Genomic DNA, 54,446 nt, shown 5'->3' with positions numbered 1-54,446 from the left:
ACACGGGCTTGAAACCTCCGAGCGCCCGAGTGCTGTGCTGGACGAAGCGTTTCGGGTTTTGGGGCCGGGGGGGCGGGCGCTGTTTATCGTGCCCAATCGTGCAGGTATCTGGGCGCGACGGGATAAAACGCCCTTTGGATACGGCCGCCCCTATTCGTTGAGCCAGCTGGAAGCACAGGTCAAATCACACGGCTTTGTGCCAGAGCGGCATGTCTCGTCGCTGTATCAGCCGCCATCTGATGCAAGGTTCTGGCGCAAAACTGCGCCGTTTTGGGAACGCACGGGCGCGCGAATGCCATTGATCCTTGCAGGCGGCGCTTTGATCCTTGAGGTGTCCAAACAGGTTTATGCCCCCCGTCAGGATGGTGAACGTGCCCGTGCACCATCCCCGTTAAAGGTGCTTGAGGGAATCGGAAGCAAGTCACCACGCCCTGTCGGGGGTGTTGGGCGCACCAGCTGAGGGTGAGATAGCCAGTTATTTGGGATGGAATCGAAAATCATTGGGGTGAATCGCGCAATATTATTGCTTTTTGCCCTGCGCATAGGGTCGCACTTTGGCTAACCTTATGATTAACAAGTGTTTTTCAATTTGCATTTGGAGACCTTGGGAGGTTGCGGGGGTAACAGACCTCTGCTATCTCCCCCGTGATTTCGCGGTTTGATGTAAATCAAGCCCAAACCTCTGCTGCGATTTGATCTGTGGGGAGCCACATCATCTTGCGGCCAAAGACATCGGAAGGGTGGACGTGTCAGAACCAGCTTCGATCTCCATGGGTATTGCTGATCGCTATGCGACGGCCGTATTCGATATTGCGAAAGACGCAAAAAAAATCAAAGCGCTTGAAGGCGACGTTGCAGCATTGTCCGAAGCATTGGACACAAGCGCGGATTTCACCGCCCTGCTGACATCCCCGCTTTATAGCCGCGAAGAACAAGGCGCTGCGATGGCGGCGCTTGCCAAGAAAATGAAACTCTCGCCAACAATGACAAACACATTGGGCCTCATGGCTGCCAAGCGTCGCTTGTTTGTTGTGCCTCAGTTGGTTGCGCGACTGCGTGACATTATCGCTGAGGACAAAGGCGAGGTCACAGCCGAGGTCGTTTCGGCCAAGGCCCTGACCAAAGCACAGTCGGACAAACTGGCCAAAACGCTGAAAGCCAGCGTTGGCAAAACCGTCACCCTGAATACGACCGTTGATGAAAGCCTCATCGGCGGTCTTGTCGTTAAAGTGGGTTCGAAGATGATCGACACGTCGGTCAAATCCAAACTCAATGCACTCCAAAACACCATGAAAGAGGTCGGATAAATGGGTATCCAAGCAGCAGAAATTTCTGCGATCCTGAAGGACCAGATCAAGAATTTTGGTCAGGAAGCTGAAGTCGCCGAAGTTGGCCGCGTACTGTCGGTTGGTGACGGTATTGCGCGCATCTACGGTCTGGACAATGTTCAGGCGGGTGAGATGGTCGAATTCCCTGGTGGGATCATGGGCATGGCCCTGAACCTCGAAAGCGACAACGTTGGTGTTGTTATCTTCGGGACCGACCGCGACATTAAAGAAGGTGACACGGTTAAGCGCACCAAGTCGATCGTGGACGTGCCTGCAGGTGAAGCCCTGCTTGGTCGCGTTGTTGACGCGCTTGGCAACCCATTGGACGGCAAAGGCCCAATCAAGTCGACCGAGCGTCGTGTTGCTGACGTGAAAGCGCCTGGCATTATCCCGCGTAAATCGGTGCACGAGCCGATGGCAACGGGCCTCAAGTCGGTTGACGCGATGATCCCGGTTGGCCGTGGCCAGCGCGAATTGATCATTGGTGACCGTCAGACAGGTAAAACAGCGGTGGCACTTGACGCTATCCTGAACCAAAAAGTCTATAATGACGCTGCAAAAGACGACAGCGAGAAGCTGTATTGCGTCTATGTTGCGGTTGGTCAAAAGCGCTCGACAGTTGCGCAGCTGGTGAAAAAGCTGGAAGAAACTGGTGCGATTGACTACTCGATCGTGGTTGCTTCGACAGCATCCGAGCCTGCACCTATGCAGTTCCTTGCACCTTATGCCGCGACAGCCATGGCGGAATACTTCCGCGACAACGGCAAGCACGCGCTGATCATCTATGATGATTTGTCCAAACAGGCTGTGTCCTATCGTCAGATGTCGCTGTTGCTTCGCCGTCCACCAGGACGTGAAGCCTATCCTGGTGACGTTTTCTATCTTCACTCGCGTCTGTTGGAGCGTTCGTGCAAACTGAACGAAGACAATGGCTCGGGCTCGCTGACGGCTCTGCCGATTATTGAGACCCAAGGTGGTGACGTTTCGGCGTTTATTCCGACAAACGTGATTTCGATCACAGACGGTCAGATCTTCTTGGAAACAGAATTGTTCTTCCAAGGTATCCGCCCTGCTGTGAATACAGGTCTTTCGGTGTCGCGTGTGGGCTCTTCGGCGCAGACAAATGCGATGAAGTCGGTTGCTGGCCCGGTTAAACTGGAACTGGCGCAATACCGTGAAATGGCGGCCTTTGCGCAGTTCGGTTCCGATCTGGATGCCGCAACACAGCAATTGCTAAACCGTGGTGCGCGTTTGACTGAGCTGATGAAGCAGCCACAGTATTCGCCGCTGACAAATGCCGAGATCGTATGTGTGATCTTTGCAGGCACCAACGGTTATCTGGACAAAGTCGACGTGAAAGATGTGCAGCGTTACGAGGCTGGCCTTCTGACACACTTGCGCAGCAACCACGCCGATCTGTTGGACTTCATCACGAAAGAAGATCCCAAGATCAAAGGCGAAGCCGCTGACAAGATCAAAGCTGCGTTGGACGCATACGCCGCTGATTTCGCTTAAGGAGAGCTAGGCAATGCCAAGTCTCAAGGACCTTAAAAACAGGATCGAGTCGGTCAAATCGACCCGCAAGATCACAAAGGCCATGCAGATGGTGGCCGCCGCTAAATTGCGGCGGGCACAAGAAGCAGCCGAGGCCTCGCGCCCCTACACAGAGCGTTTCAACGCTGTTATGGCAGGGCTTGCGGCATCGGTGGGTGGCAGCGACAGCGCGCCCAAGCTTTTGTCGGGAACAGGCAGCGATCAGGTGCAGCTTTTGGTGGTCATGACCGCCGAACGCGGCCTGTGTGGCGGCTTTAACGGCAACATCGCAAAGCTGGCAAAATCGCACGCGCAGGACCTGCTTGCCCAAGGCAAGACAGTGAAAATCCTGACGGTCGGCAAAAAAGGCCGTGACGCAATCAAACGTGATCTGGGCGATCACTTCATCGGGCATGTTGACCTGACCGAAGTGAAGCGCGTGGGCTACGGTGACGCACAAGGTATCGCACAGGATGTCCTGTCGCGCTTTGATGCGGGCGAATTTGATGTGGCAACGATCTTCTTTGCCCAGTTTCAAAACGTCGTGACGCAGATCCCGACGGCTCAACAGATCATTCCGTTTCAGGTGCCTGAAGGCACCGATGCGGATGAAGCGGCAACGCTTTATGATTACGAGCCGTCCGAAGAAGCCATTTTGGCTGACCTTCTGCCGCGCGGTGTAGCCACGGCAATCTTCAGTGCTTTGCTTGAAAATGGTGCATCCGAGCAAGGCGCGCGGATGTCGGCAATGGATAACGCGACACGCAACGCAGGCGAGATGATCGACAAGCTGACAATCGAGTTCAACCGCTCGCGTCAGGCTGTGATCACCAACGAACTGATTGAAATTATTTCGGGCGCGGAAGCGCTCTAAGAACCGGAGAAACCACAGATGGCAAATGCAAAAGGCAAAATCACGCAGGTGATCGGCGCCGTTGTCGACGTGCAATTCGAGGACGCTCTGCCCGCGATCCTCAACGCGCTAGAAACTGACAACAACGGTAAAACACTCGTTCTGGAAGTGGCACAGCACCTTGGTGAAAACACAGTGCGCGCCATTGCGATGGACGCCACCGAAGGTCTGGTCCGCGGTCAGGAAGTGACCGACCAAGGCACATCCATTTCGGTACCAGTGGGTGATCAAACACTGGGTCGTATTATGAACGTCGTTGGCGACCCAATCGACGAAAAGGGCCCGATCAAAGCAACTGAAACACGCTCGATCCACGGCGATGCGCCAGCGTTCGAAGAACAGTCGACCGCGTCGGAAGTTCTGGTTACGGGCATCAAAGTTATCGACCTTCTGGCACCTTATGCCAAAGGCGGTAAAATTGGTCTGTTCGGTGGTGCGGGTGTTGGTAAGACAGTTCTTATTCAAGAGCTGATCAACAACATCGCCAAAGTGCACTCGGGCTATTCGGTGTTTGCCGGGGTTGGCGAGCGTACCCGTGAAGGTAACGACCTCTACTACGAATTCATCGAATCTGGCGTTATCAATGCTGATGATCTGACGAAGTCGAAAGTGGCCCTGGTTTACGGCCAGATGAACGAGCCTCCCGGTGCGCGTATGCGTGTCGCGCTGTCTGGTCTGACAATGGCCGAACAGTTCCGCGACCAATCGGGTACGGACGTTCTGTTCTTCGTTGATAACATCTTCCGCTTTACCCAAGCGGGCTCCGAGGTTTCGGCTCTGCTCGGCCGTATTCCTTCGGCGGTGGGCTACCAGCCAACGCTGGCCACCGACATGGGTGCGATGCAAGAACGTATTACATCGACAAAATCGGGTTCGATTACATCGGTTCAGGCGATTTACGTGCCTGCGGATGACCTTACTGACCCTGCACCGGCCACATCGTTTGCGCACTTGGATGCGACAACGGTTCTTAACCGTGCGATTTCGGAAAAGGGTATCTACCCTGCGGTTGACCCGCTCGATTCCACATCGCGCCTGCTTGACCCTGCCGTCATCGGGGAAGAGCACTATGCGGTTGCCTCAGACGTTCAGCAGATCCTTCAGCGCTACAAGTCGCTGCAAGACATCATCGCCATCCTTGGCATGGACGAATTGTCGGAAGACGACAAACTGACCGTTGCACGTGCCCGCAAGATCGAGCGCTTCTTGTCACAACCGTTTGACGTGGCCGAAGTCTTTACAGGCTCGCCGGGTGTTCAGGTTGCGCTGGAAGACACAATCGCATCGTTCAAAGCGGTTGTGGCTGGCGAATATGATCACCTGCCAGAAGGCGCCTTCTATATGGTTGGCGGCATCGATGAGGTGAAAGCCAAAGCCGAGAAAATGGCAGCAGAGGCGGCCTAAATCATGGCAGACACGATGCAATTTGACCTTGTTTCACCTGAGCGCAGCCTTGCTTCGTTCAGCGTGACCGAGGTGCAGATCCCAGGCGCGGATGGGGACATGACGGCTATGGCCGATCATGCCCCCACGATCACATCGCTTCGCCCGGGCATTCTGCGGACAATCGGTCCGGACGGCACGAAAGAGTATGTCGTCACAGGCGGCTTTGCAGAGATTTCCAGTGCGGGAACATCTGTGTTGGCTGAGCAGGCAATCGCACGCGAAGATGTCACGCAAGATGATATTGATGCGATGGTTGCCAGTGCTGCAGAAGCCAAGTCGAAGGCCAGCCCCGACGCCATGGATGCAGCTGTCAAATTGATGGCTGACATGGTTGCTATGGGTGATGAAATCGGCTTGTCGGCAAAACAGCCAAACCTGTAATTCAAAGTTATCAGAAAAGGCCCTGCGTTCATCCGCGGGGCCTTTTTGTTTTTCATAGTGTTGACATAGTTGCGGTTTAACGCGCCTATCAAACTAAACAGGCAGGTCCATGAAACGTCTCGACAGTCACTCCATTGGGATCCAGCAGGGCGAAACCGTCTTGTTCTCTGACTTCCAGGTCGGTGGCGAGATGTGGACGGGGACAGGGGACCGCATTGTGCGTCGCCGTGTTGTGTTCAACGAGGCATTTCGAGACGCTCCGAATGTTATGACACATTTATCAATGTGGGACGTTGATAAAGGTACGAACAACCGTATGGACGTGCGCGCTGAGGATATTGACGAAACAGGTTTCGATATCCTGTTCCAGACTTGGGGTGACACACGGGTTGCGCGTGTTCGTGTCGGCTGGATGGCGATCGGCACCTTGAAAGAGGCTGATGACTGGGAGCTTTACTAACCCGCTATTCCGCGGCGTATAGCCCTTCGTAGATCGGCCCCAGAGTGTTCGTCTCAAACAAGGACGACACGGAGGTGCCATTCCAGATATTCAGGATCGCTTGGGCAAACATGGGTGCGGTTGGCACGATACGGATCTGCGGACAATTTTTGACAGCTTCTGTTGGCTCGATGCTGTCTGTGATGACCAGTGATTTCATGACCGAATTGCTGACGCGTTCGACGGCAGGGCCACTCATCACACCGTGGGTGATATAGGCGTGGACCTCTGTTGCGCCATGTTCCAAAAGCACTTCGGCAGCTTTGCAGAGGGTTCCAGCCGTGTCACACATATCGTCGACAATGATAACGCGCTTGCCCGTCACATCACCGATCACTGTCATCTCGGCGATTTCGCCTGGTTTCTCGCGGCGTTTGTCGACGATGGCCATAGGCGCATTGATCCGTGTCGCCAGCTCGCGCGCGCGTGCCACACCACCCACATCAGGGGACACCACCATCACATCCGACAAATCCCCGAACTGTGATTTCACGTCCAGCGCAAAGACAGGGCTTGCATAGAGGTTGTCGACGGGAATATCGAAAAACCCTTGGATTTGTGCAGCGTGCAGATCCATCGTCAAAATCCGTTCGATCCCCGCTTCGACAAGCATGTTGGCCACCAGCTTTGCGCTGATCGGCGTGCGTGCTTTGGTGCGGCGGTCCTGACGGGCGTAACCGAAATACGGGATGACGGCGGTGATGCGTTGTGCTGATGAACGACGCAGCGCATCCGAGATGATGCACAGCTCCATCAAATTGTCGTTTGCGGGCCGCGACGTCGACTGAAGGATAAACATATCTTCGCCGCGTACATTTTCAAAAACCTCGACGAAAATCTCGCCATCGTTAAAGCGCTCGACCCGTGCATCGACCAAATCGACATTCATCCCACGGTGCATCGACATGCGACGTGCAACGGCATTTGCCAAGGGCAGATTGGCGTTACCTGAAATCAGTTTGGGTTCGATGATAGAAGGCATGGGGCAGGGTCCTGTAGCAGAGCAGTGTAACAGATTCGTAGCGTTGACTTCCCCTAGCACGCCGCTACCGTCGCGCCTAGAATATCCCTCAACGGAGCGCCCAAATGGCACATATTGATTACTTCTTTGCTACACTTTCGCCATTCACCTATCTGGCGGGCACCCGCCTTGAGCAGATGTGCAAAGAACATGACGTCACAATCACCTACAAACCCTTGGACATTATGGCGCTGTTCGGTCGCACGGGCGGCGTGCCACCAAAAGACCGCCATCCAAATCGTCAGGAATATCGCTTGCAAGAGTTGCGCCGCCGCGCTGCTTTGGCAGGCCTGCCGATCAATATGAAACCCGCGCATTGGCCAACAAACCCCGCGCCGTCATCCTATGCGATCATCGCTGCCCAAGCATCGGGTCAGGGGGACGTTGGTGCGCTGGTGCACGCGTATACACGTGCGGTCTGGGCAGAGGATCGTGATGTGGCCGATGATGCCGTGGTGCGCGATATTCTAGAGGCCAACGGGTTTGACGCGGGCCTGGCCGACAGCGGTTTGCTGGAAGGTGCTGAGACATACGCAGCCAATCTGGAAGAAGCCGTAAATCGCGGTGCGTTTGGCGCGCCGTTTTACATCACCGATCAGGACGAACGGTTCTGGGGCCATGATCGGCTTGATGACCTGCAAGCCCATCTGGAAGGCCGCATCTAAATGCCCACGGGCCTGCGTGCAGGGCATCATACCTATTGGAAAGATGCCGGCGCAGGCCCCAAGCGTGCTGTGTTGATCCACTGTTCTCTGGCCCATTCGGGGGCTTGGGGTGGCGTCATCACTGCGCTTGGGGATGCATATAGAAGCTGTGCATTCGACATGCCCGGCCATGGACGCTCGGCCGGCTATGTCGGGGATGACTATCAGGGTCAGACAGCCGCGATTGCGGCGACTTTCTGTGACGGTCCAACCCATTTGATTGGTCATTCCTTCGGGGCGACGGTGGTTTTGCGACTGGCTGCGCAGCAACCTCATCTGGTCTCGCGTTTGTCGCTGATTGAGCCTGTGTTTTTCGCCGCCGCCAGTCCAGAGGAGCAAGAGGCGCATGAACAGCAGATGCAGCCATTTGCCAGAATGATGGCACAGGACGATTTGCGCGGCGCGGCCGCCTTCTTCAACGGGCTTTGGGGGGCTTTGCCGTGGGATAAAATTCCGCAGTCTCAGCAAGACTATATGGCGCAGCGCATCCATCTTATCCCCATGGCCAGCGCGTCAATTATGCAAGACAGCCACGGTCTATTGGACGGTGGCCTGTCAAAAATTGATGCCCCTGTTGATCTTATTGCAGGCAGCCACAGCCACCCCATCATTCCATCAATTCTGGATGGATTAACCCGTCAGTTCCCGCACGCCAAGCGCGTCACGATCCAAGGGGCAGGACATATGGTGCCAATCACCCATGCGACCGAGGTTACGAAGGCGCTAACCGATGAGGTCTAGAAACGCGTCCACATCGGCTTTTGAGGTGGACCAGCTTGGCACCAGACGCGCACTGAGCATTTCAGCATCATCCCCATCCAGGGACTGATCAAATGGCCAAAAATAGTAGGCCGCACCGGCCTTTGTCGCCCGTCGGTGTCCCGCACGCGGCCAGCGGGCGAAAACCTGATTGCCCATTGTCGGATGCATCAACGACGCCCCTTCAATTTCCAAAATGCCCTGTGACAGTCGCGTGGCCATGGCATTGGCGTGTCGTGCCAGATCCAGCCAAAGATCATCTGTCAGATAGGCTTCCATTTGCGCGCTAAGAAATCGGTGTTTTGAAAAAAGGTGCCCACCCCGTTTGCGGCGCAGTTCAAATTCCCATGGGTTGTGCTTTTCGGGATCAAAGATCACCACGGCTTCAACGCCCATGCAGCCATTTTTGGTGCCACCAAAGGACAACACATCCACGCCTGCGCGCCATGTCATCTCGGCAGGGGTGGCATTGGTCGAGACCAGCGCATTTGCGAAACGCGCACCGTCCATATGCACGGGAAGGTCAAACGCATGGGCGACAGCGGCAAGTTCGCTGACCTGCGTGGGGCTATAGACGGCGCCTGCTTCGGTTGCGTTTGTGATGCTGAGCGCACCCCGTTGCACGTTGTGAACCCCTGCGCGCCCCGTGTGAGAAATCGCCTGCCGCAAACCATCAGGTGTCATGCGTGCATGGTCACCGTCCAACAGGGTGATCTTGGCACCGCCTGTAAAAAATTCGGGCGCCCCACATTCATCCTCTTCAATATGGGCGTTACGATGGGCAAAAATGGTGGCCCAGGGTGGGCAAAGACACGCCAGCGATAGCGCGTTTGCAGCAGAGCCAGTGGCAACCAGATACACAGCCGCATCTGGTGCTTCAAAACGGGCGCGGATCATGTCGCGGACATTATCCATGATTGGATCGCTGCCATAAGGCATGGCGTATCCCGCATTGGCACGCATGACAGCCTCCATCACCTTTGGATGCGCACCGCTGGTATTGTCGCTGGCAAAGAACATCGGTTTATCCTTCGATTATGTGGTCTTCCCATTCGTCATCAGGCACTTCGTTTTCGGGGACGGTCCACCCTTGCACCGACACGCCTGCGTCGTGAACAGATTGTGCCGTGCCAGAGATAAGCGGATGCCAATCGAAAAGCGGTTTACCCTCATGGCGCAAACGGTAGGCGCAGGTTTGAGGTAGCCAGTACATATGCTCTTCAATCGTCTGTGGCGTCAGCACGATGCATTCGGGGACAAACTGATGGCGGATGTCATATTGCCCGCAACGACAGGTCTCTCCATCCAGCAATCGGCATGCCACGCGTGTGAGCGCCACGCGGCCCGTGTCTTCATCTTCCAGCTTGTTCAGGCAGCACTTGCCGCAACCATCACATAGTGCTTCCCACTGGTCGCGGGTCAAAGACGTCAGCGGTTTTTCCCAGAATTTAGACATCAGCCAGGATCCCGCGGGCTTGGTCGCAATCGTGGCCCATCTGATCGATCAACGCCTCGAGCCCATCGAACTTTAGCTCGGGACGCAAAAACGCGACAAGGGCAACCGAAAGCTCGGCACCGTATAGGTCACCCGAAAAATCAAAAATGAATGTCTCGCAGTTTGCTTTGTTTTGGCCAAACATAGGACGCACGCCAATGCTGGCGGCCCCGTCGTAGGTGCCTGCGAACTGCCCGCTCAATACGTCGACCTTCACAGCATATACGCCCAACTTGGGCGGGTGCAGCCCGTCGATGGACATATTCGCCGTCGGATAACCCAAATCGCGGCCGCGTTGATCACCGCGGATCACCTCGCCCTCAATTCGGTGCCAGTGCCCAAGCATTGCGGCGGCATCGCGCGGGCGGCCATCTGCAAGCGCTTGTCTGATGTTTGTGCTGCTGACCTCACCGGCATCCAGCGCAACCATCGGTGCGATCGTAACACCAAAGCCCATTTCTTCACCAAAGGATTTCAAATCTTCGGCTGTGCCGGTCCGCCCTTTCCCAAAGCAAAAATCAGCCCCCACGATCACATGCTTAAGCCCAAGCGCGTCAGCGATGATATCTTGCGCAAATGCGCGCGCGCTAAGAGACGAAAGGGCTTCGTTGAATGGCACTTCATACAGGCGCTCAACCCCGAGTTTTTCCAATCGATTTGCTTTGGCGTCGGCGTTCATCAATCGAAAGGGCGGGGCCTCAGCCGCAAAAAACTGACGCGGGTGCGGCTCAAACGTCATGATCCCAAGGGGCAAATTCAAGGTTTGTGCCGTCTTGCGCGTAAGATCAATGACCGCTTGATGCCCCAAATGCACGCCGTCAAAATTGCCAATCGCCGCGACTGCGCCGCGATCTTCAGGGGCAATAAATTTTGTATCTCTGATGATGCGCATAGCACCCGAGGTAGCGCCCCGTGGGCAGCGGTGCAAGCGTTAGTCGAACTTGCGCGACGGCGCCATGACGATCGCTTCGCCCTTAAGGACTTTCTTGCCATCAATCTCGCAGTGGGTGTCCATCGTTACACGGCGCTTGGCCATATCCATGTCTGTTACGGTGACAACTGCGTTAACCATATCACCTGGGCGAACAGGGGCCAAAAATTTCAGGCTCTGACCAAGATACACGGTGCCATGACCGGGCAGCTGCTCGCCTATGACCGCGCTGATAAGGCCCGCTGTCAACATTCCGTGGGCGATGCGGCCCTCAAAGATGGTGTCATTGGCATAGTCATCATCAAGATGAACGGGGTTGTGGTCTGTCGACACTTCAGCAAACAATTCGATGTCACGATCCGTGATGACTTTGCGCAAACTGCGCGACATGCCGATTTCGATGTCTTCGATACAGATTGTGCCGCGGGGCATATTGTCGAGCATGTCTTGTTCCACTTGGTAATAAATACGCGTCTTTTGTGTCCTTAGCGCAATATTATTACTTTGCGGGTGCAGAAAGCAAGTAGAATCTGACCTATCGGAAAAAGCCTATTGCATAGCTCGGATTAGACATTTCCCTTTGCAAATAAGCACTTAAAGCATCTGCATCGGGTTGGTGCGACGTTTTGGTCTCAGCCGCTGCAAGGCCCCCGGTGATGAACAGGCTGTCGATATCTTCGCCCATCGCCCCTTTGACGTCCGTCCCGATTCCATCACCCACTGCCAAAATCCGGCTATCTGGGGTGTCTGGACGGATCGCAGCAAGCCTACGGCGGGCCAGATCATAAATCGGCGGATGCGGCTTTCCGAAATAAAGGCTGTCGCCACCCATCTCTGTGTATAGCGCCGCCAATGCGCCCGCACACCATTCCCGGCTTTCGCCACGGTCCACCACAATATCGGGGTTTGCACACAGTAATTTCAGACCGCGCTGTTTGGCGGCCAGAAACTCAGGCCGCATGTCTGATGGATCAGCATGGGGGTCAAATGGACCGCAGCACACAATCCCTTCCGCGTCATCCAGCGAAACCTGTGTAATCTCTAGCGGGTCATCGATGATCTGAAGGGGTTTGAAAAAACTTTGATCGTGATCTTCGCCTATGAACCAGACCTTCTGACCCACCGCACCTTGGAACATTGCCGTGCGCGCACTGTCGCCAGAGGTCGCAATGTCATCATAACACGCACGCGGAAGCCCCATGCGTTCAAGCTGCGTTGCAACACTGGCGCGTGGACGGGGGGCATTGGTCACCAAAATGACCGTTCCGCCCGTTTCTTTGAAGGCAAGCAGCGCGTTCACTGCGTCCTTGAAGGGCGCAATCCCATTGTGAACGCATCCCCAAAGATCACAAAACAATGCATCATAACGGTCAGATACCTCGGACAGTGCAGTGATGATCTTGGTCATAAAACGCGCCTTTCGCTGATAAACTCAACGCATGGCTACAGGTATCCCAACGGGTAAAGCAATGGATAAGACCCATGCTTCTTTTGTTTGGAAATATCCTGCAGGGATTTGGGGATGCAAAATCCCCAAGGGTAGGTGGCAATCATGCCACCTACCCATTGAGAAAGGATCAGACCTTCAGATTTGGAATAATCTGCTTTTTGCGGCTCATAACGCCTGGCAACACGACCGTGTCCCCGGATACCGTCGCGTCGAAGGACTTTTCGGCCACCGATTTGGTCAGTTCGTTCGGAATCAACATGGTTGCTTCTTCGCTCAAGATATCGACGACAAACAAAAGAACCTGGTCTACCCCGTCCTCAGCCGCCACGGTTGTCATGGTGTCCATCAGGGATGCTTTGCGGTCCAGCACAATCGCAGGGGCCGTGGTTTCAAGAACGGAGACGCGGAATTTCGTATCGCCCACGGCGTATTCTTTTGAATCCATACGCAACAATTCAGCATCCGAAAAGGCCGAAACATCAGATTTCGCGGCAAACATTTCATCGGCATAGCTGTCGATGTTCAGGTTCAATTCGCCGGCCAGTTTTTGTGCCAGCTGCTTGTCGGTATCGGTTGTTGTGGGCGAGCGGAAAGCCAGCGTGTCGGACAAAATACACGACAACATCGCCCCTTTGATCGTGTCGGGCATGTGGTCTACGTGCTCGCCCATCAGATCGTGCATGATCGTCGCTGTGCACGCAAGCGGACGGATGGTGATGTCAATCGGGCCGGCAGTTTCAAGCCCGCCGACCAATTTGTGGTGGTCGATGATGGCTGTGACATTTGCAGCGTTAATCGCGTCTGGCAGCTCTGCAGGGTTGTTCGTATCAACGATGATGCAGTCTTGGCCCTCTTCGACATCGGCGATGATGTCAGGTTTCGTCAGGTTCCATTTTTCCAGCACAAACGCGGCTTCTGTGTTGGGCTCGCCCAACAGGACTGCTTTGGCATCGCCACCTTGATGGTTGATGAACCATTCCCAGATCAACGGCGATCCGGTGCTATCTGTATCGGGGGATTTGTGACCAAAAATAAGCGTTGTCATGGGGCGCGCCTTTCGCGGAAGTGTTCGTTTTGCCGCCTTATATGCGCGCGATCTGCGCTTGTCACGGGGGCGTGACGGCGTAGGATGCGCGGCATGTCATCGCCCCCCGATAAACCTGTCGAGACCGACCTTTACGGACCCATTAAGGCCTTTTTGGAAGGACAAGGCTACGCTGTAAAAGGTGAAATTGGCGCTGTGGATGTTCTGGCCATTCGCGGGGATGAAGCGCCCTTGATTGTTGAGTTGAAAACAGGGTTTTCGCTGTCTCTTTTTCATCAAGGGGTCGCGCGTTTGGCTGTGACCGATCTGGTCTATGTCGCGGTGCCGCGCGGGGCAGGGCGGCGCTGGCAAACGGGGTTAAAAGCGAACGTAACGCTTGCAAGGCGGCTTGGGCTTGGCATTTTGACAGTCCGGCTCAGCGATGGCTTGGTTCAGGTCCATTGTGACCCTGTGCCTTATGCACCCCGCAAAAACGAAAGGCGCAAAGCCTTGCTGCTCAAGGAATTTGCCAAACGTGAAGGAGATCCCAGTGCTGGTGGTGCCACCCGCAAGGGTTTGGTGACCGCTTATCGTCAGGATTGCCTGAAAATCGCAGCCTGTCTTGCCCAAAACGGGGCCAGCAAAGGCGCACACGTCAGGGACGCGACCGGCGTATCAAAGGCCACGCAGATGATGGCAGCCAATCACTACGGTTGGTTTGAGCGGGTTGGCACAGGCATTTATGCGCTCACCGAGAAAGGAAAACAGGCGCTGCCCGAATAGGCGCGCCTGTCTCCGTATCAGCGGGCCGCTTGCGCGCCGCTGCCCCACCACTTCGCCGTCTGGATCAGTCCAGAAGGCTTGGCGATTGATCAGCGGTCGCACCAGGACCGTAAAGCAGGTCAACAGTTGACTGCGGGATTTGCAGTTGAAAAGCATCGTTTTGCGATGTGTCGCCAATGAAGGCACCGCCACACGCACTCAAAAAGAACGAGGCCGAAAGAAGAAGGGCAGTAGTTACGCGCATTTGGACACTCCTTAACCAGATCCGAAATTAGCAATTGTGACAATGGTGCGGCGTAAATGTGGCCAAATGCAACGATTCGCCGCCAAACCTCTGAAATCAGGGGCTAATTGGCCTGTATTGTTTCCCGTTTGGCGGATGATCGCATCAAACATGCGTGGATTGTCTGCGCCCAAGTCCGTCCCGCGCCGTGCCGTGCGTGATTCCAAGCGCCCCCGTATCGGGTCACCCGAGAGCTTTGATTTATAGAAAAATTTTTAGTGTTGCGACATGTTGACAGCCCCCGAAGGCTTTCCTAACTATGCGCCGTTAGCACTCGCTACCTGTGAGTGATAAAACTGAAACTTTGAGCCAAGGGAGCTACAAGGATGGCATTGAAACCGCTTCATGACCGTGTGCTGGTCGAACGTGTAGAGAGCGAAGAAAAAACAGCTGGTGGACTGATCATCCCCGAGTCCGCAAAAGAGAAGCCTGCGGAAGGCATGATCGTTGCGGCTGGCGAAGGCGCACGCAAGGACAGCGGCGAATTGATCCCAATGGCCGTCAAAGAAGGTGACAAGATCCTGTTCGGCAAATGGTCGGGCACAGAAGTCACCGTTGACGGCAAAGAGCTGCTGATCATGAAAGAAAGCGACATTCTGGGCATCCTGTCCTAAGTCGCACCCCCCTCACTGAAATTCTCAAGATTATAGGAGCATCTGAAAATGGCTGCTAAAGACGTCAAATTCGACACCGACGCCCGCGACCGTATGCTGAAAGGCGTGAACACGCTGGCAAACGCTGTGAAGGTCACGCTTGGTCCAAAAGGCCGCAACGTGGTTCTGGATAAATCCTTCGGCGCACCGCGCATCACCAAAGACGGTGTATCGGTTGCCAAAGAGATCGAGCTTGAAGACAAGTTTGAAAACATGGGCGCGCAGATGGTCAAAGAAGTGGCATCGCGCACCAACGACGAAGCAGGCGACGGCACAACAACCGCGACTGTTCTGGCCCAGGCCATCGTGCGCGAAGGCATGAAATCGGTTGCGGCTGGCATGAACCCGATGGACCTCAAGCGCGGCATCGACATGGCGACAACCAAAGTTGTCGAAGCCATCAAAGCGGCTGCGCGTCCCGTTTCGGACAGCGATGAAGTTGCACAAGTTGGCACAATCTCGGCCAACGGCGAAGCGGAAATCGGTCGCCAGATCGCAGATGCGATGCAAAAAGTTGGCAACGAAGGCGTGATCACTGTCGAAGAAAACAAAGGTCTGGAAACAGAAACCGATGTTGTCGAAGGCATGCAATTTGATCGCGGCTACCTGTCGCCATATTTTGTGACAAACCCGGACAAGATGACAACCGAGCTGGAAGACTGCCTTGTTCTTCTGCACGAAAAGAAATTGTCTTCGCTTCAGCCAATGGTTCCGCTGCTTGAAACGGTCATCCAGTCGGGCAAGCCCCTTCTGATCATCGCCGAAGACGTGGAAGGCGAAGCGCTGGCCACCTTGGTTGTAAACAAACTGCGCGGCGGTCTGAAAATCGCAGCTGTCAAAGCACCTGGTTTCGGCGACCGCCGCAAAGCCATGCTGCAAGACATTGCGATCCTGACAGGCGGCCAAGTGATCTCGGAAGACCTCGGCATGAAGCTGGAGTCGGTGACAATGGATATGCTCGGCACAGCCAAGCGCATCGCGATCACCAAAGACGAGACAACAATCGTGGACGGTGCTGGCGAAAAAGCCGAAATCGAAGCACGCGTTTCGCAAATCCGTCAGCAGATCGAAGAAACAACTTCGGATTACGACAAAGAAAAGCTGCAAGAGCGCGTTGCCAAACTGGCAGGCGGTGTTGCTGTGATCCGCGTTGGCGGTATGTCGGAAGTCGAAGTGAAAGAGCGCAAAGACCGCGTTGATGACGCGCTGAACGCAACACGTGCCGCTGTTCAAGAAGGTATCGTTGTGGGTGGTGGCGTTGCACTGGTGCAAGCTGCAAAATCGCTCGACGGTCTGTCGGGTGAAAACAGCGACCAGGACGTTGGTATCACAATCGTGCGCAAAGCCATCGAAGCGCCACTGCGTCAGATTGCTGAAAACGCCGGTGTTGACGGTGCTGTGGTTGCGGGCAAAATCCGCGAGAGCGATGACAAATCGTTCGGCTTCAACGCTCAGACCGAAGAATATGGCGACATGTTCAAATTCGGTGTGATCGACCCTGCCAAAGTCTGCCGCACTGCATTGCAAGACGCCGCATCGGTTGCAGCTTTGCTGATCACAACCGAAGCGATGGTTGCTGACAAGCCAGCCAAAGATGGCGCACCAGCAGGTGGCGGCATGCCCGACATGGGCGGCATGGGCGGCATGATGTAAGCCACTCCGTTCGCTTTGCGAAGGAACAAATCGGAAGGGCGTCACATTTGTGTGGCGCCCTTTTTTTTGCGTAAGGTGGATTAAGATCCACCTTACTTTGTAAGCACCCAAAACATGTGGAAATCCTGATATGCGCCTGTTTTTGTCCATTTGTCTGGTGATGGTGCTGTTTGCATCCAACACTTTGTTAACGCGTGCCGGTGTTGTCGCAGGCGGGGATCCAATGACGTTTGCCGCCCTGCGGGTTGCGGCTGGTGCGGCAACGCTGTGCGCTTTGGTTCTTTGGCGCGACGGCTGGCCTGAGACCTTTCGGCCAAGCGGATACTGGGGTGCGACGACCCTGTTTATCTACCTCGTCGGGTTCTCATGGGCCAACCTGACGCTCGACGCAGGGATCGGCGCCATCATTTTGTTTGGCACGGTGCAACTGGCGCTGTTCGGCTCGGTGCTGTGGCGCGGCGATGCGGTGCCGACCATGCGGTGGGCGGGCATGATCGTGGCGTTTGCAGGATTGATCTGGCTGGTGTGGCCCACACAGACGGTCAGGCTGGACCTTATGGGTGTGGCCCTCATGGTCACGGGTGGATTGGGGTGGGCGGGGCACACCCTTATTGGTCAAAAATCCTCGACACCTTTACGCGCCTCTGCGGTCAATTTCGGACTGGCCGCAATAGCGCTTGCCCCGTTTCTTTTCTGGATCGCCGATATGCCGCCACATGTGATGCTTCTGGCGGTCGCGTCGGGGGCGCTTGCTTCTGGTTTGGGGTATGCCCTTTGGTATGCGGTCCTGCCCCAGATTGATACGACAACAGCAGGGGTCGCACAGCTGTCCGTCCCCGTTATTGCAGCCGTGGGTGGGCTGCTGTTTTTGTCCGAAGCGCCGACATGGGCCAATGTCGCTGCAGGGTGTCTTGTGCTGGCGGGTATCGGGCTAAGCCAAATACGACGTTAGATCAGGTGATTGACATGGCCCATCTTGCGGCCTGCTTTCACCTCGGCTTTCCCATAAAGATGAAGCGCCGCACCTGTCGCCGCCAGCTCTGGCACGCGGTCCATATCTGCACCTATCAGATTTTCCATCCGCACGTCCGAGTGGCGCGACCCGTCACCAAGGGGCCAACCCGCTACGGCGCGGATGTGTTGCTCAAACTGGCAAATAGTGCAGCCGTTTTGGGTCCAGTGTCCCGAGTTGTGCACACGCGGCGCAATCTCGTTCACGATCAAACCGTCCTTGGTGACGAAAAGCTCGACGCCCATAACCCCGATGTAGTCCAGTGACGTCAGAATGCGTCCTGCCAACAAAACGGCATCTGTTTTGAGCGACGCGGGGATCGGGGCAGGGACGGTGGTAGTATGTAAGATACCGTCCTTGTGCACGTTCATCCCCGGATCGTAACACACCACCTGGCCACCCGCGCTGCGCGCGCCGATGATGCTGATCTCTGCTGTGAAATCGACAAACCCTTCCAACACAGCAGGCGCAGCTTGCATTTGCGCCAAGGCGTCTGCGGCATCCGTGTCGGCGTTGATGCGCACCTGACCCTTTCCATCATATCCAAAGCGGCGGGTTTTCAAAATCGCGGGGCGCCCGAAATCGCTCAGGGCCGCCTCCAGCGATGCAAGATCCGTGATATCCGCATAAGGTGCGGGGGTAAGCCCCAGACTGCCCAGAAAGTCTTTTTCGGTCAGGCGGTCTTGCGACGTTGCAAGGGCACGCCGATTTGGGCGAATGGGCTTGAGGCTTTCCAGAAGGTCCAATGCAGCGGTCGGGATATTCTCAAACTCATAGGTGATCACATCCACATGTGCCGCAAATTCGCGCAATGCCTCAGCATCTTCATAGCTGGCGGTGGTCACTGCATGTGCCACGTCACCCGCAGGCGGATTTTCGGATGGCTCAAAGATATGGCATTTAAGCCCGAGCCGAGAGGCGGCAACCGACAACATACGGCCCAGTTGACCACCGCCCAAAATCCCGATGGTCGCTCCAGTTGGCAAGGGATCAGTCATCGACAGGGGCCTCGGGGATGGAGGCGGCAAGTGCCGCACGCCACGCATCAAGGCGGTCTGCAAGCGCGGCATCCGACGTCGCCAGGATACCAGCAGCCATCAGGCCGGCATTTGCCGCACCCGCCGCACCAATGGCCATCGTTGCAACCGGAAAGCCCTTTGGCATCTGAACGATGGAATAAAGACTGTCGACACCTGAAAGCGCCTTGGTCTGCACAGGCACACCCACAACGGGCACACGGGTTTTCGACGCCATCATCCCGGGCAAATGCGCGGCACCACCGGCGCCTGCGATAATAACTTTCAAACCACGTGCCGCGGCGGTTTTGCCGTAATCCCACAATCGATCAGGGGTGCGGTGGGCGGAAACGATCCGTGTCTCATAAGGTACGCCAAGTTCGTCCAGAATACCGGCCGCCTCGCGCATGGTTGGCCAATCGCTTTGGCTGCCCATAATGATCCCAACTGTTACGGACATCACGGTCCCCTTTTTGTCGTGAAGCGCCCTTATAGCAGGCGCGATATGTCACGCAATGATGTCTGGGGTCAGACGGTCCTCAAGGACCGCAATCTTATCTTTCAGATGAAGCTTTTGTTTTTTCAGGCGTTGCAAGGTCAGCCTGTCAAACGCACCCTCTGACAGGGCCTCGATTGCTGTATCCAGATCACGATGTTCTTGCCGCAAGACATCAAGCTTGATCCGCAAGACCTCTTCGTTTTGCATCTCGAACTGCGCGTTCATGCTGGATTTCCTCTTAAATAGCAGAGCCTTAGCATAGCGATTCTTGACCGTTTCGGCTAGGAAAACTTATGCCAGACCTTGCAAGGCGAGGCTGGCTTGCCCATATTTGAAAGGATTGGGGGTGCCGTTCGGGCCCCCGCTTATTTCGTCGCTTTATAACAAGGACGTTGAAGATGACAAAACTGACCTTGGGGACCCATCCTTATCTTTTGGGGTTTGAGCAGCTGGAACGGCTGGTTGAACGTTCGGCCAAAACAGGCAACGAAGGCTACCCCCCTTACAATATCGAACAGACCTCAGACACTTCCTATCGCATCACATTGGCGGTTGCAGGCTTTGGCGAGGGTGATCTGTCTATCACGGTTGAAGACAGCCAGATGGTCATTCGTGGCAGGCAGTCCGATGACAGCGAGGGGCGTGTGTTTTTGCACCGCGGCATCGCGGCGCGGCAGTTCCAGAAAAGCTTTGTTCTGGCCGATGGCGTCGAAGTGGGGGAGGCATTGATCGAAAACGGTCTGCTGCATGTCGACCTGAAACGCAGTGTTCCCGACACCGTTGTTCAAACAATTCAGATCAAGAAAGGATAAGACATGGCCATGCGTTCTTTTGAGGATATGACCGAAAAAACTGTTTACGTAAAACCCGTTGGTTTGGCTGAATTGCCCGAAGACGTCCGCGCCCAAGCGGGCGATGTGGATCAGCTTTTTGCGGTCCACAATTCGGATGGCGAACAGCTTGCATTGGTGGCTGACCGAAAGCTGGCATTCGTGCTGGCGCGCCAAAACGATATGGAGCCTGTGACGGTTCACTGATCGGTTGCGCGTCCTGCTTTCATAAAAGCCCGCTTGCGACAGCGGGCTTTTTTCTGTTCAGGTGCGCAAAATGAATTGTGAAAGTCGCCACTATGCCCATGCGTCCCCCTTTTGAATTGGCAGGAGTTTCTGTCACAGCGGGATCCCAAGCCACCGTCGAATTGCCTGTCAGCGTGCTGGCCGATCACACGCCAGTTGGGTTGCGTGTGCAGGTGCTGCACGGCAAGCGATCGGGACCAACCGCATTTGTCAGCGCGGCTGTTCACGGCGATGAGGTTGTCGGCGTTGAGATTGTCCGGCGGTTGCTGAACGTATTGGACATAAAATCGGTGCGGGGGACTTTGCTGGTTGTCCCTGTGGTCAACGCTTTCGGCTTTTTGAATCGCTCGCGCTATTTGCCCGATCGCAGGGATTTGAACCGCTCTTTCCCTGGGTCATCACGCGGCTCTTTGGCGTCTAGGTTGGCGCAAATCTTTCTCGACGATGTGGTCAGCCCGTGTAGTTTTGGCATCGATCTTCATTCGGCCGCCGTGCACCGCACGAACCTGCCGCAATGCCGCGTCAGCCCATCCAATCCGAACACACTTTCGATGGCTCGTGTCTTTGGCGCGCCTGTTATCTTGCGCTCTGCTTTGCGCGAGGGGTCCCTGCGGGCCGAGGCCGAAGCCCGCGGCGTAGATGTGTTGTTATACGAAGCAGGCGAGGGGCTTAGGTTTGATGAAATGGCCGTGCGTGCAGGTGTGACGGGCATCCTGCGCGTGTTGCATCAGGCGGGCATGTTACCCTCAAAGGGAATTCCCAAAGTTAAGAACCCCCCGATGGTCTGCGCGTCCAGTCAATGGTTGCGCGCGCCCGCCGGTGGGTTGTTGCGCACGTTTAAAGGAGATGGGGATGTGGTCGGGGCGGGCGATGTCATGGCATCGGTTGCCGACCCGTTCGGCGCGATCGAGGCCGAGATCGTGGCCCCGTCAGATGGCATCGTAATCGGTCGCGCTGTGATGCCTTTGGTTAACGAAGGCGATGCCGTGTTCCACTTGGCGGACTTGCCCAAACGCGGGGATGCAGAAAGTACGGTCGAAGACATAGCAGCAGAGTTGGAAGCGTCGCCCTTGTTTGACGAGGACGAAATCATCTAGATCGGCAGGTAAGGTGGATCAAAATCCACCTTACTTTTTCATGTCTCGACAGCGTTGATCAGCCTTTGATCAGCCCCATGCTTTCCAGCTTCAGCAGAACCTGGTGCGCACAGTTGTCGACATCGACATTCTCTGTCTCAACAACAAGTTCGGCATTTTGGGGAACATCGTAGGGGTCGGAAATCCCAGTGAATTCCTTGATTTTGCCCTCGCGTGCCAGCTTGTAAAGCCCCTTGCGGTCGCGGCGTTCACATTCCTCGATGGACGTTGCAACGTGGACTTCGATGAAGGCACCAAATTGTTCGATGTCTTCACGCACAGCACGGCGGGTTGTGGCATAAGGCGCGATGGGCGCGCAAATGGCGATACCACCGTTTTTGGTAATCTCTGACGCGACATAGCCGATGCGGCGGATGTTCAGGTCACGGTGTTCTTTGCTAAAGCCAAGTTCGGATGACAGGTTTTTGCGAACAATATCACCGTCAAGCAACGTCACAGGACGACCGCCCATTTCCATCAACTTCACCATCAACGCATTGGCGATGGTCGATTTGCCCGAACCAGAAAAGCCGGTGAAGAAAACGGTGAACCCTTGCTCGGCCCGTGGCGGGCGCGTGCGGCGCAGCTCTTCAACAACTGTCGGGAAGCTGAACCATTCGGGGATTTCCAAACCTTCGGCCAAACGACGGCGCAATTCGGTGCCTGAGATGTTCAGGATCGTGACGTCATCCTTGTCTTCGATCTCATCGGCGGGCTCGTACTGGGCGCGGTCTTGCACATAAACCATGTGCTTAAAGTCGACCATTTCGATGCCCATTTCTTCTTGGTGCTCGCGGAACAGGTCCTGCGCATCATAGGGGCCGTAAAAGTCCTCGCCTTGGCTGTTCGATCCAGGGCCAGCGTGGTCACGACCAACGATGAAATGGGTGCAGCCGTGGTTTTTGCGGATCAGACCGTGCCATACGGCCTCACGTGGGCCAGCCATACGCATCGCCAGGTTCAACAGCGACATGGTTGTGGTCGACTGCGGGTATTGGTCCAGCACAGCCTCGTAGCAACGCACGCGTGTGAAGTGATCAATATCGCCGGGCTTTGTCAGGCCAACAACAGGGTGGATCAACAGGTTCGCTTGGGCTTCTTTGGCCGCGCGGAACGTCAGTTCCTGGTGGGCGCGGTGCAGCGGGTTGCGGGTTTGGAACGCCACAACTTTGCGCCAGCCCAACTTGCGGAAGTACGCGCGCAATTCGTTCGGCGTGTCGCGGCGGGCTTTGAAATCATAGTGAACCGGTTGCTGGATGCCTGTCACAGGGCCGCCCAGATAGATTTTGCCAGCCGTGTTGTGCAGGTAGTTCACTGCAGGGTGGGCGCTGTCATCGGCACCAAAGACCTTTTCAGCCTCACGCGATTTATTCGGTGTGTAGCGATCGGTCACAGTCATCGTCGCAAGGATCACACCTTCTTGGTCGCGCAGGGCGATGTCTTGCCCGATTTCCAGCGACGCGGCGAAGTCTTCGGACACATCCAGCGTGATCGGCATCGGCCAAAGCGATCCGTCTGCAAGGCGCATGTTTTCGACAACACCGTTATAGTCGTCTTCACCCAAGAACCCTTTGAGCGGGTTGAACCCGCCGTTCATCAGCAGTTCAAGATCGCAGATCTGGCGCGGCGTCAGGTCGTGGCTGACCAGATCAGCCGCTTCGACTTTCAGCTTTTGTGCACTGTCATAGCTGACATACAGCTCAGGGATGGGGGCAAGGTTGTTTTCCATAAGAGAGGTCCTGTGTTTGAGCGGGACAAACCCGCTGGTGGTTCCTGTGAGCTCGGCATGAAGTGCGTCGTACTCAGCAAATTTTCGGGTGAGAAAACGGTCGGTGAGGCGGTTTTTTTCGGCTGCACCTTTGGTTGTGATTGAGTAAGCGTAGCGCTGACGCTTGTCGGCACTGTCACGATCCGAGATTTTTACAAATCCCGCGTCCGTCGCGGTGCGCAAAAGCGTGTTGAGCCGACCCAAAGACACCCCGATGGCCGTTGCCATCGCGCGTTGCGATGCATCTTCCGCGCGATCCAATTCGCGCAGTAGACGGAAGAGCTGGTCTTCTTCTTCGGGTTTCAAGATTGCAGCGCTCACAGCGGTTCACTCGTAGTTTGTTCACGAGCGAACGTTTCGCAGGAATTATATGTTCACGCCAGAACAAACTTGGTTTGCGAGCGTTTATCGCCCCGAGGCCACAGGATGTTGCCGTTCAAACACAGGTTTGTGTCCGTTTTGCGGCTATTCCGCCGCTGCCACGGCGTCTGTTTCCTCACTCTCTGCTAGGAAACGCTCGACCTCAAGCGCGGCCTGACATCCCATACCAGCCGATGTGATGGCTTGGCGGTATTGCCAATCCGTGATGTCTCCTGCCGCGAAGATGCCCGGAATGCTCGTGGCTGTGCTGTCGGGCTTGGTTACAACATACCCGCCCATATGCGTTTCCAGCACGTCTTTCACCAATTCGTTCGAAGGCGCATGACCAATGGCAACAAAGACACCTTTGCATGGGATATGAGTGATCTTGCCCGTTTTGGTGTGTTTGACATTAATGCCCTCTACGCCAAGCGGCATGTCTGTGCCCGTCACCTCAACCATCTCGTGAAACCACAGCGGTTCGATCTTGGGGTTCTTCATAAGGCGGTCGATCAGGATTTTCTCGGCACGCAACTCATCGCGGCGATGCACAAGCGTCACTTTGCTGGCGAAGTTTGTCAGGAACAGTGCTTCTTCCACAGCGGTATTGCCGCCACCAATCACCACGATTTCCTGTCCGCGATAGAAAAAACCGTCGCAGGTTGCGCAAGCTGAGACGCCAAAGCCTTTGAATTTTTCCTCTGTCTCAAGACCCAACCATTTGGCCCGTGCACCCGTGGCAAGGATCACAGTATCGGCCGTGTAGGTTGTGCCGCTATCGCCGTGGGCCACGAAAGGCCGCGCATCGGTATCCAGCTTGGTGATGATGTCGCCGATGATTTCGCAGCCCATCGCTTTGGCATGATCTTGCATGCGGATCATCAGGTCGGGGCCTTGGACTTCTGTGTCACCCGGCCAGTTTTCAACCTCTGTTGTGGTGGTCAGCTGGCCGCCAGGTTCAATGCCCTGCACAAGGATTGGCTCCAACATGGCGCGACTTGCATAGACGCCCGCCGTGTAGCCCGCGGGGCCAGAGCCGATGATCAGAACTTTGGTGTGACGTGTCTCGGCCATGGCGGCAGCCCCCTTGGTGAATCTCAATACGTGTTTTGCATGATATACCTACGGTTCGGCACGGTTGAAAGGGGGCAGGATGTTAGCGGTCTCATTGCAGATCGCGAATTATTCTTGCGCATTTGCGAAACATTATTGCGCATCCTGCGTGTTTGACGTAAGGAATTAGTAGCGAGATTTGGGAGTGCACGGGATGGCTGGATCGAAACTTGATCCGATTGATCGGATGATTTTGGCGGAATTGCAGGCGGATGGCCGTATGACCAACGTTGAGTTGGCCAAACGCGTCGGGATTTCTGCGCCGCCCTGTCTACGCCGTGTTCGCACGCTTGAAGAATCTGGCTACATCAAAGGGTATCATGCCCAAGTGGACGCCCGTGAACTTGGGTTCGAAGTGCAAGTCTTTGCGATGGTTGGCCTGCAAAGCCAGGCAGAGGCGGACCTAAGCGCGTTTGAAGCGCGCTGCAACGACTGGCCGCTTGTGCGCGAGTGCCACATGCTGAACGGCGAGGTGGATTTCATTTTGAAATGCGTGGCCCCTGACCTGAGCAGCTTTCAATCCTTCCTCACCTCCGAGCTTTTGACAGCCGATAACGTGGGCAGCGTGAAAACATCGCTTGTGATCCGCGGTGCCAAGCACGAACCGGGTGTGCCGTTCGATGTGCTGGAAGCGCGGCTCAGTAAATCAGCCTAGGCGCTGCGCAGGCTGTTCAATTCTTCAAATGTCAGGCGTGGATAGGCAAGCGGCCCAAAGTCGCCAAGCCGTTTAACGTGTGGGAACAGCGATAGATACAGCCCAAGCATATCCCCCGTAAGGACCGAACCAAGCTGCCCACCCGGGTGATAGCTTTCGACCTCCATTCCATTCGCAATCACCATGCAGTGGCGCGAAAAGCCAAGGTGAAACACTGGAACGGGCGAAGGGGGCGTCACCTCAATCACACTCATGCCGTCGACAAAGCTGCGCGCGTGGATCAGGGCAGCATCCGTGCCAATCATCGCAGTCAGATCAGCGGCGCGGTGCAGAATGCGTGCACGTGGCCCAAGCAGCAAATCAGGAGCAGGACGTCCCATTCCGAAGCTATCTGTCGGAAGGCGTGTCAGGCGCCCCATGTCCTCGTCCTGGCCCGGCGCATCGGGCACGACCATCATAGTGCCCTTCCACAACAAAGGAAGCGGCCCATGAGACACAGTATTTACCTTATCACCCGGCCACAGATCTTCAATCGCGGTCTGGCCATTGGGTGTCGAGATCAAACACCCGCGCGCAAAGGCCGAAAACGCATCTTCGAACACAGCTTTGGCAGGTGCGAGGCGGGACAAATCCATAATGTCCCCGTTGGCGGCAAGATATGTCGCCTCAAACTTGCGCAGTAACGGTTTCGGACGGGCAGGTTGATCGTTGGAGTGGACGATCCGAGGCGTAGCAACCGCAACTTGGGTCTGAGAAGCCCGCACTGGTTGCGCAGGTTGGAGGGAGCCCGTGTTTTTCATGTCAGCACCTTTTGGTCCTGCATTCAGCGTCGGCCCCCACCGACAACACTTGAACGCGTTACGTTAACAAGTGATGAAACAATGCGAGGTGGAAAGGTGTGTTGTCAAAAAACGGGCGGTTTTAGACGCGGATGCGCGAACAATCCCACCGAAATACAAACGATTTGCGACGTTTCGGCCGTAAATCCTGCCATATTTTGATTCGTTAGGCGCTTTTCTTGGTGGTGTCAGACCGACGCGCAATCATGGCCGCACGGCGTGCCCCACGCGCCCACGGCATCGGAACGGATTGCGCTTTGGTTGCTTCAGCGATGATATTTTTGGTGCGGATGGATTTGCGTGTCATTGGTCTGCCTCAAGTCTTTTGTTGAGACAGGTATCGCGTAACATTCGGGCGGCGTTTGGGCTGAATTGCTATACTTTGGGGAATGTTTTAGGCAAATTGAACGGATTGGATGTCGCCCATGGGCGTTGTTTTACTGGCTTTGAAACAATCCAGCCTGAATTTGGGTCATTGTTTCGCCCAAATTGCCCTTCGCTACAATCGAATGGTTGAGATCAACCGGCCATAATCGGCTTCTTTTGCGTGAACGCTGCGGCGATATGAAAAGAACCGTTCTGCATCATGATAGGTGCAATGGCGCGTCCATTCTGCATGCGCCACACCTGCGCTGCGCAGGCGGTGCAATCCAAAAGCGGGAAGATCAAACTGCATGCGATCGCCTTCGCCTTGGGCAAAGAAACGGGCAAAGCTGTCATCCTCGGCGATAAAATCCTCAAAGAATTCTGGCCCGACTTCATAAGCGCGTTGACTGATGCTTGGCCCGATCACCGCGGTAATGTCACGTCGATTTGCGCCCAGATGTTCCATCGCTTCAATGGTGTTTTCAAGAATGCCGCAAAGCGCACCTTTCCAACCAGCATGGGCCGCACCGATGACGCCCGCTTGGGGATCGGCCAAAAGGACAGGTTGGCAATCGGCGGTCAGGATCCCAAGGGCAATTCCTTTGGTTGCCGTCACCATCGCATCCGCCTTTGGCGGCGCGCGCAACGGTGCATCAATCACATGGACATCCGCGGAATGATATTGATGAACCGTCGCCAAAGCTTCTGTCGCCACATTCATGGCCTGAGCGACGCGCGCGCGGTTTATATCGACCATCTGGCTTTGATCGCTGCTGCCTTTGCCGCAGTTCAGCCCGTGAAACACGCCGCTTGATGCGCCGCCTTTTCGCGTGAAAAAGCCATGTTGAACGGGGCCAAGGGCGTCTGCAGTGATAATCTCAAGCGTCATAAAAACATCATGTTGTCAGGCCAGCGAGCGGCGGGGCGTTGGCGGGCAAAAGGCCCAGAACTTTGAACAGGGTTCCCATTTCTGATGGATGCGTCAAGCGGCGATGGGCAGAAATATGCGCGTCCAACGCGTCTGCTTCAAGCGACTGCGCCAAGGTCTGTGCCCGGGCCGTGATGCCGAGGCGTTCCAAATACACCCCCTGAGGCGTCAATCGGGTGTGCGCACATTTGGCGGCGCTCGCCAAGGTTTCAAAATCCACATGGGCCGTCAGATCCGCATGGCCGATATGATCCAGGGGTGCCACCGCCCTATGCCCTTTGAGGGCCTGTAACGTATCACCAAGTGATCGCCAATCGCCGTAGTCGATGATCAAAGCCGCGCCGCCATGAGTTTCGATCCGCTGGCTGATGCTTTCGATAATGGGGGCGGCCATCGGGCAGTGTTCGATCACATCCCCGTCGGCCGTATCTTCCAGCCTATGGGCAAGATGCGCGAAAGGCGTGGCCGCCCCGAGCCCGAAAGATAGCGCGCCGTCGATCAAAGCGATGTGCCGCTCGCGCCATGCAGCCCCGTCACGCTCGAATTGTCGGATGGGCAGCGCGTCAAAGAACTCATTTGCGACCAGAAAGGTGGGCAGCTGCGGTAAGCTTTCGACGGTATCGTGGTGGGTCACACGCCCAAGCAGCTGTGATTGGGCCGCCCGCAAAACCAGACTTGCCTCAACCAGATGGACCTGTGCGGCCTGCGCGAACCCCTGCACCTTTGACGCGGCCCGCAACATATCGGCCATCAGCGTTCCGCGCCCGGGCCCAAGCTCAACCAGCGCAAAATCGGGCGGCGCGCCCTGATCGAGCCAAGCCTGCGCCAAACACAACCCAAGCATTTCGCCAAACATCTGGCTGATTTCAGGCGCGGTAATGAAATCCCCCCGCGCGCCCAAGGGGTCACGCGTTGCATAGTAACCCATCGTCGGGTGCATCAACGCGTCCGCCATAAACTCCGCCACGGTCAGGGGGCCGTTTCGGGCGATCCGCGCTTGGATGTGGTCGGTCAGGCTCATGTTGTTTTGCGACTGCGCAGGAACAGCCAAAGCCCAATCGCGATCATCGGCAGTGACAAAAGCTGGCCCATCGTAAATCCGTATCCGCCAATGTGCAGGGCTAGGCCAAGCGGATTGTCATCGGTGCGAAATTGAAAATCCGGCTGTCGGAAAAACTCAACACAGAAACGAGCCGCCCCATAGCCCGCAAAGAAGATGCCAGTGGCGGCCATGGGTCGTCTTAAAAGGCCGCGGCGGAAGGCCAGATAAAGAAGGAGCGCCCCCAAAAGCAAGCCTTCCAGGACCGCCTCATAGAGCTGCGATGGATGACGCGCACACGCCCCTGCGACCTCTGGGCAAAATTGGGCAAGATCCCCCGGAAAGATCACGGCCCACGGCACATCCGTTGCGCGGCCCCACAGCTCTGCATTGATAAAATTGGATAGACGTCCCAGTAGAATTGCCGGTGCAACTGCAATGGCAAGCGCGTCGGACAGGTGCCAGAGCGGAATTTTGTGCCGCCTGCTGTAGATATAGACGGCCAGAACAACCCCGATAAAACCGCCGTGAAACGACATGCCGCCCGTCCATATCATCGGAATTTCGAGCGGATTTTGAAGGTAGTGAAGGGGGCGATAGAACACCACAAACCCAAGGCGGCCCCCCGCGATGACGCCGATCACAATCCAAGTGAGCAAGTCTTCGGCTTGTGAGGCTGGCATGGGGGATGTGGAATTGGGCCACAATGCGGGGCGCTTGAGCGCGGCCACCACAATGCGCCAGCCGATAATAATCCCTACGATATAGGCCATCGCATACCAGCGCAGCGCAAATTCAAATCCGAAAATGGAAATCGAGAATATCTCGGGCGAGATGTCGGGAAACGGGATGGCAGCAATCATATGTGCGCGGTCCTTTGGTTGGCCTGCGACGCATGGTGGCTTGAGACTGCGCCGTTTCGCCCCCATATAGAGGACAAAGGGATACGACCGAAAGGGCATACGCAATGCAAACCCGCAATAAGATCATGGATGACATCAGCCAGCTGATGACCAACGCAATGGGCGTAGCCCAGGGCGCAAAAGATGAAGCCGAGACGGCGATGAAATCATTGATGGACCGCTGGCTTGCGGACCGCGATCTGGTGACACGCGAAGAATTTGATGCAGTACGCGCGATGGCGCAAAAGGCCCGCGAAGAAAACATGGCGCTTTCTGCGCGGCTGGATGCTTTGGAAGCCAAAAAGAAGTGATCTGATTGGGCGGGCTAGGGCCCGCACATGATGTTTTATCGGGGCGCTGCCCCGAACCCCGAGGTATTTCGCCAACAATGAAAGGTGCAGATGCAGGTTGCGTTTGCGCCTTTTTTCTTGTGTCCGATTTCCAAGTTACCCACAACTTATTGTGGTCCCTACAAATTATTGTCTTTACAGGAACCCCCTTCATGGCACAGCATATAGGTGAGAGAGGTGATAAAAATACATCCTCTTGCGCAGGCACCTAGCGCTAGGCCACTGCCACTGGTCAGCGCCAAACTGGAAAGGCCGCAGCCATGGCAGTCTCAGAGCGGTATCTGGAAACAGACGACCTTCACCCGATTGATATTGTCGAACATATCGCAGAGCATCACGCCTGGGATTTTGACCGTATCCACGACGATCAAATTGCCATGGCCGTCGAGGGCCAATGGCGCACCTATTCGATTACCCTTGCCTGGTCGGCGTACGATGAAACGCTGCGTTTGATCTGCACGTTCGAGATGGAGCCGCCAGAAGATAAGCTCCCTAATCTTTATGAGGCTTTGAACGCTGTAAACGATAATTGTTGGGCAGGGGCTTTTTCATATTGGAACGCCCAAAAGCTGATGGTGTATCGCTATGGGCTGATCCTTGCAGGCGGCCAGGTGGCCAGCCCTGATCAGATTGACACGGCAATCACCGCTGCTGTCATGTCAGCGGAACGGTATTATCCTGCGTTCCAGCTGGTCACATGGGGCGATCAAAGTGTCGACAGCGCGTTGCAAACAGCCATTGCAGAGGCCTACGGGCGCGCATAACCTTTCTTCCGTAAGAGTGCGGAGGGGACATGGATTTCACAGAAATCGAGCGGCGCGGTCTGGTTCTTTTGGGCTGCGGAAAGATGGGGTCAGCTATGCTGGAAGGCTGGCTATCCCAAGGGCTGAGCGTCAGGTGCGTCCACGTGCTCGATCCGCATCCATCTGAATGGTTGCGCGGGCAGAGTGTTGCGCTCAACCAGACCTTGCCGCCCAATCCGGCCATTGTTTTGATTGCTGTAAAACCTCAGATGATGGGCGACGCCCTTCCCGCGATGCAAACCCTTGGAAATGGCGATACGTTGTTTGTGTCCGTGGCTGCAGGGATCACGATCGCCCGTTTCGAAGAAGTTCTGGGTGATCAAACCCCGATCATTCGCGCGATGCCAAATACGCCCGCCGCCGTTGGGGCGGGCATTACAGCGACCATCGGTAACGCCCATACATCTGATGCGCAGCTTGATATGGCAGAAGGTCTGCTTGCGGCGGTCGGGCAGGTTGTCCGACTTGAAAACGAAGGCCAGATCGATGCCGTCACAGGCGTTTCGGGGTCTGGCCCTGCTTACGTGTTTCACCTTGTAGAAACATTGGCGGCGGCGGGCGAGGCGCAGGGATTGCCACAGGACATGGCGATGCGTCTGGCCAAGGCGACGGTCGCAGGGGCTGGCAAGTTGGTGATGGAGGCCGATGAGACCCCGTCGCAGCTTCGGGTCAATGTGACGTCTCCAAATGGAACCACGCAGGCAGGGTTGGACGTTTTGATGGATCAGGAGACTGGCCTGCCGCCCCTGATCCAAAAAACGGTTGCCGCGGCTGCTGCACGGTCAAAGGAATTGGCCAATGGCTGAGATCTCATTCGATGATTTTATGAAGGTGGATATCCGCGCAGGGCGCATCACGCGGGCCGAGCCTTATCCCGAAGCGCGAAAACCGGCCATCAAGCTTTGGGTGGATTTCGGCGGGGAGATCGGGGAAAAAAAGTCCTCGGCCCAGATCACCACGCACTACAGCCCCGATGCCTTGGTCGGGAAAACGGTCATGGCGGTGGTGAATTTTCCGCCCCGTCAAATTGGTAAATTCATGTCCGAAGTCTTGGTTCTCGGTGTTCCTGACGACGCCGGAGAGGTTGTTTTGCTAACACCCGACAAGGATGTTCCGACAGGGGGGCGCTTGTTTTGAAGACCCTTTTGATCACCCGCGAGCTGCCCCAAAGAGTGCTTGAGGCTGCAAAATCTATCGCGCAGGTAACCATCCGCGCGGATCAATCGCCCATGCAAATGGCCGAGGCCAAGCAGGCTTTGTCGGACTATGACATGATTTTGCCGACCTTGGGGGATCAGTTTAACGGCGATGTGTTTGACCGCGCGTCGCGGTGTCGGTTGCTGGCCAACTTTGGTGTTGGATACAACCATATTGATGTGGGCGCCGCTGTGGCCGCTGGTTTGCAAGTCAGCAATACGCCCGGTGCGGTGACTGATGCGACAGCCGATATTGCCCTGACCCTCATCTTAATGACCGCCCGCCGCGCAGGAGAGGGCGAGCGGATGGTCCGCGCGGGTACGTGGGATGGCTGGCACCCCACTCAGCTGTTGGGCATGCATCTGGGCGGGCGCACCCTTGGTATCATCGGGATGGGGCGGATCGGCAAAGCAATTGCAAAACGTGCGCATTTCGGATTTGGCATGGATATTGCTTACTATAACCGTTCCAAGGTTGCGGATTTTGGCGTGCCGGCCACGCAACTGGGCAGCATCGAAGCGGTGCTTGCGGCAGCCGATATTGTGGTGCTGGCGGTGCCCGCAACGCCCCAGACACGCCATCTTATGAATGCAGACCGCTTTGCACAGATGCAGCGCCACGGGCTGCTGATCAACATCGCACGCGGCGATATTATCGATGAGGCGGCCTTGGTCGCTGCGCTGCAATCAGGCCAGATCGCTGGTGCAGGTCTGGATGTTTATGAGCGTGAACCCATTGTTTCCAAAGAGCTTTTGCAGATGGAAAATGTGACCCTGCTGCCCCATCTTGGAACGGCAGCGTTGAATGTCCGAGAGGACATGGGGTTGATGGCTGTGGACAACATCAAAGCCTTTCTGGATGGGGCGCCCTTGCCAAACGGGGTTACGGCTTAGCCGCCTGCATCGCGGCGCGCCAGTGCTTGCGACAAAGCGAAACATAGCTTTCGTTGCCGCCAATCTGGACTTGCGCACCATCGGCCAACACTGTGCCATCCGTGTCTTGTCTGACGACCATTGTAGCCTTCTTTCCACAATGACAAATGGTGCGCACCTCGCGCATTTCATCGGCCAGTGCCAAAAGAGCCGCGGATCCGGGAAAGAGCTTGCCGCGAAAATCAACGCGCAGCCCGTAGCACATGACGGGCAACCCCAAATCATCCACCGCGCGGGCCAGTTGCCAGACCTGCGCTTCGGTCAGAAACTGGGCCTCGTCAATAAACACACACGCGCAGGGGCCTGCCGCTTTGCGGGCCTCCAACTTGGCAAACAGATCATCGGTTTCGTCGAATGTGTCGGCCTTTTCACCAATTCCGATGCGCGACGCGATCATGCCGTCGCCTGCGCGATTGTCAAAACGCGCAGTCAACAGGTATGTCTGCATCCCACGTTCGATGTAGTTGTGCGAGGCTTGCAGCAAGACGGTCGATTTGCCAGCGTTCATCGTCGAGAAATTGAAGTATAGTTTTGCCATATGCTGTGGCTACTCAAGCAACAATGCGCTTGCAAGTTGTGATTGGCACGGGTTGTTTCTCGTTTCCTTGGGGGACAATGATGGTAAGAAGTAGCTAGTCAAATCTGAGGGTATCATGAGTTCATATGGCAACTATCTGAAAAAGCACACCGAGGCTTTGGTCAAGGATGTGGGAGTCGAAGCGGCCTGCGAGTTGACTGGTAAATCCAAGGCCACGATTGGACGATACTATTCGGATTCCGATGAGCATACGGGCCGGTTCATGCCAATCGATTCTGTCGCCGCCTTGGAGGCCGCAAGCTCGTTTCCGCATGTGACCGCCGCTTTGGCAGAGCTGCGTGGGATCACTTTGACCTATGACAATTCGGCCAAGAACAGCGAAAGCGGTGGCGTGAATGCGGATGTAATCGCGCTGTCACAACGATTTGCAATGCTGATGGGTGAATACAATCAATCGATTGCCGACGGTGTAATCACGGTGAACGAGGCCAAGCGATTGTTAAGCGAAACATTGGCGCTCCAACGGGTATTGATGGATATGAAGCTTCATCTGGAAAACGAGATGACGTGATGGATTTCGGCGATCTTCCCAACCTGGTCGAAGGGCAGCTGCACCCGATTTCGCCACAAGGTTTGATTGCTGAGGGCGATGACGGCCACGCGCCGCGTATTTTGATGCTGTATGGTTCTGTGCGGCCAAACAGCTATAGCAGGGCAGCGGCGCAAGAAGGTGCACGCGTTTTGACGGCCCTTGGCTGTGACGTTAAATTCTTTGATCCCAGTGGCTTACCCCTGCCAGATGATGCAGAGCCCGATCACCCCAAAGTGGCCGAGTTGCGTGAGTTGGCGCTTTGGTCTGAAGGGATGGTCTGGTCCAGCCCCGAACGTCACGGCGCGATGACAGCGATCATGAAGGCGCAGATTGATTGGCTCCCGCTTGCGCCTTTGGGGGGAATTCGTCCAACCCAGGGAAAGACACTGGCGTTGATGCAGGTCTGCGGTGGCTCCCAAAGTTTCAATGCCGTGAACCAGATGCGCATACTGGGGCGTTGGATGCGGATGATCACAATCCCCAACCAGTCCAGTGTGCCAAAGGCGTGGTTGGAATTTGAGCACGATCGCATGAAGCCATCACCGCTCTACAATCGGATCGTGGATGTGATGGAAGAGCTGGTGAAGTTCACTTATATGACACGCGGGCGGTCAGCTTATTTGACGGATCGCTATTCCGAACGGGTTGAAAGCGTCGAAGCTGTGCATGCGCGTGTAAGCCAAAAGTCTGATTAAGCGGCGTCCTCCTTTTTGTGATGCTGCCATTTAATCACGAATGTGCTAATTTTTTCTGAACAACCACACTTCCAACCGAATATCCCGCACCAAAGCTGCAAATCAGCCCATGTGCGCCGTTCTCCATGTCATTGGAATGTTTGGAAAAAGCGATAATGCTGCCTGCGCTGGATGTGTTGGCGTAATCTTGCAGAATATTGGGTTGCTCATGCGGTTCGGGCGTACGGCCGAGGACTTTTTTGCCGATGTAGTCATTCATCGTTTTGTTGGCCTGATGCAGCCAGAGGCGCTTTAGATCGTCTTTTGATACGTTTTCTTCAGCCATGTGATCGGCGATATGTTGGCTGACCATCGGCAGAACTTCTTTGAAAACCTTGCGCCCGTTTTGCATGAATTGCATGTCGCGGCGGTCCTCCATCTGGTCGCGTGTGCGGCGCAGAAAGCCGTTGTTGTTGCGGATGTTGTTGGAAAACTGGGTCGCGCAACGGGTTGATTTTACTTCGAAATACGCACCCGTTGCGGCTTCGGCCCGTTCGATAAAGACGGCTGTGGCCACGTCACCAAAGATGAAATGGCAGTCGCGGTCGCGCCATTCCAGATGGGCGCTGCAAATCTCGGGGCAGATGACCAAGGCACTGGAGATACTGCCGGATTTCACCATATCAACGGCAGCCTGGATCCCGAATGTCGCCGACGAGCAGGCGACATTCATATCAAAGGCAAATCCACCTGCGCCCAAAAGCTGTTGGATTTCAATGGCGATGGCCGGGTAGGCGCGTTCGTGGTTGGAGGCTGCGCAAAGGATGGCGCCAACGTCGGCTGCGGATTTTCCCGCCATTTCAAGGGCTTGGCGCGCGGCATCCACACCCATTTCGGCCATGATGGACGGCGCATCATCGGGGCGCGCGGGCAATTTCGGAAACAGACGAGAGGGGTCGAGAACGCCGTTTTTGTCCATGACGAAGCGGTTTTCGATGCCAGAGGCGGCATGGATGAAATCGGAAGAGGAATGGGCCATCGCTGCGATCTGGCCTGTCTCGATTTTATCAGCGTTTTCAGTGTTATAGCGATCGGCGTAGGCGTTGAAAGCGACGACCAGTTCATCATTTGTGATGACATTTTCAGGGGTAAAGACCCCGTGGCCTGTGATTGCTGGTGTGTGCATCGCGTGTCCCCCTTATTTCAAAGGGATTTGGGGCTATCGGGACGGTGAGGTCAAGCGCGACGTTACGGCGTTGCGCGGCCCGCAACCCGGGCCAGCAGACGGGGTATGGCCTAGCGTCTGCTCACGGTATGGCAATGCGTCAGACGTTCGGTGGTGTAGGAAAGCGTTAACGATTTAACGGCATCCTTGGACCCGTTCGACAGCACCCGGAAAGGACCGAGCGATGAAAGGTGAACCGTTTTACGGATATGGAATACCCAAGACAAAGGCCCAGCGCCGCGCCTATCTGGACGCGGTGAAGGCAGGACGCAAGCTGGAGGTGGACGCGCAATACGCCAAACGCATGGCGCGGCACATGCCGCAGGATTGGGTGCATTTTGAGGAATGGCACAAGCCCGATTGGAAGCCCAAAACAAAGGTCACACTGCGCGTGGATGATGTGACGCTGAAGTATTTCAAGGCAATGGGGCCGGGGTATTCAACGCGGCTGAATTTGGTGCTGCGGTACTATACGCAGATGCAACTGGCGGGCTTTTTGAAGGGCGACGAGATGGAGGTGGAGGAGGTGTTTGAGGGGGGGTGAGGCGCTTAGGGGTGTTCAGCGTGCTTCTTTTACGAAAACAACATCCATCTCAGGGCGATCTTTTTCATTATAGGGGCTGAATTTCTTGCTCTTCACAAGTCTTAGCCCTTCCTTGGTAATTGGGCGAGCAAACAAGCGTGAATAACGACCCGAATTTACGAAGTGCGCCGTCCTATCAATTACGAATGCTCGCGCTTGCCTGTTGTTAGGTTCGGCAGCTAACATCCCAATGTATAAGGCACAATTCTTCGAATGGGATGTCCGTATCCATGATACGGCTTTAGTCGACCCGAAGCTAAACTCACGCTCTTTGATAGCTTGCTCACCCGATCTTGTGAGTGGCAAGAGTACAAAGTATCCAACAATCTTCCGAGTTCGTATATCTATTACCTTCTTCCACCCCTTTTTACACTTTCCATAGATGGCTCTGGTGACGCTTTCGGATGTTCGACCGTCTGTTGTTGCCCCGTAAATCTTAAGAATATCCGGAATATCGTCGGCGTCCATGTCCTCACATACGAAGTGCTGCAGCCGTCGTCGCAACACGCCCTCAGTAGCAAATCTAGATTCTACTGAAAGCTGACTAATTGTGGACCAAAGAAGCCAAAAAACGCTTAGTGAAAAAATCAAAAGGATGCCAATGAATGACCATTCTACTATCTCCATGTAAGGAGAAACCCACGGCACGCGATCTTCTACAATGTCATCTAAATCGAGGACGCTGCCAGTAATCCCAGCCGCGCCGAATATCAATCCAAAATATGCCGCTGCTCGGGACGATAACATTTACGTTTTACATTAGCTGATTTTTTATACGTCCTCTCACGTACATCAGCATCAGTAAGTTCGCAATGTTAATCACTAAGCAGCATAGCAGAACTACAAATTCAGCAGTCATTTCCATATCCAACAATTGGCCCAATATCTTTATTTTTCAATATAGATATTATGTCAATTTTCTGTTATTATTTATCGCCCGCCTGCAACGCCACCACTTCGATCTCGCCTTCTGATCGGGCTTTCATCGCCAGTGCTGCGGCGTGGGAGGCGGCGGCGGTGGTGAAGTAGGGGATTTTGTCGTAGAGCGCGACCGAGCGGATTTCGCGGCTGTCTTCAATGGCTTGGGTGCCTTCGGTGGTGTTCAGCACAAGGCTGATCTGCCCGTCTTTCAGTTGATCGACCACGTTGGGCCGCCCCTCGTAGACTTTGTTGACGACTTCGATGTCCAGCCCCGTGGATTTCAGGAAATCGGCGGTGCCGCGGGTGGCCATGATCTTGTGGCCCAAGCCTGCCAGCACCGTTGCGGCCTCAAGGATGTCATCGGATTTGTCGGCGTCCTTGATCGAGAAGAACACTTTGCCAGTTCCGTCCTTGGGCAGGTCGGTGCCTGCGCCCATTTGCGCCTTGAGGAAGGCCATGTGGAAATCTTTGTCGCTGCCCATGACCTCGCCTGTCGAGCGCATTTCTGGCCCAAGGATCGTGTCGACGCCCGGGAAACGGGCGAAGGGCAGCACAGCTTCTTTGACGGCAAAGGTGTCGGTGATCGGGTCGACCAACGTGAAGTCGCCCAGCTTGGCGCCTGCCATGACCTGTGCGGCGATAGAGGCGATGGGCGAGTTCACGGCTTTGGCCACGAAAGGCACGGTGCGCGAGGCACGCGGGTTCACTTCGATCAGGTAGATGTCACCGTCTTTGACCGCGAATTGCACGTTCATCAGGCCGACCACGTTCAGCCCGCGGGCCAGTGCTTCGGTCTGGCGGCGCAGCTCTGCGATGGTTGCGTCAGACAACGAATAGGGCGGCAGCGAACAGGCGCTGTCGCCAGAGTGCACGCCTGCTTCTTCGATGTGCTGCATAATGCCAGAGACATGCACATCGGTGCCGTCAGAGAGCGCGTCGACATCGATTTCCACGGCCCCTGCAAGGTAGCTGTCCAACAGCACGGGGCTGTCGCCCGAAACCACCACGGCTTCGTTGATGTAGCGAGTCAGTTGGGCGTCGTCGCGCACGATTTCCATGGCGCGGCCCCCCAGAACATAGGAGGGGCGGATGACCAGTGGGTAGCCCACGTCTTGGGCGATTTGCATGGCCTCGGCGCCAGAATGGGCGATGCCGTTCTTGGGTTGTTTGAGGTCAAGCCGTTCGACAAGGGCTTGAAAACGCTCGCGATCTTCGGCCAGATCAATCGCGTCGGGCGAGGTGCCGAGAATGGGGATGCCTGCGGCCTCAAGCGCGTTGGCCAGTTTCAGCGGGGTCTGGCCGCCGAACTGGACGATGACGCCGTGCAGCGTGCCGTTGTCCTGCTCAACGCGCAGGATTTCCATGACGTGCTCAAAGGTGAGCGGCTCGAAATACAGACGATCCGAGGTGTCGTAGTCGGTCGAGACAGTCTCGGGGTTGCAGTTGACCATGATGGTCTCGAACCCCGCGTCCGTGAGCGCGTAGCAGGCGTGGCAGCAGCAGTAATCAAACTCGATCCCCTGTCCTATGCGGTTGGGGCCACCGCCCAGAATAACCACTTTTTTGCGGTCTGAGGGGCGGGCCTCACACTCCACGTCGCCCATCATCGGGGCTTCATAGGTGGAATACATGTAGGGGGTTTGCGCTTCGAACTCGGCGGCGCAGGTGTCGATGCGTTTGAACACAGCGGTGACGCCAAGGTTGTGGCGCGCGCGGCGCACGTTGTCTTCGTCGCGGCCTGTGAGTTTGGCCAATCGCGCATCGGTGAAGCCCATCATCTTGATGTGGCGCAGGGCCGTTTCATCGGTGGGCAGGCCGTTTTTGCGCAGGTCTGTTTCTGCGTCGATGATCTCGCGGATGCGGTCAAGGAACCACGGGTCGAACATGGTGGTCGCGTGGATGTCTTCGTTGCTCAGCCCGTGGCGCATGGCTTGGGCGATGGTGCGCATGCGGTCGGGGGTTTGCTTGCTGATCGCTTTGATGATGGCGGATTTTTCGGGCGCGCCTTCGATCTCGATCTCGTCAAAGCCCGTGAGGCCCGATTCCATGGAGGCGAGCGCCTTTTGGAGCGACTCGTGAATGGTGCGGCCGATGGCCATGGCTTCGCCCACGGATTTCATGGCCGTGGTGAGGTAAGGTTCGGAGCCCGGGAATTTCTCAAAGGCGAATTTCGGGATTTTGGTGACGACGTAGTCAATCGTCGGCTCAAAAGACGCAGGTGTGACGCGGGTGATGTCGTTGTCCAGCTCGTCCAGCGTGTAGCCCACAGCCAGTTTTGCCGCGATTTTCGCGATGGGAAAGCCCGTGGCTTTGGACGCCAGCGCAGAGGAGCGCGACACACGTGGGTTCATCTCGATCACGACCATGCGGCCATCGGCGGGATTTACGGCCCATTGCACGTTGGAGCCGCCTGTTTCCACACCGATCTCGCGCAGCACATTGATAGAGTGGGTGCGCATCAGTTGGTATTCTTTGTCGGTCAGCGTCAGGGCAGGGGCCACGGTGATGCTGTCACCTGTGTGCACACCCATGGGGTCCACGTTTTCGATGGAACAGACGATGATGGCGTTGTCGGCGGTGTCGCGCACGACTTCCATCTCAAACTCTTTCCAGCCCAGAAGCGACTCGTCGATCAGGATCTGGTTGACGGGGCTGGCATCGAGGCCGGTTTTGCAAAAATGTTCGTAATCTTCGCGGTTATAGGCCACGCCGCCGCCTGTGCCGCCCATGGTAAAGGCGGGGCGGATGATTGCAGGCAGGCCGATGTCTTCCAGCGCATCCATACATTCTTCAAAGGTGTTGGCGATGGTGGCGCGGGGGTTTTCGATGCCCAGACGGTCCATCGCCTCGCGGAAGAGTTTGCGGTCTTCGGCCATTTCAATCGCGTCGCGTTTGGCGCCGATCAGTTCCACATCATATTTGTCCAGAACGCCCAGATCATCCAGCGCCAGCGCCGTGTTCAGCCCTGTTTGCCCGCCCATCGTGGGCAGCAGCGCGTCGGGGCGTTCTTTGGCGATGATCTTTTCGACCACATCGGGCGTGATCGGTTCGATATAGGTGGCGTCTGCCAGCCCCGGGTCGGTCATGATGGTGGCGGGGTTGGAGTTGACCAGAATGACGCGGTAGCCTTCTTCGCGCAGGGCCTTGCAGGCTTGTGCGCCAGAATAGTCAAATTCGCAGGCCTGGCCAATAATAATGGGGCCCGCACCAATAATCATGATCGACTGGATGTCGGTACGCTTTGGCATGGCAGTGCCCCCTGATATGACTTGCAAATTGTCCTGCGTTATAGGGATGACGCAGGCAGGTGCAAGAGGGATTCAGAGGGCTTTGTGGTGGGGTTTGCTCATCGCGAGCCAGAGCAATGCAAAGAGCGACAGGATTCCAAAGGCAACGGGCCATGAAAACGGATCAGGCTTGGCCACAAGTCCGAATGAAATGAGGTGGCTGTTGCACAGCAATGCGATGGTGCTGGCCACCCAGACACGTGTGCGTCCGATCTGTGCGGCGAGCGTGGGCATGACCAAGATGGGCAACAGCATCAACGGCGCGATCATATAGTGCGACCACCCTGTTGAGGACAAAAGGATGAGGGCGCACCACAGTCCGAGCATGCGCAAAACGGTGCGTGCCAAAAGCGTATGGTTGCGGGTGCGCCACAAGACAAGGGCGATGGCCGCGACCAGGGCGGCGTGCCCTGCAACGCGCAAAGCGGGGATCATGGGGGCCACGGCATAGCTGCTTTCGCTGCTGATCAGCCCCGTGGCGGGTGTGGCGATCAAAGAGGTGATGAAGGCTTCGAGGCTGAGATTGTTATGCCAGATCAGCGCGTATTGGCCAAAGCGGTCCAGCTGGCTCAGAAAGGCCCAGTGCATATCCATCCCCGCCACCGCAATGCTGAGCGCCAAAAGCGCAAGGCCAGACAGGGTGGCCGCGGCAAAGGCACGGTAGTTGCGATCGGCCAGAAAGATCAGCGCAAAGACGGCGGGTGTGATTTTGATTGCGGCGGCCAGCCCGATGCACAGGCCTGCCGCGATCATCCAGCCGCGGGTGTAAAACAGCATGGATGTGATGACGAGGCAGACAAGGATCATCTGTGGCTGGTTATACAGAAACAGGGCCACAAAGGGTTCTGTCCCCAAAACGGCCAGTGCGAGGATGCCTGCGCTGGCAAAGGTGGGGGTGGCGTTACAAAAGCTGCGCCAAAGCAGGAAGAAGCCGCCCCAAAGAAGGGCCATGTGGATCACCAGAAACGCGTTGAAAAACGCAAGCGGTGCGATGTGGTTGGTCAGCGGTGCCAGCAGATGCGCCCAAAGCGGGGGGTAGACGTAGGATGATGATTTTGCGCCCGCCACACCGTAGCTGTCTGTCAGGGCTGTGGTGATCGGGCCGGTGGCGGCCCAGAAAATAGGCTCTGAGTCATAGACCGCTTCGGGGATGCCCTGGGCCAGCCCTGCGGCTGCAATATAAAGCGCGGCCAGATCAATCGCCCATGTGTTCCAGTAAATCTGGAGCATCACGGTGGCAAAAAGGGCCATGACACTGCCGCACATCAGCCACGCGTTGCGCGCGGCCAGTTGGGGGCCCGTGTGAGGTGGGCTGACGTGTGTTGCGTCGGTCATATGTGTTTGGTCCGTCTGCTCGTATGCCACTGGCATAGGAGCGGTGCGCGGCGCGGCTATGAAAATCCAGTGGCAATTTCTGGGCGATTGGCGCAGGTTTGACCCAACAAAAAGGGTGGCGGCATGGCGTGGGTGTATCTGTTTTTTGCAATTTTGATGGAAGTGATCGGGACCACGGCGCTTAAGGCCAGTGACGGGTTTACCAAGCTTGCGCCTACGGGGGTGGTGACGGTCAGCTATGCGGCATCGTTTTATCTGTTGGCGCTGGCGCTGCGCGAGATACCCGTGGGGCCTGCCTATGCGATATGGTCGGGCATGGGGATTGTGGTGATCAGCATTATCGGCTGGATCGTCTACAAGCAGGTGTTGGATACGCCTGCGTTGATCGGGATGGGGATGATCCTTGGGGGTGTGGTGATCATTCAGGTGTTTTCGGGTGCGGGGCATTAGTTGATCTGTGTCAACGTAAGTTGACACCACATATGTAAAGCTGACGCTACAACAGCGAGGGTTTTCACATGCGTATTCTACTGGTGCATCCGAATTATCGGTCAGGTGGTGCAGAAATTGCGGGCTCGTGGCCGCCTGCGTGGGTTGCTTATTTGGCGGGGCATCTGCGCACTGCCGGTTTTGACGACATTCATTTTCTGGATGCCATGACCCATGATTTGTCCGACGGTGATCTGCGGGTCAAAATGGCCGAGTTGCAGCCTGATGTTGTGGGGGTCACGGCCATCACGCCAAGCATCTATATGGCTGAAAACGTTCTGAAAATCGCCTCTGAGGTGGTGCCCGATGCCGTGCGTGTCATGGGCGGTGTGCATGCGACGTTCATGTATAAACAAGTCCTGACCGAAGCCCCTTGGATTGATGTCATCGTGCGCGGCGAGGGCGAGGAAATTTTCCAGACGCTGATGATGGCCGTGCGCGACGGGCAATGGCCTGCCGCCCGCCACGAGATCAAGGGTCTGGCGTTCATTGATGGCGACGAGATTCGCGCCACGCAGGCGGCCAGCACGGTCAAGGATCTGGATGCGATCAAACCCGATTGGACGCTGCTGAAATGGGACGACTACATCTATATTCCGCTTGGCGTGAAGGTTGCGATCCCGAATATGGCGCGCGGTTGTCCATTTACCTGTTCGTTCTGTAGCCAGTGGAAATTCTGGCGGGATTACCGCGTGCGTGACCCCATCAAGGTGGTCGACGAGATTGAGGAATTGGTCAACGAACAGGGTGTCGGCTTTTTCATCCTCGCTGATGAAGAACCTACGATTAACCGCAAAAAGTTCATTCAGTTTTGTGAGGAATTGATCAAGCGCGACCTGCCGCGCCGTGTGCAATGGGGCATCAACACCCGCGTGACCGACATCTACCGCGACCGCGAATTGCTGTCGTTTTACCGCAAGGCGGGGCTGGTGCACGTCAGCCTTGGCACCGAAGCGGCGGCTCAGTTGAAGCTGGATGTGTTCAACAAGGAAACGAAGGTCGAGGAAAACAAGGAAGCGATCCGCCTGCTCAAAGAGGCCGATATCTTTACCGAAGCGCAATTTATCGTGGGCCTTGATAACGAGACCGAAGAGACGCTGGAAGAAACCTATAAGATGGCGTGGGACTGGCAGCCCGATCTGGCGAACTGGGCGATGTATACGCCTTGGCCGTTCACCCCGCTGTTTCAGGAGCTGAAAGATCAGGTCGAGGTCTTTGATTTCAGCAAATACAACTTTGTGACGCCCATTATGAAGCCTGCGAATATGGAACGTGGCGAGTTGTTGAATGGTGTGATGAAGAATTACCGCCGTTTTTACAGCCAAAAGGCGCTGTTCCACTATCCTTGGCGCGGCACCGGGTATCGTCGCCGCTATCTGCTTGGCTGTCTGAAGGCCTTTGCCAAGGCGGGTTTTGCGCGGACCTTCTATGATCTGGGCAAGGCGGGCTATTGGGGACCGCAATCCAAAGACAAGGTGGATTTCCATTTTGACGAGACGCGCACCATTTCAGAAGCGCAGATGGATGACTGGATTGCCAGTGCCGACAAAGCGGCAGCCGCCGCCGAGCGGCGCGAAGCGATCCGCGCACAGGGCAAGGAACGCGCCAAAGAGCGGGCCTTCAAGATGCCCATGCCTTTGTCACCTGCCGGTGGGCAGGATGGTGCCGAGGTTAAAGCCTGCGGTGGCGGCGACCAGCAAATGGAGGAGGCATGAGCGCATGTCACACCCTCTGGATGCCGCCGAAGAAGGCGCGCTGATCGGGCCTAATGCGATTTTGCAGCTGGTGCCTGTGCTTGAAAAAGAAGGTGGTGCTGCCATGCGCGATGAGGTCTGCGCGGCAGCGGGGCTGATGGAATTGCCCGATGGCACCGCCATGATCCCCGAAGAACCAGCCGCGCGATTGCATCAGGCGTTGCGTGCAAAATTCCCCGATCTTGCGCCCGCTTTGGCGCGCGAGGCGGGACGGCGCACGGCGGATTACATTCTGGCCCACCGCATCCCGCGCCCTGCGCAAACCATGCTGAAGGTGTTGCCAACGCGGGCGGCGGCCAAATTGCTGGCTGGCAGTGTCACAAAACACGCGTGGACCTTTGTGGGATCAGGTGCGTTTCGGGCGGAAAAACCGTTTGTTCTGGAAATCAGGGATAACCCCGTGGTGCGCGGCGAGGTATCGGACAAGCCGCTGTGCGACTGGCACGCCGCTGTGTTTGAGCGATTGTATCAGGAGTTGGTGCATCCCACGCTTCAGTGCCGAGAAGTGGCCTGTTGTGCCATGGGCGCGCCAGCGTGTCGTTTTGAATTGGTGCGACAGGACGATTGATTTCTGCCCCATCCATGGGAACCAAACCCGCCGCTTGTGCGTAGGTTGGTGTATCACACCATAAGCGGAGTATGTGCGATGACAGCCACCCTTGCGCCCAAGGCGGTTCTTTTTGGTGCTATCGGCACTTTGACGGAAACATCTGACGTGCAGCGCCGCGCCTTTAACGCGGCCTTTGCGGATGCTGGTCTGGATTGGCATTGGGACGCCGACAGCTATGTGAACATGCTGCGCGCGCCGGGTGGGCGTGACCGCATCGAACGTTTCGCAGCATCGCGCGGCGAAACCGTGAACGCGGCTGCGTTGCACGCGGCCAAGGTCGATCACTTTGAACGGATTGTAGACGCCGAAGGGATTTTGCCCCGAAAAGGCGTATGCGCGTTGATCGAGTTGGCCAAGTCACAAGGGGTGGCGCTTGGGTTTGCGACGACGACCAACCGCGATACTGTGAACCTGATTTTTTCGGGGCTGCACCAGTTTCTGCACCGCTCCGATTTCGCCTTTATCGGTCATGCCGATATGGTTGCGCGGGGAAAACCCGCCCCTGATATTTACCAAAAAGCGCTAAAAGATATGAACCTGCGCGCGCAAGAGGCCATCGCGATTGAAGACACGCCCGAAAGCGCCCAAGCATCTGTTGCGGCGGGGATCAAAACCTATGGCTTTGCGGGACAAGCGGCGCATGGGCGCAGCTTTCCAAGCGGTGTGATTGAGATTGATCAGCTGTCGGCCCAAATGTTGGACGCCCGCCAGAGCGCGGCGTAGCACGGATAGGGCGGCTTTTGCTTGACTTTCGGGCCTCATGGCGGTGTATCGCACGAGACTTGGATTTCATGAAGAAAGAGCCACCATGCACGCCTATCGCAGCCACACTTGCGCCGATCTGACCAAAGCCAACGTTGGCGAAAATGTTCGTCTGTCCGGGTGGGTGCACCGCGTGCGCGATCACGGCGGCTTGCTGTTCATTGATTTGCGCGACCACTACGGGATCACGCAGGTGATGGCCGACCCCGATAGCCCTGTGTTCAGCCAGATCGAAAAGGTGCGCAGCGAATGGTGTATCCGCATTGATGGCAATGTCATGGCCCGCGACGAAAGCCTGGTGAACCCCAAAATTCCGACGGGCGAGGTGGAAGTCTTTATCCGCGACATCGAGGTTCTGGGATCGGCCGAAGAACTACCGTTGATGGTGTTCGGCGATCAGGAATACCCCGAAGAAACCCGCCTGAAATACCGTTATCTGGACCTGCGCCGTGAAAAGCTGCAACGCAATATGGCGCTGCGCTCGGATGTCGTGGCATCGATGCGCAAACGCATGTGGGATCTGAACTTCCGCGAATACCAGACGCCGATCATCACCGCATCGTCGCCCGAAGGTGCACGCGATTTTCTGGTGCCGTCGCGTTTGCACCCCGGCAAATTCTACGCGCTGCCTCAAGCGCCGCAGCAATTCAAACAGCTGATCATGGTCAGCGGCTTTGATAAATATTTCCAGATTGCGCCGTGTTTCCGTGATGAGGACCCGCGCGCCGACCGCTCGCCCACTGACTTCTACCAGTTGGACCTTGAGATGTCGTTTGTTGAGCAACAAGACGTGTTCGACACAATCCAGCCTGTTTTGACAGGCATTTTTGAAGAATTCGGCGGTGGCCGCACGGTTGATCAGGAGTGGCCGCAGATTTCTTACCGCGACGCCGCGCTGTGGTATGGTACCGATAAGCCCGACCTGCGCAACCCGATCAAGATGCAGGTGGTGAGTGATCATTTCCGCGGCTCTGGCTTTGCGATTTTTGCGAAACTGCTTGAGCAAGAGGGCACAGAAATCCGTGCGATCCCCGCGCCCAAAGGCGGCAGCCGCAAGTTCTGTGACCGTATGAACGCCTTTGCCCAAAAAGAAGGCCTGCCCGGCATGGGCTATATCTTCTGGCGTGAAGGTAACAACTTGGCGTTTAACAAATTAACCTACGACAATTTATTAAAATGGGTTGAGGACAAAAGTGCTTCTAAAGGTGATTTGGATTTATTGGTAGAATTTGAACCCTCAGACGATCGCAAAGGACTTATTTCTGACATTGCAGACCTCATAAATTCTGGTGATGCACTCGATATTCAGAAAGCGAAGCGAATGGTCGAATTCAATTTTGCTCAGCGCGTCATGGAAGCCGCTGGCCCGTTGGCTAAAAATATCGGACCAGAGCGCACAGAAGCCATTCGCCAGCAGCTTGGTCTGGGTGTCGGCGACGCGGCGTTCTTCCTTGGCGGCAAGCCGAAAGCGTTTGAAGCGGTTGCCGGCAAAGCGCGGGTCGAGATCGGCAATGAATTGGGGCTGACCGACGAAAACCGCTTTGCCTTTGCGTGGATCGTGGATTTCCCGATTTATGAGCGCGACGAAGAAACAGGCAAGATCGACTTTGAACACAACCCGTTCTCGATGCCGCAAGGCGGGATGGCTGCACTTGAGGGCAACCCCGAGGATGTGTTGGGCTATCAATATGATCTGGCCTGCAACGGTTATGAGCTGGTGTCGGGTGCGATCCGAAACCACCGCCCCGAAATCATGTTCAAGGCGTTTGAGATTGCGGGCTACGGCAAGGATGAAGTTGAAAAACGCTTTGGCGGGATGGTCAATGCCTTCCAATACGGCGCACCCCCCCACGGTGGTTGTGCGGCAGGCATCGACCGTATCGTGATGCTTTTGGCGGATGAGGCAAACATCCGCGAGGTCATCATGTTCCCGATGAACCAACGCGCCGAAGATTTGATGATGAACGCCCCAAGCGAGCCGCAGAACGAACAGCTGCGCGAGTTGTCGCTACGCGTGATTGATCCTGAGGCGTGAATAAGCATGGCCCTGCCGATGTGCGGGGCCAGCCTTTTTTCGACGGGTTTTGCCCCCATTTACAGTTTAAGGTGTAAGTGAGGTGCGCGATGTTTAATCCACAGTTTGCAGAACGACGCTTTGGCACGGGGCTTGGCCCCGATGCGCGGCTGCCGCAATCAGTGGGTGATATGCTGGCCCAAGCACAGGGCCGCGATGAAATGGCTGTGCGCTACCCCATCCGAACGCTAGAGGCGCGCTGGTCGCAGCTTTATGAGCTGTCGCAATTGCGCAAGCGCCGCAGGCGGCTGCGTGGCACTGATGCGGGCGAAGAGGCAAGCAAGGCCTTTTCCAAGGCACGCCGCACCATGCGCAACGAAGCGGTGCGGGATTTGACCCACACGGTGCTGCGCGGGGCGCGAGCGCCCTCGGGATTTCGCGAGCGGTTGGTGCAATTCTGGGCCGATCATTTTACCGCAGCCCCGCCCCAAGCCGAATTTCGCTTTATGCGCGACAGCTATGTCGAAAGCGCGATCCGCCCGCATGTGACCGCGCGGTTTGGCGATATGCTGAAGGCGGTGATTACGAACCCCGCGATGTTGGCCTATCTGGATCAGCATCTGTCTGCGGGCCCTTCGACCAAAGTGGGCAAACGACGCGGGCGGGGGTTGAATGAAAATCTGGCCCGCGAGGTTTTGGAATTACACACCCTTGGGGTGGGCGGGGCCTATGATCAGGATGATGTGCGCCAACTGGCCGAGCTGTTCACAGGGCTTGGGTTTCGAGACCGCGATGGGTTTCACTTCAAAGATGGATGGGCCGAACCCGGCGCGGAGGAGGTTTTGGGCGTGCGGTATGGCAACGCGGGTCGCGCCACGATAGAGCCGATCCTGGCCGCCCTTGATGATCTGGCACGCCACCCCGATACCGCCCGCCATCTTGCGCGCAAGTTGGCTGTGCATTTCGTTGCAGATGCCCCTTCGGACGCGTTGATTGCAGCGATGGAAGCGGCCTATCTGGATACGCAAGGCGATTTGAGCGCGGTTTATGACGCCATGCTAAGCCATCCCGCGGCCTGGCAGCGCACGGCGGCGAACATCAAACAACCCGTTGAATTTGTCTGGTCGTCGCTGCGGGCGTTGGGTGTGCAGGACGATGATCTGACCACACTGACGACAGGGCGGACGCAGGTCTATCTGGTGTCTCCCCTCACGGTGATGGGGCAGCAGTGGCGCAGCCCGTTGGGGCCAGATGGATGGCCCGAAGAGGACGAGGTGTGGATCACGCCCCAAGGCATGGCCGCGCGGATCACATGGGCGATGAATGCGCCCGCGGGCATCCTCTCTGATCTGCCCGATCCGCGCGATTTTGTGCAAACAGCATTGGGCCAGCAGGTGCCTGCCGATCTGTCTTTTGCGGTGGGGGCGGCCGAAGATGTAGCATCCGGCATTGGTCTGACCCTCATTTCGCCCGCGTTTCAAAGGAGATAGCGATGACCCTTTCACGACGCGATATTCTGAGAATGGGTCTTGTGGGGTGTTCGCTTGCCGCGTCGCCCCTCATGACGCCAGTGACCTTTGCCTCTGATCTGAACGGCTCGGTGCTTGGGGACAAGCGTTTGGTTGTCATCATCTTGCGGGGCGGCATGGACGGGCTTGGTGTAGTGCAACCGTTGGGCGACCCTGATTATCTGGGCCTGCGCAAGAAGGTTTTGATCGGCGCGGAAAATGGGGCTTGGGACCTTACGGGGTTTTATGCCGCGCACCGTGCGCTTGAACCCTTGCAACCTTTGTGGGCGGCGCAAGACCTTGCTTTTGTTCACGCCACCTCAACGCCATACCGTGATCGGCGCAGCCATTTTGATGGGCAGGATATGCTGGAGGCGGGCACGATGGACGTGCCGATCGGGCGCGACCGCGATGGGTGGCTGAACCGCATGCTACAGGTCGTGCCGGGAATTCAAAGCGAGACCAGTTTTGCCATCGGGCGCGAAAAGATGCTGTTGACCGCAGGGGATGCACCTGTGGCGGAGTGGTCGCCCGATGCCAAGCTGGACATGAGTGCGCAGACCCAAAGGCTGATGGAGTTGGTGATGCACGATGATGTCGCGCTGAATGAGGCAATGGGCGAGGCGATCCAGATTGCGCAGTCGCTGAGCCTTGAGCAGATGTCAGAGGCCCAAGAAGAGGGCATGATGGCGATGAATATGATGCAAAGCCGTGGCGGGGATCACCGCAAACTTGCGCAATTCGCGGCATCGCGCCTGCGGGCCGAGACGCGCATCGCCAGTTTTTCCCTGACCGGATGGGACACCCATAACAATCAGCAACGCGGGTTAAGCCGTGCGTTGGAGCGCCTGTCCGATACAATTTTGACGCTGCAAGCGGGTCTTGGGGCCGATTGGGAAAATACGGCCGTGATCGCCATGACAGAGTTCGGTCGTACGGCGCGCGAAAATGGCACTGCGGGCACAGATCACGGCACCGCAGGTGCAATGGTTTTGGCCGGTGGCGCCATAAACGGCGGCAAAGTGCATGGCGCATGGCCCGGCCTGTCAGAAGCGGATCTTTATGATCGCCGCGATCTTTTGCCGACCTCGGATGTGCGTGCCCATGCCGCTTGGGTTTTGCGCGGGCTTTATGGAGTCGACAGAGCCGCGTTGGAAACTGCGGTGTTCCCGGGGCTGCAAATGGGGCCTGACATCGGCCTTTTGGCCTAGCGGTTAAAGCGTCTGAACCAATGCAGGACCGTCGGCTGGCAGTTCATCGGTCGCCATCTCTTGGTTGTAATTGCTGAACAGGGATGCGGCGATGCCAAAGCTGAGGAAGGTCGCACCGGCGGTCAAAACGATCCAGTCGATGGCGCCGTTCCCTTTGGCATGATGATCTTTCCAGAATGTGTTGGCTAGCTTTTCCATTGTGGCAGTCTCCAGTCGTGTTGGCCCCGCCTAAGTGATGACGTTTGAATGTGGCCAGATTGGGAAAAACATGTGCAGGTCGTGCGGAGTTTCGGCGGCATTTGGTCCGTTTAGATGGCAGCGCGGCTGGTCAGCCGCTCTTGCACCAACCCCGCCAGTTGCGACAGCGCGGATGGCACAGGTTGCCCTGCCTTTCTGGTGGCGCTCAGATGTTCGACCGCTGCTTGCAATTCGCTGTCTTGCGCGGTGCGCGCGACGCCATGCGTAAATTGCGCGATGTAGTCAAGCGTTTGGCTTTCGGCATCAGCGGTCAGCACCTCTGCAATATGGGCCATGTCGTTTTGATAGGCGATGTGATCAGGCTCAATCACTTCGTCCTCAACCAGGCGCGGTCCTGCGGGGCGTCTGTCGGCGGGCATGTGGGCCAGCACAGCTTGCTGAAATTGGACCAGGCTGCGCAGGGGTTTTTCCAAAAATCCATCTGCCCCTGCCGCGAGTGCTTTGGCTTCGGCACCTGTGTCGCCGCTGGTGCCCAAGATCACCTCGACCCGCGGGGATGCAGCTGCCAGATCGCGCAGCAAATCGGTGCCTGATCCGTCTGGCAGGCCTATGTCGACGATTGTGACCGAAGGCCGATAGACCCGCAGATGGCGCCGCGCAGAGCCGAGGCAATCCGCCATGCGTATGCGCGCACCAGAGCGCAGACACATCAGGCGCAATGCTTCGCAAGCGAAACGGCTGTCTTCGACGACGAGAATGGTTTGTCCCAACAAAGGACGTTGGGGCGTGGCGGGACGATTAAAAAGCGGGTCGGTAAATTCGGGCATGGCAGTGTCCTTTCGAATCCTTAACCATGATTAGACCGCAGCTTTGCTAACAACGGGTTAATCTGTCCCGTTGCACAGACCTTGGCGCGCCCGCATAAGGTGGGCAAAAGAAGTTTTAAAAGGAATACCATCATGATCGGTCGCTTGAACCATGTCGCAATCGCTGTCCCTGATCTGGAGGCGGCCAGCGCACAATACCGCACCATGCTTGGTGCAAATGTAGGTGCACCGCAGGATGAGCCTGATCACGGGGTTACAGTTGTGTTTATCGAATTGCCGAACACGAAAATCGAACTGCTCTATCCGCTTGGCGACAACAGCCCGATCAACGGGTTTTTGGAAAAGAACCCTGCAGGCGGCATTCACCATGTCTGCTATGAGGTGGATGATATTCTGGCGGCACGCGACCATCTGAAAAAGGAAGGCGCCCGTGTTTTGGGGGACGGCGATCCGAAGATCGGAGCGCATGGTAAACCAGTGCTCTTTTTGCACCCCAAGGACTTTAACGGATGTCTGGTCGAGCTAGAACAGGTCTAAAGGGAGCGTATTTATGTCCATCACCTCTGCCATCGTCTTGTTCGCTGTGATCTGGTTCATGGTGTTTTTGATCGTGCTGCCGTTGCGCTTGGTCACGCAGGGCGATGCAGGGGAACTGGTGCCCGGAACGCACAAATCGGCACCTGTTGACCCGCAGTTGAAAAGGCGGGCCAAGATCACCACGGTTTGGGCCATTGGGCTATGGGCGGTGATTGCAGGGGTTTTGCTGTCGGGTCTTTTGACCGTTGAAAGCATTGATATGTTCAACCGCATGGGGCCCGGATCGGGCCTGCCTACGGCTGCGCAGTAAGTTTGTGAAACAAATGCGTAAAGGTGGCTGCCCCCATAATCGGGATGAGTAGGTTCACCAATGGAATGGACAGCGGGATCGCCATCAACCCGCCTGCCAGCCAAATCGTGAAACCGTGACGCTTGCGCAGCTGTTTTGCGCCTTTGCGCCCCAAGCGGCGGATTGCGATAAGCTGGAAATACTCGCGGCCCAAAAGAAACCCGTTTAGCGCCCAAAAGATCAACGGCGCGAAAGGCAGAAACAGAACATAAAGGATGAGGGCGAACAGGTTGGCCATGACCAAAAGGCCCAAAAAGCTGAGGCTGTCGCGGACCGTTTCCGAAAGGCTTATGCGCGGGGCCGGACCAAGATGGGCATAGTGTTTGTCCTCAACTGCGTCGGCCACGTCGTCCAGAAACAGTCCCGTCACCGCCGATGCAACGGGCACCATTAAAAAGATGGACAGGATCATCATCAACGGCACCGAAGCCCAACTGACCAGAGTATCCACCCATTCAATCGTCCCGATCCAGGGCAGCGTAAAACTGTCGGGGATCAGCCAGCCCAAAAGCCAGAACACACAGGCATAGACCCCGATTAAAAGAGCAAGGTTCAGCCCGACCCCTTTGGCAAAGACGGCCATAAAGCGGCTGTCGGAAAGCTGCGCAAGTGCGGCCGAGAACGAGGCGAATATCATGCCTCGATCCATGTTGTGATGGCTGTCAGATCAGGGCGTGGGCGTTCGGGCGGGGTGTTTGTTTCGGTGCCAATGTGGATGAAACCGGCGACGCGTTCATGCGGGGCAAGGCCGAGATGATTGGCGCAAAACTGCGGGTCGTGACTGGCCCAACCGGACAACCAATTCGCCCCCCAACCCGAGGCAAGGGCGGCGTTGAGGAGCGCAAGACACACGGCCCCCGCTGAATAGGTTTGTTCGCGTGCGGGTATTTTGGCCGAAGGTTTCGGGCTTTCCACGACCATGACGGCCAGATGTCCCATCGCAAATTGGTTGTGCATTTTGGTGATCTTGTCGGGGTGTATCCCTGCGGTGTCCCCGTGGGATGTGACAGCCGCCGCCAGTCGTTGAAGGGCTGCGCGTTCCAGCACCACAAAGCGCCATGGCTCCAGCTTGCCATGATCGGGTGTGCGGGCGGCCATCTCCAACAGCGGCAAAAGCGCATCGCGGGTGGGCACGGGCAGGCCAAGTGTTTTGGCAGGGCGCGAACGGCGCGTTTGCAGAAATTCAATAGCGGATGTGTTGGCGTTGGGCATGAAGCGTTCCTTGGCAGTCTGTTCCCTATTTCGGGGGATGTGGCGTGATGTTCAAGGGTCAGGCGCGCGCAGCCGCCATTTCATCCAACTGTCCAAAGACAAATGCATCAAAGCGATCATCTGGCTGGCGGGCTGCAATGGTGGTGGCCATGGGATCGGGGGCGTGTATTTTGCTGCCGCTCATTTCCCCAAGCACCGCGTGGCCGCAAAAGGGCACGTAGACCTCGGAATACCCGCCTTCATGGGTCATGGCGATACGACCGTCGCAGATGTCATCGGCCAGATCCATTGTCATGCGCGTCATCCGGCGAAACGTGTCGGCGCTGGCCAGCATGCGCGACAGCGGATCAATCGCCGCCGCATCATAGCCGCAGGCCACAATAATGATATCGGGTTCGAATGCACGGATCGCAGGCAGTGCCAATTGCGCCATCGCACGCAGATAAACGCGATGGCCCGCCCCGGGCGGTAGGGGAATGTTGAGGTTTGTGGGCGCTGTGGTGAAGGCCCCTGTGTCTAACGGGTAGTTGCGATCTTGATGGATGCTGACGGTCAAGACATCCGGGTCGTCGGCATAGATCGCCTCTGTCCCGTTGCCGTGATGCACATCCCAATCCAGCACCGCAAATCGTTTGGCTAACCCGTTCGCCCGGGCAGCTTCGATCGCGATGGCGATATTGTTCATGAGGCAAAACCCGTTTGGAAAATCAGCTAAGCAGTGATGACCCGGGGGGCGCGACAGCGCGTAGGCGTTGCGCGTTTTGCCTGTCAAAACAGATGATACAGCCGCCGATGCCAAGCCCGCAGAAAGCAGCGCACCTTCAAAACCACCCTTACCAAACGGCGTGCGCAGTCCCAATTCACCGCCGCCCGCGTCTGACATATCTTTGAAGGACGTCAGATAGCTTTGTGGATGGACGCGCCGCGCATCTTCGGGGCTTGCGGCGTCTGCTGACTGCATGGCCACTGCGCC

The 54,446-nt window shown here is 56.4% G+C and carries 62 protein-coding genes (2 of these 62 running past the window's edge); 34 read left to right on the top strand and 28 right to left on the bottom strand.

The annotated features are described in order from the left end of the window. The 7 genes from L1065_RS05085 to L1065_RS05055 form a co-directional block, all read left to right on the top strand. A protein-coding gene (locus L1065_RS05085; RefSeq protein WP_237094349.1) for a class I SAM-dependent methyltransferase crosses the window boundary here: on the top strand, positions 1-460 show its 3' portion. It extends 308 nt beyond the left edge of the window; the window shows 460 of its 768 coding nt (coding positions 309-768); the start codon falls outside the window, past its left edge; the stop codon is at positions 458-460. Between the two features lie 286 nt (positions 461-746). Next, positions 747-1,307, top strand: a complete 561-nt coding sequence (locus L1065_RS05080; RefSeq protein WP_237094348.1) for a F0F1 ATP synthase subunit delta — start codon at positions 747-749, stop codon at positions 1,305-1,307. Beyond that, a complete protein-coding gene (atpA, locus tag L1065_RS05075) occupies positions 1,308-2,843 on the top strand; it encodes a F0F1 ATP synthase subunit alpha (RefSeq protein WP_237094347.1) in 1,536 nt (511 codons plus the stop codon). 13 nt (positions 2,844-2,856) lie between these two features. Next, on the top strand, positions 2,857-3,735 hold the full coding sequence (locus tag L1065_RS05070; RefSeq protein WP_237094346.1) for a F0F1 ATP synthase subunit gamma: 879 nt from the start codon (positions 2,857-2,859) through the stop codon (positions 3,733-3,735). 18 nt (positions 3,736-3,753) lie between these two features. After that, positions 3,754-5,178 carry a F0F1 ATP synthase subunit beta gene (gene atpD / locus L1065_RS05065; RefSeq protein WP_237094345.1) on the top strand — a complete coding sequence of 475 codons (1,425 nt, stop codon included), beginning with the start codon at positions 3,754-3,756 and terminating at the stop codon, positions 5,176-5,178. A gap of 3 nt (positions 5,179-5,181) precedes the next feature. After that, positions 5,182-5,601 carry a F0F1 ATP synthase subunit epsilon gene (locus tag L1065_RS05060; protein WP_237094344.1) on the top strand — a complete coding sequence of 140 codons (420 nt, stop codon included), beginning with the start codon at positions 5,182-5,184 and terminating at the stop codon, positions 5,599-5,601. Between the two features lie 109 nt (positions 5,602-5,710). Beyond that, positions 5,711-6,061 (top strand): H-type lectin domain-containing protein, encoded by a 351-nt coding sequence (locus L1065_RS05055; protein WP_237094343.1) that lies wholly within the window; start codon positions 5,711-5,713, stop codon positions 6,059-6,061. A 4-nt stretch (positions 6,062-6,065) separates the two neighbouring features. Here L1065_RS05055 and L1065_RS05050 read toward each other — a convergent pair whose 3' ends face one another. Beyond that, positions 6,066-7,082: a ribose-phosphate pyrophosphokinase gene (locus L1065_RS05050; RefSeq protein WP_237094342.1), complete on the bottom strand. Its 1,017-nt coding sequence runs from the start codon at positions 7,080-7,082 to the stop codon at positions 6,066-6,068. A gap of 104 nt (positions 7,083-7,186) precedes the next feature. Between L1065_RS05050 and L1065_RS05045 the strand changes: the two genes are divergently transcribed. Continuing rightward, a complete protein-coding gene (locus L1065_RS05045; protein ID WP_237094341.1) occupies positions 7,187-7,786 on the top strand; it encodes a 2-hydroxychromene-2-carboxylate isomerase in 600 nt (199 codons plus the stop codon). After that, entirely contained in the window at positions 7,787-8,566 is a 780-nt protein-coding gene (locus tag L1065_RS05040) for an alpha/beta fold hydrolase (RefSeq protein WP_237094340.1), read from the top strand. Here L1065_RS05040 and L1065_RS05035 read toward each other — a convergent pair. The 6 genes from L1065_RS05035 to L1065_RS05010 form a co-directional block, all read right to left on the bottom strand. After that, on the bottom strand, positions 8,549-9,604 hold the full coding sequence (locus tag L1065_RS05035; RefSeq protein WP_237094339.1) for a low specificity L-threonine aldolase: 1,056 nt from the start codon (positions 9,602-9,604) through the stop codon (positions 8,549-8,551). The genes L1065_RS05040 and L1065_RS05035 overlap by 18 nt on opposite strands. A gap of 4 nt (positions 9,605-9,608) precedes the next feature. Then, complete coding sequence (locus L1065_RS05030; RefSeq protein WP_237094338.1) at positions 9,609-10,040, bottom strand: YcgN family cysteine cluster protein; 432 nt, start codon at positions 10,038-10,040, stop codon at positions 9,609-9,611. Next, positions 10,033-10,971 carry a bifunctional riboflavin kinase/FAD synthetase gene (locus tag L1065_RS05025; RefSeq protein ID WP_237094337.1) on the bottom strand — a complete coding sequence of 313 codons (939 nt, stop codon included), beginning with the start codon at positions 10,969-10,971 and terminating at the stop codon, positions 10,033-10,035. The genes L1065_RS05030 and L1065_RS05025 overlap by 8 nt, the downstream gene beginning before the upstream one ends. Before the next feature lie 39 nt (positions 10,972-11,010). Continuing rightward, entirely contained in the window at positions 11,011-11,454 is a 444-nt protein-coding gene (locus L1065_RS05020; RefSeq protein ID WP_237094336.1) for a MaoC family dehydratase, read from the bottom strand. 91 nt (positions 11,455-11,545) lie between these two features. Further along, positions 11,546-12,418, bottom strand: a complete 873-nt coding sequence (locus L1065_RS05015; protein WP_237094335.1) for a TIGR01459 family HAD-type hydrolase — start codon at positions 12,416-12,418, stop codon at positions 11,546-11,548. Between the two features lie 169 nt (positions 12,419-12,587). Then, positions 12,588-13,505, bottom strand: a complete 918-nt coding sequence (locus L1065_RS05010; RefSeq protein ID WP_237094334.1) for a manganese-dependent inorganic pyrophosphatase — start codon at positions 13,503-13,505, stop codon at positions 12,588-12,590. A gap of 93 nt (positions 13,506-13,598) precedes the next feature. Here L1065_RS05010 and L1065_RS05005 point away from each other — a divergent pair, with 93 nt between their 5' ends. Continuing rightward, on the top strand, positions 13,599-14,267 hold the full coding sequence (locus tag L1065_RS05005; protein ID WP_237094333.1) for a DUF2161 domain-containing phosphodiesterase: 669 nt from the start codon (positions 13,599-13,601) through the stop codon (positions 14,265-14,267). A gap of 64 nt (positions 14,268-14,331) precedes the next feature. Here L1065_RS05005 and L1065_RS05000 read toward each other — a convergent pair whose 3' ends face one another. Next, a complete protein-coding gene (locus tag L1065_RS05000) occupies positions 14,332-14,511 on the bottom strand; it encodes a hypothetical protein (protein WP_237094332.1) in 180 nt (59 codons plus the stop codon). Between the two features lie 365 nt (positions 14,512-14,876). Between L1065_RS05000 and groES the strand changes: the two genes are divergently transcribed. The 3 genes from groES to L1065_RS04985 all read left to right on the top strand — a co-directional run bounded on the left by groES (position 14,877) and on the right by L1065_RS04985 (position 17,808). Beyond that, the gene (groES, locus tag L1065_RS04995; protein ID WP_237094331.1) at positions 14,877-15,164 is read left to right on the top strand and encodes a co-chaperone GroES; all 288 of its coding nucleotides are present in this window, start codon (positions 14,877-14,879) and stop codon (positions 15,162-15,164) included. 48 nt (positions 15,165-15,212) lie between these two features. Beyond that, positions 15,213-16,856, top strand: coding sequence for a chaperonin GroEL (gene groL, locus L1065_RS04990; RefSeq protein WP_237094330.1), 1,644 nt, complete (start codon positions 15,213-15,215; stop codon positions 16,854-16,856). A gap of 130 nt (positions 16,857-16,986) precedes the next feature. Continuing rightward, the gene (locus L1065_RS04985; RefSeq protein ID WP_237094329.1) at positions 16,987-17,808 is read left to right on the top strand and encodes a DMT family transporter; all 822 of its coding nucleotides are present in this window, start codon (positions 16,987-16,989) and stop codon (positions 17,806-17,808) included. On the opposite strand, the gene L1065_RS04980 is transcribed toward L1065_RS04985, so the two are convergent. From L1065_RS04980 to L1065_RS04970, 3 genes are read right to left on the bottom strand one after another with little or no spacing between them, the layout of a single operon-like run. Then, positions 17,805-18,866, bottom strand: coding sequence for a 5-(carboxyamino)imidazole ribonucleotide synthase (locus tag L1065_RS04980; protein ID WP_237094328.1), 1,062 nt, complete (start codon positions 18,864-18,866; stop codon positions 17,805-17,807). The two genes, L1065_RS04985 and L1065_RS04980, sit on opposite strands and share 4 nt — an antisense overlap. After that, a complete protein-coding gene (purE, locus tag L1065_RS04975) occupies positions 18,859-19,344 on the bottom strand; it encodes a 5-(carboxyamino)imidazole ribonucleotide mutase (protein WP_237094327.1) in 486 nt (161 codons plus the stop codon). Before purE ends, L1065_RS04980 begins: the two co-directional genes overlap by 8 nt. Before the next feature lie 48 nt (positions 19,345-19,392). Beyond that, entirely contained in the window at positions 19,393-19,608 is a 216-nt protein-coding gene (locus L1065_RS04970) for a YdcH family protein (protein ID WP_237094326.1), read from the bottom strand. Positions 19,609-19,781: 173 nt separating this feature from the next. Here L1065_RS04970 and L1065_RS04965 point away from each other — a divergent pair, with 173 nt between their 5' ends. From L1065_RS04965 to L1065_RS04955, 3 genes are all read left to right on the top strand, one after another. Then, entirely contained in the window at positions 19,782-20,195 is a 414-nt protein-coding gene (locus L1065_RS04965) for an Hsp20 family protein (RefSeq protein ID WP_237094325.1), read from the top strand. 3 nt (positions 20,196-20,198) lie between these two features. Further along, positions 20,199-20,420 (top strand): DUF1150 family protein, encoded by a 222-nt coding sequence (locus L1065_RS04960; RefSeq protein ID WP_370641136.1) that lies wholly within the window; start codon positions 20,199-20,201, stop codon positions 20,418-20,420. A 92-nt stretch (positions 20,421-20,512) separates the two neighbouring features. Further along, entirely contained in the window at positions 20,513-21,556 is a 1,044-nt protein-coding gene (locus L1065_RS04955) for a succinylglutamate desuccinylase/aspartoacylase family protein (protein ID WP_237094324.1), read from the top strand. Between the two features lie 58 nt (positions 21,557-21,614). Here the strand turns inward: L1065_RS04955 and L1065_RS04950 are convergent, their stop codons facing one another. Both L1065_RS04950 and trxB read right to left on the bottom strand, forming a co-directional pair. Next, the gene (locus L1065_RS04950) at positions 21,615-23,684 is read right to left on the bottom strand and encodes a bifunctional sulfate adenylyltransferase/adenylylsulfate kinase (RefSeq protein ID WP_237094323.1); all 2,070 of its coding nucleotides are present in this window, start codon (positions 23,682-23,684) and stop codon (positions 21,615-21,617) included. Positions 23,685-23,828: 144 nt separating this feature from the next. Then, positions 23,829-24,797: a thioredoxin-disulfide reductase gene (trxB, locus tag L1065_RS04945; RefSeq protein WP_237094322.1), complete on the bottom strand. Its 969-nt coding sequence runs from the start codon at positions 24,795-24,797 to the stop codon at positions 23,829-23,831. Positions 24,798-24,990: 193 nt separating this feature from the next. Here trxB and L1065_RS04940 point away from each other — a divergent pair, with 193 nt between their 5' ends. Next, on the top strand, positions 24,991-25,491 hold the full coding sequence (locus L1065_RS04940) for an Lrp/AsnC family transcriptional regulator (RefSeq protein ID WP_237094321.1): 501 nt from the start codon (positions 24,991-24,993) through the stop codon (positions 25,489-25,491). On the opposite strand, the gene L1065_RS04935 is transcribed toward L1065_RS04940, so the two are convergent. From L1065_RS04935 to lgt, 5 genes are all read right to left on the bottom strand, one after another. Further along, entirely contained in the window at positions 25,488-26,291 is an 804-nt protein-coding gene (locus tag L1065_RS04935) for a Hint domain-containing protein (protein WP_237094320.1), read from the bottom strand. The genes L1065_RS04940 and L1065_RS04935 overlap by 4 nt on opposite strands. A 205-nt stretch (positions 26,292-26,496) precedes the next feature. Beyond that, positions 26,497-26,637, bottom strand: a complete 141-nt coding sequence (locus L1065_RS04930) for a hypothetical protein (protein ID WP_237094319.1) — start codon at positions 26,635-26,637, stop codon at positions 26,497-26,499. A 192-nt stretch (positions 26,638-26,829) separates the two neighbouring features. Continuing rightward, positions 26,830-27,585, bottom strand: coding sequence for a peptidoglycan editing factor PgeF (pgeF, locus tag L1065_RS04925; protein ID WP_237094318.1), 756 nt, complete (start codon positions 27,583-27,585; stop codon positions 26,830-26,832). Between the two features lie 7 nt (positions 27,586-27,592). Beyond that, positions 27,593-28,645 carry a class I SAM-dependent methyltransferase gene (locus L1065_RS04920; RefSeq protein ID WP_237094317.1) on the bottom strand — a complete coding sequence of 351 codons (1,053 nt, stop codon included), beginning with the start codon at positions 28,643-28,645 and terminating at the stop codon, positions 27,593-27,595. Beyond that, complete coding sequence (lgt, locus tag L1065_RS04915) at positions 28,642-29,526, bottom strand: prolipoprotein diacylglyceryl transferase (protein WP_237094316.1); 885 nt, start codon at positions 29,524-29,526, stop codon at positions 28,642-28,644. The genes L1065_RS04920 and lgt overlap by 4 nt, the downstream gene beginning before the upstream one ends. A gap of 104 nt (positions 29,527-29,630) precedes the next feature. Between lgt and L1065_RS04910 the strand changes: the two genes are divergently transcribed. From L1065_RS04910 to L1065_RS04890, 5 genes are all read left to right on the top strand, one after another. Then, the gene (locus L1065_RS04910; RefSeq protein ID WP_237094315.1) at positions 29,631-29,876 is read left to right on the top strand and encodes an accessory factor UbiK family protein; all 246 of its coding nucleotides are present in this window, start codon (positions 29,631-29,633) and stop codon (positions 29,874-29,876) included. A gap of 299 nt (positions 29,877-30,175) precedes the next feature. Continuing rightward, positions 30,176-30,679, top strand: a complete 504-nt coding sequence (locus L1065_RS04905) for a YbjN domain-containing protein (RefSeq protein WP_237094314.1) — start codon at positions 30,176-30,178, stop codon at positions 30,677-30,679. 29 nt (positions 30,680-30,708) lie between these two features. Then, positions 30,709-31,524: a pyrroline-5-carboxylate reductase gene (gene proC / locus L1065_RS04900; protein ID WP_237094313.1), complete on the top strand. Its 816-nt coding sequence runs from the start codon at positions 30,709-30,711 to the stop codon at positions 31,522-31,524. Next, a complete protein-coding gene (locus tag L1065_RS04895) occupies positions 31,517-31,855 on the top strand; it encodes a tRNA-binding protein (protein ID WP_237094312.1) in 339 nt (112 codons plus the stop codon). The genes proC and L1065_RS04895 overlap by 8 nt, the downstream gene beginning before the upstream one ends. Continuing rightward, positions 31,852-32,808 (top strand): D-glycerate dehydrogenase, encoded by a 957-nt coding sequence (locus L1065_RS04890; protein ID WP_237094311.1) that lies wholly within the window; start codon positions 31,852-31,854, stop codon positions 32,806-32,808. The genes L1065_RS04895 and L1065_RS04890 overlap by 4 nt, the downstream gene beginning before the upstream one ends. On the opposite strand, the gene L1065_RS04885 is transcribed toward L1065_RS04890, so the two are convergent. Continuing rightward, positions 32,798-33,385, bottom strand: a complete 588-nt coding sequence (locus tag L1065_RS04885) for a thymidine kinase (protein ID WP_237094310.1) — start codon at positions 33,383-33,385, stop codon at positions 32,798-32,800. The genes L1065_RS04890 and L1065_RS04885 overlap by 11 nt on opposite strands. Positions 33,386-33,500: 115 nt before the next feature. Here L1065_RS04885 and L1065_RS04880 point away from each other — a divergent pair, with 115 nt between their 5' ends. Both L1065_RS04880 and arsH read left to right on the top strand, forming a co-directional pair. Next, positions 33,501-33,956, top strand: coding sequence for a hypothetical protein (locus tag L1065_RS04880; protein ID WP_237094309.1), 456 nt, complete (start codon positions 33,501-33,503; stop codon positions 33,954-33,956). Beyond that, the gene (gene arsH / locus L1065_RS04875) at positions 33,956-34,672 is read left to right on the top strand and encodes an arsenical resistance protein ArsH (protein ID WP_237094308.1); all 717 of its coding nucleotides are present in this window, start codon (positions 33,956-33,958) and stop codon (positions 34,670-34,672) included. The genes L1065_RS04880 and arsH overlap by 1 nt, the downstream gene beginning before the upstream one ends. A 34-nt stretch (positions 34,673-34,706) precedes the next feature. Here the strand turns inward: arsH and L1065_RS04870 are convergent, their stop codons facing one another. Continuing rightward, complete coding sequence (locus tag L1065_RS04870; protein WP_237094307.1) at positions 34,707-35,837, bottom strand: beta-ketoacyl-ACP synthase III; 1,131 nt, start codon at positions 35,835-35,837, stop codon at positions 34,707-34,709. Between the two features lie 223 nt (positions 35,838-36,060). Between L1065_RS04870 and L1065_RS04865 the strand changes: the two genes are divergently transcribed. Then, positions 36,061-36,420, top strand: a complete 360-nt coding sequence (locus tag L1065_RS04865; protein ID WP_237094306.1) for a BrnA antitoxin family protein — start codon at positions 36,061-36,063, stop codon at positions 36,418-36,420. Between the two features lie 15 nt (positions 36,421-36,435). On the opposite strand, the gene L1065_RS04860 is transcribed toward L1065_RS04865, so the two are convergent. From L1065_RS04860 to L1065_RS04850, 3 genes are all read right to left on the bottom strand, one after another. Beyond that, the gene (locus L1065_RS04860) at positions 36,436-37,206 is read right to left on the bottom strand and encodes a hypothetical protein (protein ID WP_237094305.1); all 771 of its coding nucleotides are present in this window, start codon (positions 37,204-37,206) and stop codon (positions 36,436-36,438) included. A 179-nt stretch (positions 37,207-37,385) separates the two neighbouring features. Then, on the bottom strand, positions 37,386-40,628 hold the full coding sequence (carB, locus tag L1065_RS04855) for a carbamoyl-phosphate synthase large subunit (RefSeq protein WP_237094304.1): 3,243 nt from the start codon (positions 40,626-40,628) through the stop codon (positions 37,386-37,388). A gap of 72 nt (positions 40,629-40,700) precedes the next feature. Further along, a complete protein-coding gene (locus L1065_RS04850) occupies positions 40,701-42,002 on the bottom strand; it encodes a glycosyltransferase family 87 protein (protein ID WP_237094303.1) in 1,302 nt (433 codons plus the stop codon). Between the two features lie 123 nt (positions 42,003-42,125). Here L1065_RS04850 and L1065_RS04845 point away from each other — a divergent pair, with 123 nt between their 5' ends. From L1065_RS04845 to L1065_RS04815, 7 genes are all read left to right on the top strand, one after another. After that, positions 42,126-42,452, top strand: a complete 327-nt coding sequence (locus L1065_RS04845) for a multidrug efflux SMR transporter (RefSeq protein WP_237094302.1) — start codon at positions 42,126-42,128, stop codon at positions 42,450-42,452. A 68-nt stretch (positions 42,453-42,520) separates the two neighbouring features. Continuing rightward, on the top strand, positions 42,521-44,206 hold the full coding sequence (gene bchE, locus L1065_RS04840) for a magnesium-protoporphyrin IX monomethyl ester anaerobic oxidative cyclase (RefSeq protein WP_237094301.1): 1,686 nt from the start codon (positions 42,521-42,523) through the stop codon (positions 44,204-44,206). Between the two features lie 4 nt (positions 44,207-44,210). Then, positions 44,211-44,813 carry a bacteriochlorophyll 4-vinyl reductase gene (gene bchJ / locus L1065_RS04835; protein WP_237094300.1) on the top strand — a complete coding sequence of 201 codons (603 nt, stop codon included), beginning with the start codon at positions 44,211-44,213 and terminating at the stop codon, positions 44,811-44,813. A gap of 78 nt (positions 44,814-44,891) precedes the next feature. Continuing rightward, entirely contained in the window at positions 44,892-45,578 is a 687-nt protein-coding gene (locus tag L1065_RS04830) for an HAD-IA family hydrolase (RefSeq protein WP_237094299.1), read from the top strand. Positions 45,579-45,663: 85 nt separating this feature from the next. Beyond that, on the top strand, positions 45,664-47,652 hold the full coding sequence (gene aspS, locus L1065_RS04825; protein ID WP_237094298.1) for an aspartate--tRNA ligase: 1,989 nt from the start codon (positions 45,664-45,666) through the stop codon (positions 47,650-47,652). A gap of 89 nt (positions 47,653-47,741) precedes the next feature. Then, positions 47,742-49,121 carry a DUF1800 family protein gene (locus tag L1065_RS04820; RefSeq protein WP_237094297.1) on the top strand — a complete coding sequence of 460 codons (1,380 nt, stop codon included), beginning with the start codon at positions 47,742-47,744 and terminating at the stop codon, positions 49,119-49,121. A 2-nt stretch (positions 49,122-49,123) separates the two neighbouring features. Next, a complete protein-coding gene (locus tag L1065_RS04815) occupies positions 49,124-50,350 on the top strand; it encodes a DUF1501 domain-containing protein (protein WP_237094296.1) in 1,227 nt (408 codons plus the stop codon). Between the two features lie 3 nt (positions 50,351-50,353). Here the strand turns inward: L1065_RS04815 and L1065_RS04810 are convergent, their stop codons facing one another. Both L1065_RS04810 and L1065_RS04805 read right to left on the bottom strand, forming a co-directional pair. Further along, positions 50,354-50,548, bottom strand: a complete 195-nt coding sequence (locus L1065_RS04810; protein WP_237094295.1) for a hypothetical protein — start codon at positions 50,546-50,548, stop codon at positions 50,354-50,356. Positions 50,549-50,658: 110 nt separating this feature from the next. Next, complete coding sequence (locus L1065_RS04805; protein ID WP_237094294.1) at positions 50,659-51,375, bottom strand: response regulator; 717 nt, start codon at positions 51,373-51,375, stop codon at positions 50,659-50,661. Positions 51,376-51,507: 132 nt separating this feature from the next. Here L1065_RS04805 and mce point away from each other — a divergent pair, with 132 nt between their 5' ends. Together mce and L1065_RS04795 are read left to right on the top strand one after the other, a co-directional pair. After that, on the top strand, positions 51,508-51,912 hold the full coding sequence (gene mce / locus L1065_RS04800; protein WP_237094293.1) for a methylmalonyl-CoA epimerase: 405 nt from the start codon (positions 51,508-51,510) through the stop codon (positions 51,910-51,912). A gap of 13 nt (positions 51,913-51,925) precedes the next feature. Next, complete coding sequence (locus L1065_RS04795) at positions 51,926-52,222, top strand: DUF1467 family protein (protein ID WP_237094292.1); 297 nt, start codon at positions 51,926-51,928, stop codon at positions 52,220-52,222. On the opposite strand, the gene L1065_RS04790 is transcribed toward L1065_RS04795, so the two are convergent. The 3 genes in view from L1065_RS04790 to L1065_RS04780 are tightly spaced (at most 58 nt apart) and all read right to left on the bottom strand, a layout consistent with a single transcriptional unit that may run on beyond the window. Beyond that, positions 52,206-52,898 (bottom strand): EI24 domain-containing protein, encoded by a 693-nt coding sequence (locus L1065_RS04790; protein ID WP_237094291.1) that lies wholly within the window; start codon positions 52,896-52,898, stop codon positions 52,206-52,208. The two genes, L1065_RS04795 and L1065_RS04790, sit on opposite strands and share 17 nt — an antisense overlap. Then, a complete protein-coding gene (locus L1065_RS04785; RefSeq protein ID WP_237094290.1) occupies positions 52,895-53,473 on the bottom strand; it encodes a nitroreductase family protein in 579 nt (192 codons plus the stop codon). The genes L1065_RS04790 and L1065_RS04785 overlap by 4 nt, the downstream gene beginning before the upstream one ends. 58 nt (positions 53,474-53,531) lie before the next feature. Then, positions 53,532-54,446 carry the 3' portion of a class II histone deacetylase gene (locus L1065_RS04780; RefSeq protein WP_237094289.1) on the bottom strand. It continues 174 nt past the right edge of the window, so 915 of the gene's 1,089 nt are visible here — the last part of the coding sequence; the start codon falls outside the window, past its right edge; it ends in the stop codon at positions 53,532-53,534.

The organism is Nereida sp. MMG025, from assembly GCF_021654165.1.
Classification (GTDB): domain Bacteria; phylum Pseudomonadota; class Alphaproteobacteria; order Rhodobacterales; family Rhodobacteraceae; genus Nereida.
Note: the sequence above shows the minus strand (reverse complement) of the source record. Positions and strands in the feature narration are given on the sequence as shown.

Coding starts and splice junctions, on each gene's coding strand:
- atpA (WP_237094347.1), top strand. CDS start 1,308: ATGGGTATCCAAGCAGCAGAAATTTCTGCGATCCTGAAGGACCAGATC.
- L1065_RS05070 (WP_237094346.1), top strand. CDS start 2,857: ATGCCAAGTCTCAAGGACCTTAAAAACAGGATCGAGTCGGTCAAATCG.
- atpD (WP_237094345.1), top strand. CDS start 3,754: ATGGCAAATGCAAAAGGCAAAATCACGCAGGTGATCGGCGCCGTTGTC.
- L1065_RS05060 (WP_237094344.1), top strand. CDS start 5,182: ATGGCAGACACGATGCAATTTGACCTTGTTTCACCTGAGCGCAGCCTT.
- L1065_RS05055 (WP_237094343.1), top strand. CDS start 5,711: ATGAAACGTCTCGACAGTCACTCCATTGGGATCCAGCAGGGCGAAACC.
- L1065_RS05050 (WP_237094342.1), bottom strand. CDS start 7,082: ATGCCTTCTATCATCGAACCCAAACTGATTTCAGGTAACGCCAATCTG.
- L1065_RS05045 (WP_237094341.1), top strand. CDS start 7,187: ATGGCACATATTGATTACTTCTTTGCTACACTTTCGCCATTCACCTAT.
- L1065_RS05040 (WP_237094340.1), top strand. CDS start 7,787: ATGCCCACGGGCCTGCGTGCAGGGCATCATACCTATTGGAAAGATGCC.
- L1065_RS05035 (WP_237094339.1), bottom strand. CDS start 9,604: ATGTTCTTTGCCAGCGACAATACCAGCGGTGCGCATCCAAAGGTGATG.
- L1065_RS05030 (WP_237094338.1), bottom strand. CDS start 10,040: ATGTCTAAATTCTGGGAAAAACCGCTGACGTCTTTGACCCGCGACCAG.
- L1065_RS05025 (WP_237094337.1), bottom strand. CDS start 10,971: ATGCGCATCATCAGAGATACAAAATTTATTGCCCCTGAAGATCGCGGC.
- L1065_RS05020 (WP_237094336.1), bottom strand. CDS start 11,454: ATGCTCGACAATATGCCCCGCGGCACAATCTGTATCGAAGACATCGAA.
- L1065_RS05015 (WP_237094335.1), bottom strand. CDS start 12,418: ATGACCAAGATCATCACTGCACTGTCCGAGGTATCTGACCGTTATGAT.
- L1065_RS05010 (WP_237094334.1), bottom strand. CDS start 13,505: ATGACAACGCTTATTTTTGGTCACAAATCCCCCGATACAGATAGCACC.
- L1065_RS05005 (WP_237094333.1), top strand. CDS start 13,599: ATGTCATCGCCCCCCGATAAACCTGTCGAGACCGACCTTTACGGACCC.
- L1065_RS05000 (WP_237094332.1), bottom strand. CDS start 14,511: ATGCGCGTAACTACTGCCCTTCTTCTTTCGGCCTCGTTCTTTTTGAGT.
- groES (WP_237094331.1), top strand. CDS start 14,877: ATGGCATTGAAACCGCTTCATGACCGTGTGCTGGTCGAACGTGTAGAG.
- groL (WP_237094330.1), top strand. CDS start 15,213: ATGGCTGCTAAAGACGTCAAATTCGACACCGACGCCCGCGACCGTATG.
- L1065_RS04985 (WP_237094329.1), top strand. CDS start 16,987: ATGCGCCTGTTTTTGTCCATTTGTCTGGTGATGGTGCTGTTTGCATCC.
- L1065_RS04980 (WP_237094328.1), bottom strand. CDS start 18,866: ATGACTGATCCCTTGCCAACTGGAGCGACCATCGGGATTTTGGGCGGT.
- purE (WP_237094327.1), bottom strand. CDS start 19,344: ATGTCCGTAACAGTTGGGATCATTATGGGCAGCCAAAGCGATTGGCCA.
- L1065_RS04970 (WP_237094326.1), bottom strand. CDS start 19,608: ATGAACGCGCAGTTCGAGATGCAAAACGAAGAGGTCTTGCGGATCAAG.
- L1065_RS04965 (WP_237094325.1), top strand. CDS start 19,782: ATGACAAAACTGACCTTGGGGACCCATCCTTATCTTTTGGGGTTTGAG.
- L1065_RS04960 (WP_370641136.1), top strand. CDS start 20,199: ATGGCCATGCGTTCTTTTGAGGATATGACCGAAAAAACTGTTTACGTA.
- L1065_RS04955 (WP_237094324.1), top strand. CDS start 20,513: ATGCCCATGCGTCCCCCTTTTGAATTGGCAGGAGTTTCTGTCACAGCG.
- trxB (WP_237094322.1), bottom strand. CDS start 24,797: ATGGCCGAGACACGTCACACCAAAGTTCTGATCATCGGCTCTGGCCCC.
- L1065_RS04940 (WP_237094321.1), top strand. CDS start 24,991: ATGGCTGGATCGAAACTTGATCCGATTGATCGGATGATTTTGGCGGAA.
- L1065_RS04935 (WP_237094320.1), bottom strand. CDS start 26,291: ATGAAAAACACGGGCTCCCTCCAACCTGCGCAACCAGTGCGGGCTTCT.
- L1065_RS04930 (WP_237094319.1), bottom strand. CDS start 26,637: ATGACACGCAAATCCATCCGCACCAAAAATATCATCGCTGAAGCAACC.
- pgeF (WP_237094318.1), bottom strand. CDS start 27,585: ATGACGCTTGAGATTATCACTGCAGACGCCCTTGGCCCCGTTCAACAT.
- L1065_RS04920 (WP_237094317.1), bottom strand. CDS start 28,645: ATGAGCCTGACCGACCACATCCAAGCGCGGATCGCCCGAAACGGCCCC.
- lgt (WP_237094316.1), bottom strand. CDS start 29,526: ATGATTGCTGCCATCCCGTTTCCCGACATCTCGCCCGAGATATTCTCG.
- L1065_RS04910 (WP_237094315.1), top strand. CDS start 29,631: ATGCAAACCCGCAATAAGATCATGGATGACATCAGCCAGCTGATGACC.
- L1065_RS04905 (WP_237094314.1), top strand. CDS start 30,176: ATGGCAGTCTCAGAGCGGTATCTGGAAACAGACGACCTTCACCCGATT.
- proC (WP_237094313.1), top strand. CDS start 30,709: ATGGATTTCACAGAAATCGAGCGGCGCGGTCTGGTTCTTTTGGGCTGC.
- L1065_RS04895 (WP_237094312.1), top strand. CDS start 31,517: ATGGCTGAGATCTCATTCGATGATTTTATGAAGGTGGATATCCGCGCA.
- L1065_RS04885 (WP_237094310.1), bottom strand. CDS start 33,385: ATGGCAAAACTATACTTCAATTTCTCGACGATGAACGCTGGCAAATCG.
- L1065_RS04880 (WP_237094309.1), top strand. CDS start 33,501: ATGAGTTCATATGGCAACTATCTGAAAAAGCACACCGAGGCTTTGGTC.
- arsH (WP_237094308.1), top strand. CDS start 33,956: ATGGATTTCGGCGATCTTCCCAACCTGGTCGAAGGGCAGCTGCACCCG.
- L1065_RS04870 (WP_237094307.1), bottom strand. CDS start 35,837: ATGCACACACCAGCAATCACAGGCCACGGGGTCTTTACCCCTGAAAAT.
- L1065_RS04865 (WP_237094306.1), top strand. CDS start 36,061: ATGAAAGGTGAACCGTTTTACGGATATGGAATACCCAAGACAAAGGCC.
- L1065_RS04860 (WP_237094305.1), bottom strand. CDS start 37,206: ATGTTATCGTCCCGAGCAGCGGCATATTTTGGATTGATATTCGGCGCG.
- carB (WP_237094304.1), bottom strand. CDS start 40,628: ATGCCAAAGCGTACCGACATCCAGTCGATCATGATTATTGGTGCGGGC.
- L1065_RS04850 (WP_237094303.1), bottom strand. CDS start 42,002: ATGACCGACGCAACACACGTCAGCCCACCTCACACGGGCCCCCAACTG.
- L1065_RS04845 (WP_237094302.1), top strand. CDS start 42,126: ATGGCGTGGGTGTATCTGTTTTTTGCAATTTTGATGGAAGTGATCGGG.
- bchE (WP_237094301.1), top strand. CDS start 42,521: ATGCGTATTCTACTGGTGCATCCGAATTATCGGTCAGGTGGTGCAGAA.
- bchJ (WP_237094300.1), top strand. CDS start 44,211: ATGTCACACCCTCTGGATGCCGCCGAAGAAGGCGCGCTGATCGGGCCT.
- L1065_RS04830 (WP_237094299.1), top strand. CDS start 44,892: ATGACAGCCACCCTTGCGCCCAAGGCGGTTCTTTTTGGTGCTATCGGC.
- aspS (WP_237094298.1), top strand. CDS start 45,664: ATGCACGCCTATCGCAGCCACACTTGCGCCGATCTGACCAAAGCCAAC.
- L1065_RS04820 (WP_237094297.1), top strand. CDS start 47,742: ATGTTTAATCCACAGTTTGCAGAACGACGCTTTGGCACGGGGCTTGGC.
- L1065_RS04815 (WP_237094296.1), top strand. CDS start 49,124: ATGACCCTTTCACGACGCGATATTCTGAGAATGGGTCTTGTGGGGTGT.
- L1065_RS04810 (WP_237094295.1), bottom strand. CDS start 50,548: ATGGAAAAGCTAGCCAACACATTCTGGAAAGATCATCATGCCAAAGGG.
- L1065_RS04805 (WP_237094294.1), bottom strand. CDS start 51,375: ATGCCCGAATTTACCGACCCGCTTTTTAATCGTCCCGCCACGCCCCAA.
- mce (WP_237094293.1), top strand. CDS start 51,508: ATGATCGGTCGCTTGAACCATGTCGCAATCGCTGTCCCTGATCTGGAG.
- L1065_RS04795 (WP_237094292.1), top strand. CDS start 51,926: ATGTCCATCACCTCTGCCATCGTCTTGTTCGCTGTGATCTGGTTCATG.
- L1065_RS04790 (WP_237094291.1), bottom strand. CDS start 52,898: ATGATATTCGCCTCGTTCTCGGCCGCACTTGCGCAGCTTTCCGACAGC.
- L1065_RS04785 (WP_237094290.1), bottom strand. CDS start 53,473: ATGCCCAACGCCAACACATCCGCTATTGAATTTCTGCAAACGCGCCGT.